We start from the raw sequence: 56,745 nt of genomic DNA on the forward strand, positions 1-56,745 counted from the left end.
GCGATCCCACTTGGGCGGGCGGGTGCCAGGCGATGGTCTTGCAGCGCTCTCAAAATCGAGCGCCGCCCGCGCGGCGCTCGATCTCATAGACGCAGACGATCCATCGTTGAAAACTTGCGTTACGGCACACAAGCCCGCGCAACAGCCCGTGTCCCCTGCCCAAGCAAGCTGATCAACCCACAGGGCAGGCTCCCCCGCCACTGCAGATAGTCATGCCCAGCCGGAAACTCCACCTGTTCCACACGGTACCCTTTGGCCAGCAACACATCGCGCAAGTGGCGGTTGGTGTCGAGAATTTTCGGCCCTTCGAACAGACCCGACTGTAAGTAGAACCGCAACGGCTGGCGTGGTGCCTTGACGTACTCACGGGTCAGCCAGCCAGATTCGTCACCGGCCATCGGCCACCAGTAGGAACCGGACATGCTCAGCACATTGCCGAACAACTCCGGGTGCCTGAGGCCCAGGTAGGCCGACGCCAGACCGCCATAGCTCGACCCTGCCACCACGGTGCGCGAGGCTGGTGCCGCGAGCCCCTGGTGGCTGGCCCAAGGCATCAGTTCCTCGGCCATGAACCTTGCGAACAGTGGGTTGGGCGGCAACTCCCGCTCACGGCTTTCGCTGCTGGGGTTGGCGATGATCAGCGCTGCGGTGGGCGGGATCAGGCCGTCGGCGATCAGGTTATCGAGTATCGTCGGCGTCGGCACCTGCCGGGTGTAGGCATGGGCATCGAACAGCACCAGCAAGGCCTGGTCGACCTTGCCCGGGCGCCAACCTGCCGGGCGGTAGAGGTAGATGTCGCGCTCGTTGCCCAGCACCTCGCTGGCCAGGCGCTTGCGCTCCAGGCTGCCACGGGCTACCCCGGCACGCTCGGCCACCCACGGCTGGGGCGGCGCATCCGCAAGTTCCAGCCGTGAACGCGACAACCAGGCGTCGCCACTGCCGTCGGCGAAGGTATTCGGATTCAACGGATCGCGCCGGGTACTGGCCAGGATCACCCGGCGGTCGTCGGACACCGGTACATCCGGTGCCATCTGATAACTCAGGCGGGTCGTCGCAGGTACCTCGAAACTGTGGAACCAGACATCGCTCGCGCCCAGCCGGGACAGCGGTTCGTGATTGCCTGTGGGGGCACCGAACATCCTCACGTTGTCCCGTGCCCCGCGCCAGAGGAAGGTGACCAGGCGCTTGCCGGGTTGCCCAGCAATGGCCTCGACCAATGGCGTTCCCTCAACGGCACGGGCCTGCCAGAAGGCTTCGCTGGTGCCACCCGTTGCCAGGTGCTGCTGCAGGGCGTGCAGGGTCGGGCTGAGCAGCGCCGCCGGCGTACGGTGTTGCTCGCCGACAGGCAGGACCTGCTCCAGGCTCAGGCTGAAACGCGCCGCCGGGCGGATCGCCAGGGGTTCGGCGCGCACCGCGTAACGACCATCCTGCGCCGCGACGAACAGGAACTCGCGGGGCTGGTCCAGGCCGTCGATCAGCAGGCGCAACGGACGCCCGTCGGCATCCAGCAGGCGCAGGCTGACGTCGCCGTCGAGCCGACCACGCACCAGGTCCCCGGCCTTGAGCGCCAATTGCCAGGCTGGCGGATACGCTGCGCCGACCTGGCCGGCAACTGGTTTTCCCACCTCGAGATCGGCGTACGCACCCGCCAAGGCCAGATTCGAATAGAGCGTGGCCAGCAGGCATGCTCCGCCCAAGCGCTTCAATCGCTGCATGCTCACCTCAGAAGTCGACGCTGGCGGAGAGTTTGAGCGTGCGCGGTTCGCTGACAGTCGCATAGCCATCGTTGAACACACCGGCCCAGTAGGCGCGGTTCTCGACGTTTTCCAGGCTGGCGCGCAGGGTCACGTCCTTGCTCAGCACCTTGGTCGCATAGCGTGCGCCCAGGTCATAGCGGGTCCACTGCGGGATCTTCAACTGGTTGGCGGAATCGAGGTACTGAGAACTGCTGTGAATACCCAGGGCGGTCAGGGTCAGGCCCTCGACTCCAGGCAGGTCCCACTCGGCGCCGAGGTTGGCCGACCAGGCCGGCACGCCGCGGGCGGTGTTGCCGTCCATGGCGCCATTGGCGGTCTTGCTCAGCACCGCGCGGGTATAGGTCACGCCACCGAGCAGGCGCACGCTGGGAGCGACTTCGCCGAACATCGTCCACTCCACGCCACGGTTGCGCTGCTCGCCGTCATCGGTGTAGCGATTGCTGGGCTTGTCGTAGATCATGCTGGGCTTGTCGATCTGGAACACCGCCAGCGTGTGGGTGAAGTCGCCCAGGTCCCACTTCACCCCGGCCTCCATCTGCTTGGCGACATAGGGCGCGAACTGCTCGCCATAGTTGGCGGCCTTCTGGTCGGTGACCATGCCACCCTGGGTCAGGCCCTCGATGTAGTTGGCATACAGCGATACCGGCGCCTCCCAGGGCTTGAGCACGATACCCACGGCGGGGGTCAGCTTGCGCTCGTCGTACGAAGGGTTGCTCATCTTTTGCCGCACCCGCTGGGAACGCACCCCGAGGGTGAGCAGCACACGCTCGTCCATGAAGCCCAGGGTATCGGCCACGGCAAAGCTCAACAGGGTGTTGTCGCCGGTCTTGCTGCTGCTGCCGTGGTCACCCGCGATGATCGCCTTGCCCGGGTGGTAGATGTTGGTGGGGTACTTGGCACCGGTGACCGTCGGCGCACGGCCGATGTCCTGGTGCAGCAAGGTGGTGCTGAGCACCAGTTGGTGGCTGACCGGACCGGTCATGAAGTTGCCGCGCAGGCCGGCCTCGGTGGAAAGACTGTGGGTGTAGCCGGCCTGGTTGTAGGTTTCCCCCGTGGCCGTGCCGTCGGCCTTGTTCACCACCACCCGGGTGCCGTTGAGGAAGCCATCGTAGCGGGTGCGGGCGCCACCGACGCTGGCGTAGGCGGTCCAGCTGTCATCGAGCTGGTACTCGCCACGCACCACCACGGCCTTGCTGATCTGCCGGGCGTGGATGCCTTCGAGGATGTTGGTGTCTGGCTTGGGTGCGCGGGTTACCTGATTGAGGCCGCTGAAGCCGGCCATCATCGGGCTGCCGTTCTCCAGTTTCTCGTGGCTTTCGTAGGCATCCAGCTCGAGCTTGAAGTCGTCCCCTCGGTAATCCAGTGCCAACGCCGCCAAGGTGCGGTCCTTGGACTGCTCGTCGACGCCGGTGTCGCCACTGCCGTAGACACCATTGAACCGAATGCCGAAGCGCCCCTCGGCAAAGCGCCGTCCGACATCGATATGCTCGGCGACATAGCCATCGGACACGTAGCTGCTGGTCAGCCGCGTAAGCGGTGTGTCGCCGGCACGCTTGGGCACCAGGTTGACCACCCCACCTACGCCACCGTTGGGCGCCATGCCATTGAGCAGCGCCCCCGGCCCTTTGAGCACTTCGACGCGCTCGAGGAATTCAGTCGGCACATGGCCATCGGGCGCCAGACCGTAGAGACCACCCAGCGCCAGCTCGGTGGAGTCCAGCGCATAGCCACGGATCATGAAGTTCTCGTAGGCATGCCCTTCGCCGGTGCTGAAGCGGATCGACGGGTCGTTGCGCAGTACTGCGCCGACCGTGCCGCTTTGCTGGTTCTCAATGGTCTTGGCGGTGTAGGCGGTGACGCTGAAGGGGGTGTCCATCAAGTCGCGGTTGCCCAGCATGCCGATGCGCGCGCCGCGGGCGACCTGGCCGCCACTGTAGCTTTCCGGCAGGTCGCTGTTGAAGCCAGAGGCATTGACCGTGGTCGTCCCCAATGTCAGGGCGCCCTGGTCGGTCGGGCCGCGCAAGATGATCACGCCGTTTTCCTCCAACGCCACCAGGTCGCTGCCAGCCAGCAGTTGGCTCAGCGCCTGCAACACTGTGTAGCGCCCCTGCAAGGCAGGCGTGCTGCGCCCGGCCAATACACGGCTGTCGGCGGCAATCGCCACTCCCGAGGCATGGGCCAGGGCATGCACCGTGGCCTCCAGCGACTGGCCCGGCAAGTCGAGGTTCAGCGGCTGGCTATCAGCCAGGGCCAGGCCGCTGCCACCCAGGGCGCAGGCCAGGGCCAGGCGCCGCAGGGGACCGGGGAAGCGGGAGGTGAAAAGCGACATGATCAGTCCTTGCAGGAGGTGGGTTCACAGCTGATGACGCGGCAGTGGCGGTTTACCCCTCAAACGATTTTCAGAGGATCAGCGCGGCACGATCAGACGTTGCCCACCCAAGGCCTGCACGCTGACCGGCAGGATGCCCGGCAAGGCATCGAGCAATACCTCAGGCCGGTCACTGGGGAAACTCCCGGTCAATCGCAGGTTGACCAGCCCGGGATCGACCTTGACGGCCTGCGCGGCATAAGCGTTCAGCTCACCGATCACCTCGACCAGCGGTTGGTCGGTGAACGACCACCAACCGCGCTGCCAATGCGCCTGGTCGGGCCCATACTGGCCACCGGCGCGCAGGCTGCCCAACCGCCCTTCGCCCTCCAGGCAGATGCGCTCGCCAGCCTGCAGCACCTGTTCGCCGCCCTGCAGGTCGCGTACCTGCACCCGCCCCCTGGCTACGGCCACCTGGACCTGACCACCCCGGTCGCTGACCGTGAACGCGGTGCCCAGCACCTCTACCACGCCGAGGCGGGTACTGATCAGGAATGGCCGCCACAGCTCATGAGCCACATCGAAGAAGACATTGCCGTGCAGCAGCAGGACCTGGCGCTGACCGTGATCGAAGCGCACGCGCAGGTTGCTTTCGGCCGCCACCAGCAACTGGCTGCCATCGGGCAATGCCAAGGCCTGCGGCGTTTGCGCGTGGGCCGTCTGCAGGTCCTGGCCGAACGCTGCGGTGCGCTTGTACATCCAGCCCAGCCAGCCACCTGCGGCCAGCAGCAAGGCCAGCGCGCCGCCCTGGCGCAGCGCCCGCCGACGCCCCGCATCACAAGCTTGTGGTTGCAAGACGCCACGCAGTTGCGGAGCGAGGCGATGAACCAGTTGCCAGCGCTGCTCGGCCTCCAGCCAGGCGCGCTCATGCTCGGCGCTGCGTCCACGCCAGCGCTGCGCCAGGCCATGGGTCTTGCGCACGCGTTCGGGATCATCCCCTTGCAACGCCGCCAGGTAGACCAGCGCCTGCTGCACCTTGCGTGGCGCGGCCGGCTCAGTCATGACGGCTCGCCAGGCGCAGTTCGGACAGGTCGAAGACCGCCCGGGCGATATGCAGCTCGACCGACTTGGCCGACAGCCCCAGGGCCTCGCACACTTCACGGTGGCTGTGGCCGTGCAGGCGCACGCGAACGAACACTTCGCGGCGAAGTTTGGGCATGCGTTCGATGCGGGCAATCAGGTGCTGCAGCTGTTCGCGCGCGATCATGATCTCTTCCACGCTGGGGCTGAGCCAGTCGGCCCGTGCCAGCCAGTCTTCCAGCGCCGCCAGTTCGGTGCTACGCCGACGGTGCTGGTCGATGCACAAGTTGCGCGCCGCCTGGAACAGCAAGGCCCGGGCATTGATTACCGGTGCGTTGAGCGCATGGGCGTACGCCTGGACGAAGCTGGACTGGGCAATATCAGCGGCGTCATCAGGGTTGCGCAGCCGCCCGCAGAGGTAGCGGCGCAGATCACTGTAATGGGCAAGCAGGTCGTCGACGGCTGCCTGGAGGGCTGGCCGGGCCTGCCAACTGGAAAGGGAGGTCATTGCAGATGTGGCGAAGGCCGTTAATAGGAATTCCTATCATTCTCACACATGTCAATCGGCCATCGCCAGCATCATGTTGCCGATCAGTAACCCAGCTTGCGCAGCAACTGTCCTTCGTTCTGTGGCATCGGTCGTTTATAGAAACGCATCAGCTCACCGGCACGGTTGGTGAAGATGCCGTCGACGCCGGCTTTCATCGCCTTGTCGAAATCCACCGCCTCGTCGAGGGTGTATACGTGCACCAGCAGCCCCTTGTCGTGGCTGGCCTGGTTCATCCACGGCTGGATCAGGTCGGAGTAGCTCTGCTCGCCAAGGTGGGTACGGATTGCCGAAGGGCCGGTACCAATGGCGCCGCCGGCCTTGGCATAGTCGAGCCAGCGCTGGAACTCGGCACGGTCCTTGGGTTGCTGACGGGCGTAGAAGGCCGACTTGTCCTGCTCGCCGGATTCGTCGAAGTCTTGCCCCGAGGCGGGTTCGATGCTGCCCTTGGCCACCCACAGCAAGAGGATCTTCGGCACCTGCGGCATGGCCTCGTGCAGCAGCTTGAGGCTGTTGCGATCGAAGGTCTGCAAGATCACCTTGCCCGGCTTGTCGAGCCAGCCACGGGCCTCGAGGCGTTTTTTCAGGTCCTGCTCGATACCGGGAAACTGCGCCGGCTCCTTGGTCTCGATGTAAAGGCCCGGATGACGCTCGGGGTTGCCTTCGGCGATATTGATCACTTCGTCCAGGGTCAGAATGCGCTGGCCCTTGAACGCTTCGCGGGCACGCTCTGGATAGGCCTTGTTGAACCAGCTGCCGGCGTCCAGCGCCTTGAGTTCGGCCAGGGTGAAGGCGCTGACCGGGCTCGCCTTGCGCTCGGGGTAACGTTCGGCGACGTCGCTGGTGCGTGCCAGCACATCGTCGTGGACCACCACCAGCACGCCATCGCGGGTGCGCTGCAAGTCCATTTCCAGGTAGTCGGCGCCCAGTTCGCGGGCCAGCAGGTAGGCGGGAGTCGTGGACTCGGGAGCATCGAACGAGGCGCCACGGTGAGCGATCACGGCCGGATGCGGGATGTCCTGGGCCTTGGCGAGGGCCTTGCCGTCGGAGGCCTGGGCCGCGGTACTCGCCAGCAAGGTGGCCAGGAGAAGGGTCTTGTACATGGGTAGTCCTTTGCAGATCGGGGCCGGCCCCTGGAAGACGCCGGCAAGGTCAACGGTGCAGTCCTTGAGGGCGCAAGCCTCGCACACTCTGCATGACATGCTAAAGTCCCCGGCGTTTTCCGCCCCACCCAATGGACCGCCCATGCCCGCACTCGACGCCCACTTGCCCACCTGGGCCGACCTCAACCAGCGCCACCCCAGCACCGCCCTGCTGCTGGGCAATGGTGCCAGCCGCGCGCTGTGGAAACCGTTCGGCTACTTCTCGCTGTTCGAGGAAGCCCAGCGGGTGCGGCACAAGGCTTTGGGGGTGAGCGACCAGGCACTGTTCAAGGCCCTGGGCAGTGAGCTGTTCGAGCCGCTGCTCAGCACCCTGAACACCACCGTGCGGGCCAACGCCGCGCTGGCGATCAACGCCACCGCGCCGCTGAACCGCTACTACTCGATCAAGGAAGCGCTGATCCACGCGGTGCGCGCCGTGCACCTGCCCTGGCCGCGCTTCCCAAGCGCGACGCGTACGGCCATCAACCACGCGCTGCGCCAATACCGCAGCGTCTACACCAGCAACTACGACCTGATCCTGCCCTGGGCCGTGGCCGAGGATACGCAAGGTTTCGCCAACCTGTTCGACGAACAGGGTTTCTTCGACGTGCGCCGCAGCCAGGCCGACGGTATCCGCATCCTGCACCTGCACGGCGGCATGCACCTGCTCAAGCTGCCTGACGGCAGTACCCGCCGACGCAGCGCGGAACAGGCCGAACTGCTCGAAGGCTTCGCCGTGAACATTCCCGGCGAAGTACCGCTGTTCGTCAACGAAAGCCGCAGCGAAGACAAGCTGCGCGCCATCCGCAACTCCGACTACCTGTCCTGGAGCCTGGGACAGCTGGCCCGCGAACACGACGGACTATGCTTGTTCGGCCAGCACCTGGACACCAGCGACCAGCACCTGCTCGACGCCATCCGCCTGGCTCGGCCCAAGCACCTGGCCATCGCGATCCGGCCGCTAAGCGAGGCCTCGGTCATCAACCAGAAGCAGCACTTCATTGATCGCTTTGGCGATCTTTCGCAGGTTCCGCTGCACTTTTTCGATGCCTCCAGCCACCCCCTAGGCTTGGCTGAACTGGCCATCCCCGTTCCGGCCACACAGGATCGACGGCGCTGAGCCGCACACTTTGCAAATGTAAATAATTCTCGATAAGATCCGCACCCTTTCCTTCCCGCCAGCCCCGGAAAGCGTGCATGCAGCGCCCCAAACCCGACCCCGTCGCCCACGGTTTCTATGCCGACATCCTGCATTTCCTGCGCAAGCGCATGGACAATGCCAGTGACGCCGCGGACATGACCCAGGATGTGTTCGCCCAATGGCTGGGTTACCGGGATCGGGCCAAGGTGGAGCAGCCGCGCGCGTTCCTGTTCCAGGTGGCACGCAACCTGCTGAGCGACCATTGGCGCAGGCAGAAGGTGCGCCATGCGGCGCTGGCCGACGACACCCTGCCCGAGCAGCAGAGCGCGCCGGCCAATGACCCCCTGGACCATGCCCAACAGCAACAACGGCTGGATCAATTGCGTCAGGTGCTCGCAGAACTCTCGCCGCGACGCCGCGAAGCCCTTATGCTGCACCGTTTCGAAGGCCTGACCCAGGCCCAGATCGCCGAACGCATGAACATTTCCGTCAGCATGGTCGAAAAGCACATCGCCGCCGCCCTGCTGCAATGCAAGCAACGCCTGGACAGTGACAACGGCACGGAGCAGTTCCCATGACCCCCACCGACGAGCTCGACCCGCGCCCGATCGACGCCCAGGCGGCGAGTTGGTTCAGCCGCAACCGCAACCAGCCGTCACGGCAAGACCGCAAGGCATTCGCCCGGTGGATGCAGACGCCCGAGCACACCCGCGCCTATCGCCAGTTCGAACAGCTGTGGGATGACCTGGCCGCACTCAAGCAAGCCAATCGCCCCGTACCCTTGCCGGTATGCCGGGCGCCACGCTGGCGCCCGGCCCTGGCCACGGCGGCGGCCCTGCTCTGCGCCATACTGGCCGGCAACCTGGGCGCGGGCAGCGAGGCCTTCAGCAAGCGCATCAGCGCCAGCCAGGCCCTGCAGGTGCTGCAACTGCCCGATGGCAGCCAACTGCACGTCAACGCCCAGACCCGCCTGCGCCTGGACTTCAGCGCCGAACAGCGGCTGATCCAGCTCGAACACGGCCAGCTGTATATCGAGGTGGCGCCCGACAAGGAACGGCCGTTGTTCGTCGATGCGGGCAGCGGCCACGTGCGCGTGGTCGGCACCGGCTTCGATGTGCGCCGGGGCGACCGCGAACTGGTGGTGACGGTCGCCCACGGCCAGGTGGCGTTCGACACCCCCGGCGAGCGACAACCGCCGTTGTTGCTCGGTGCCCGCCAGGGCGCCACCTACGACCTGGCACGCGGCACCCTGACCCACCGTGAACTGGGCGAACAACAGGTGGCCGACTGGCGCGAGGGCCATGTGAGCTTTCGCAACCGCGAACTGGCAAGCCTGATTGACGAGCTCGGCCTGTATCGCCAGCAGCCGGTGGTGCTGGCCGACCCGACGCTTGGCCGCTACAAGGTGTCCGGCAATCTCGACGTCCACGACCCGGACGCCCTGCTCAATGCCCTGCCCGCCCTGTTGCCGGTCAAGACCACCTTGCTGGCGGACGGGCGCCTGCGCATCGAGCGGCGCTGAAAAAATAATTTGAGAATTTTTATCATTCGCAGGTGAGGTTTTGTCGCAACATCGCGTCTTCCTCCCCGCCTGCCGCGTGATGGCGGGCTTTTTCCGGCCTTTTGCCGTTTGGGGGAAACCATGTTGTCCGCGTTGCGTCCATTGCACTGCCTGCCTGTCCGACCCACATTGCTGGCCCTGTGCCTGGCCATGAGCCTGGCCGCCGAAGCCGCACCGGTACCGTTCGACCTGCCGGCGCAACCGCTGGCGCGCTCGCTGAGCCAACTGGCCCAGCAGGCCAAGGTCCAGCTGCTGTTCGACGAGGCCCTGCTCGGCGGTGCCCAGGCACCGGCGCTCAAGGGCGACTTCGAAGCCGAAGTGGCTATCAGCCGCCTGCTGGTCGGCAGCCGCTTCAACGTGGTGCGCATGGGCAATACCTACGTGGTACGCCTGCGCGAAGACGACCCGACTGCCGACAACAGCCTGCAACTCGGTGCCGTGAGCATCGTGGGTGACGGGCAGCAGGTCGACGCTGGCAACGTCGGGCGCTCGACGCTCGACCAGGAGCAGATCGACCGCTACCAGCCCAGCAACATTCCCAGCGTGCTGGCGACCCTGCCGGGGGTGAACATGGGCGGCTCGTCCAAGCCCGGCGGCCAGACCATCAACATCTGGGGCTTTGGCGACGCCGAGGACGTGCCGATGACCCTCGACGGTGCGCCCAAGAGCGGCTTTGAGCGCTATCAGCAAGGTACCATCTTCATCGAGCCCGAGCTGATCAAGCACATCGAGGTCGAAAAAGGCCCGCACTCGGTCAAGACCGGCAACGGCGGCTTTGGCGGCAGCGTCAATATGGAAACCAAGGACGCCGGCGACTTGCTGCAAGAGGGCCGCAACAGCGGTGCGATGCTCAAGTACGGCTATGGCAGCAACGACCACCAGCAGATCTACAGCTCGGCATTGTTCGGCCGTACCGACGACGGTCGCATCGACGGCCTGGTGTATTACACCAAGCGCGACGGCGGCAACCTGAAGATGGCCGACAGCCTGCCCGACCCCACCGGCAAATGGCCGATCAACCCCCAGCGCATCCCCTACAGCGCCCTGGACCTGGACGGCGCTCTGCTAAAGACCAACATACATTTCACCGACGAGCACAGCCTTGGGCTGTCCTGGGCACAATCGGAAAGCCAGCGCTGGACCACCTTCTCATCGACCGCCTTCAGCACGCCCCCTACTGCGGCGGATATCAAGAAGTACGGCTACGAAGCCGCCCTCAAGCGTTTCCTCGCCAACCGCCGCACCATCGACACCACCTGGTCGGCCACCTACAAGTACCAACCGATCGAGAACCCGTGGGTGGACCTGCAGGTGAAGTACTCCGAATCGGACACCAAGCAGACCGATGAGCGCGACGCCACGGCGTTCTTCCAGCCCGCCACCGGTGGGCGCAAGATGGACACCGAGTACAAGGACCGCATGCTCGATGTGAAGAACACCAGCACCTTCCTCACCGGTCCCCTGGAACATGCGCTCACCGCAGGCGTGCAGGTGCGTCGCCATGACCGCGACACGCAGATGTGGATGCCCGGCAAGACCTACGAAGTACCCAAGTACAACTATGGTCACTACCAGCCGTACTTCATGCCCAGCGGCCAGGTCGACAGCCAGGGCTACTACCTGCAGGACGCCATCACTCTGGGCGACCTGACCATCACGCCATCGTTGCGCTACGACCACGTGACCAACGAGGGCAAGCCCAACCAGGCGCCGTACTACAACAACCCGGAGGCTGGCCACGACTACAGCGACAAGACCTACAGCGGCTGGTCGCCACGTCTGTCACTGTTCTGGAAGATGAACGAACAGACCGCGCTGTTCGCCGACTACAGCAAGACCTGGCGCGCCCCGGTGCTGGATGAACAGTATGAAGTGCAGGGTGTCGGCAGCCGCACCGCCACCAGTCGCAACCTCGACCCCGAGCGCATCACCGGTGTGCGGGTCGGCAGCATCAGTACCTTCACCAATGTGTTCAGCCAAGGCGACAGCGCGCAGATTCGCACCATGGCATTCCACAACAAGGTCACTGACGAGATCTTCAAGGCCACCGGCATCGGCTGCCAGGAGCAACTGGTCAGCGGCGGCACCATTGCCAACACCTGCGGCGACGGGCTGATGGGCAACTACCGCAATATCGGCGATGTGACCTACAAGGGTTTCGAAGTCGAGACCTTCTACGACGCCACCTATTGGTTCGGTGCGCTGTCGTACTCTTGGATGGAGGGTCGCCACGAGGGCGCGTACACCAACCCCTGGGGGCCGGATGTCTGGGCCAAGGATGTACCGGCACCGAAATGGATCACCACCCTTGGCGTAAAGATCCCGGCCTGGGACGCCCGGGTCGGCTGGACCGCGCAGTTCGTCGGCGCCACCCATCACCTGCCCAGCGACAAGTACTTCGAGGGCCCGGCCAGCGCGCTCGGTGACCGCTACTACGACAACTTCGGCAACGAGAAGTACCAGATCCATGGCCTGTTCGCCAACTGGAAACCGCAGCAACCCTATCTCAAGGGCACCGAGGTCAACCTGACCGTGGACAACCTGTTCAACAAGGCCATCCGGCCAGAGCTGTCAGGTGAGAACGCCTATACCCAGGGACGCAATGCCAAGATCAGCGTGACCCGGTTCTTCTGAGCCCGCTGGCAGGCAATGATGCAACGGAGTGCATCACCTGCCGTTCGCCACCCGCTCCTGGGCCCTGGCGACATTCACCTGCATCGCCACGATGGCCAGCTCATGGACTGCCTGGGCGACGGCATGCGTGCCGCGCGCCTGCATCCACGACAGGATGTCGGCGAGGTGCCAGAGCGAGAGCGTGCCGTCATGCACCGGGGCCGGAAAGGTGCGGTGATGGGTGAGCATGAGCTTGCGCATGTTCTGCCGGGAGACCCCCACCAGCTCCGCCACATCGGTCAGGCCGACCAGGTCGGGACTGGCCTCGATCAGCCGGGCATCCGGCAACACTTGCCGCACATCCGCCAGGGCGCTGTGCAGCGCCTCCCGCGCCGTGCCGCCCTCGCGGGCGAAGGCCAGGGCCAGACGGCCCGGTTGGCCGCTACCGACCACTGCATCATCGCAACCGGCCTCCCCCAGGCGCTCGATCAGCGCATCGACGTCCATGTCCTCGGTCAATTGGTATTTGAGGGTGAACTCGTACTCCATCACTTTCGCTCCACTGACTGATTGGCTATCGCGCTTGTCGACGTACAGTTGTCCACGATCCGGCGTAACTGGCGGGCGAAGGTGCCCGGGTTCCTGGGCGTGCTCCACACGCTGGTGATGCAGAACTCGCCGCAGCGGCATTCGCGGTCGTTGTTAGGGCAATAGATCCGCCCCCAGCAATGGCCACCTCGCACGGAGACTCTCCAGCCCCGCGCCTCGGCGTGCGTCAGGGACTGTTCGACTTCCTTGTTTGGATGGAGGGGACGGACCATCGGTTGAGCTCCAGTATGGACATGAGAAAGATGTTGTCAAGTGACAACCAAGCAACGCCGACAGGCGTCATCACAAGCCAGACTAGGTGCCAAGAGGGATGCAACGGGCTCAAAAAGGTCGCTTCGGAAACGACCTAACTGAATTTGTGAAAGTGCTGTAGGTCGATCATCCAGCGATCAGCCCATCCGCCTTCAACAACGTCTCCAGACAATGCTCGCGCACCCCATAGAACGCCTTGAGCTCGGCGATTTTCTCCAGCAGACCCGCATTGTCCTGGGGCTGCCGACGCTTGACCGCAAGGATCATCTTGTTCTTGTTGGTATGCTCGAGCGAGATGAACTCGAACACCTTGGTCTCGTAGCCGCAAGCCTCCAGGTAAAGGGCGCGCAGGCTGTCAGTGAGCATCTCGGCCTGCTGGCCCAGGTGCAGCCCGTACTGCAGCATCGGTTGCAACAGCCCTGGGCTGTGCAACTGCGGGCGGATCTGCTTGTGGCAGCACGGCGAGCACATGATGATCGCGGCGTTGCAGCGAATACCGGTGTGGATGGCATAGTCGGTGGCGATGTCGCAGGCATGCAAGGCGATCATCACATCGATGGCCTCAGGCACCACGCTGCGCACATCGCCGCATTCGAACACCAGGCCCGGGTGCTCCAGGCGCGCGGCGGCGGCGTTGCACAACTCGACCATGTCCGGGCGCAGCTCGACACCGGTGACCTGCGCCTCACGGGCGAGGGTGTTGCGCAGGTAGTCATGCATGGCAAAGGTCAGGTAGCCCTTGCCCGAACCGAAGTCGGCGACCTTCAGGCTCTGCTGGGGGTTCACGGGCGCGTCGCTCAAGGCATGGTCGAAGACCTCGATGAACTTGTTGATCTGCTTCCATTTGCGCGACATGGACGGGATCAGCGCGCCCTGCGCGTCAGTCACCCCCAGGTCGCGCAGGAACGGCCGCGACAGCTCCAGGTAACGCTTCTTCTGCCGGTCATGGCCACCCGCGCCCGTCTCGCGGGGCGCCTGCTGGGCCAGGTGCCGGCGCAGCATCGGCTTGCCCTTCTTGCTGAACTCCAGTTGCACCTCACCGGCCGGGGTGAACAGGTGCGCGTTGCGAAAGCTCTCGGGGAGCAGTTCGGCCACCAGCGCCTGCGCCTCGTCCAACCCCAGGTTGCGAGTAATGTCGCGGGTCTGGTGACGGTAGACCAACGACAGGCAGGCCTGGCCCTTGATCTGCACCGCCTTGGCGATGATCCGCTGCAGGGTCTGGTCGGTACCGACATGACGGGCCAGCACCAGCTTGCTCAGGCTGCCGTCGCCCAGCGCATCGGCGAGCAGGCTCAGGAACTGGGCGCGCGCGTCCGGCGCGCCAGGGGCGGAGGAAGGGGAAGACATGGAAACGGGTGCCTCGAAATGCGGGGAGCGCGATGCGCAATGCCGGGCATTCTACGTCGATGATGCCCCTGGCGAAACATGCCCTTGCTCGCCAACGGTCAGTCGAGAATCACCAGGCGGTTGGGCAGTTCGTTGCGCGCATGGGTCGGGGGTACATGTTCGCTGAGCAGCTCGCCGCAGGCCTCGATACATTCGACGAAACCCTGCAAGGTATGGCCCTGGCGCACCTGGTCGGTGAAACGGGCGACGATCGCCTCGCGCGCCTGCTCGGGCAGGTGCCGGGCGATGCCCTCGTCGACCAGGATCTCGACATGGCGCTCGGCTTCGCTGACGAAGATCAGCACGCCCGTGGCCCCGGCGGTACGCTGCAGGTTGAGCTCGAGAAACTGCTGGCGGGCCAGGCCCGAAGCGCGCCGGCGGCGCAACATCGACGGCACCACCCAGGCAGCCAGGCGCGGATGGCGCAACACCAGGCACAAGCTGATGAAGGTCAGCATCTGCGCCAACAACAGGCCATTGACGCCGATACCACCCAGCCACACATGCAACGCGCCGGGTATCAACAAGGCCAGCAAGGCGGCCCAGATCAACGGCAGGTAGGGGAAATCATCGGCGCGGCGGGCCAGCACGGTCACAAGCTCCGCATCGGTGCGCCGTTCGGCGCGTGCAATCGCCTCGGCGATCTGGCGCTGTTCGTATTCGGTCATGCCTTCGTCTCTCGAGCGTTCTTATCGTTGTTATCCCGGCAATCGGGTGGGCGAGAGTGTATCTCAACAAATGCCTCATATAAGGCATAATCCGCGACTGCGTCGGATCATGGATGAATGATCCACAACACGGCCAGCGGACACGACAACAACAGGCATACGAAACGTCTCGGCCCACCGCTATCACTCGACAACGGAATTGATGATGAAACTGTCTTTGCTGGGCCTGGCCATGGGCCTTGCCAGTCAGGCGGCCCTTGCCGCCCCTATCGCCCCGCCCCTGCAGGACAAGCAGGCGTTCGTCGACCATCTGATCAGCCAGATGACCGAGGCCGAGAAGATCGGCCAGCTACGCCTGATCAGCATCGGCCCCGAGATGCCCCACGCGAAGATCCGCGAGGAAATCGCCGCCGGACGCATCGGCGGCACCTTCAACTCGCGCACCGCCCCGGAGAACCGTCCGATGCAGGACGCGGCCATGCGCAGCCGCCTGAAGATCCCGATGTTCTTCGCCTACGACACCATCCATGGCGAACGCACCATCTTCCCGATCGGCCTGGGCCTGGCCTCGTCCTGGGATATGGACGCCATCGCCAAGGTCGGCCGCACCTCGGCCGTCGAGGCGGCCGCCGACTCGCTGGACATGACCTTCGCACCGATGGTCGACATTGCCCGCGACCCGCGTTGGGGGCGCACCAGCGAAGGCTTTGGCGAGGACACCTACCTGACTTCGAAGATCGGCCAGGTGATGGTCAAGTCCTTCCAGGGGTCGAGCCCGGCCAATGCCGACAGCATCATGGCCATCGTCAAGCACTTCGCCCTGTACGGCGCCGTGGAAGGGGGCCGCGACTACAACACGGTCGATATGAGCCTGCCGAAGATGTACAACGACTACCTGCCACCCTACCGCGCCGCGCTCGACGCCGGTGCTGGCGGGGTAATGGTGGCGCTGAACTCGATCAACGGCGTGCCGGCCACGTCCAACACCTGGCTGATGAACGACTTGCTGCGCAAGCAGTGGGGCTTCAAGGGCGTGACCATCAGCGACCACGGCGCCATCCAGGAACTGATCCGCCATGGCGTGGCCCGTGACGGCCGCGAAGCCGCCAAGCTGGCGATCAAGGCCGGCATCGACATGAGCATGAACGACACCCTCTACGGCGAAGAACTGCCTGGGTTGTTGAAGTCCGGTGAGGTCAGCCAGGCAGAACTGGACCAGGCAGTGCGTGAAGTGCTGGGCGCCAAGTACGACATGGGTCTGTTCAAAGACCCCTACGTGCGCATTCCAAAGCCTGAGACCGACCTGAAGGACTACTACGCCGAGGACCGCCTGCACCGCGAAGCCGCGCGTGACGTGGCACGCCGCGGCCTGGTGCTGCTGGAAAACCGCGAGCAGACCCTGCCCCTGAATAAGGCCGGCACCATCGCCGTGGTCGGCCCACTGGCCGATGCGCCGATCGACATGATGGGCAGTTGGGCCGCCGACGGTAAACCGCAGCACTCGGTGACCGTGCGTGAAGGTTTGCGCCGCGCCGTCGAAGGCAAGGCCAAGCTGGTGTACGCCAAGGGCTCGAACGTCACTGGCGACAAGGCGATGTTCGATTACCTGAACTTCCTCAACTTCGACGCCCCGGAAATCGTCGACGACCCGCGTCCGGCCGCGGTGCTTATCGACGAAGCGGTCAAGGCCGCCAGGCAATCGGACGTGGTCGTGGCCGTGGTCGGCGAGTCCCGGGGCATGTCCCACGAGTCCTCAAGCCGCACCACCCTGGAGATCCCCGCAGTACAACGCGACCTGATCAAGGCGCTCAAGGCCACCGGAAAACCCCTGGTGCTGGTGCTGATGAACGGCCGTCCGCTGTCGATCGCCTGGGAACGCGAGCAGGCCGACGCCATCCTCGAAACCTGGTTCAGCGGCACCGAAGGCGGCAACGCCATCGCCGACGTACTGTTTGGCGACTACAACCCGTCCGGGCGGCTGGCCATCACCTTCCCGCGTTCGGTCGGGCAGATCCCGATGTACTACAACCACATGCGCATCGGCCGCCCGTTCACCCCAGGCAAGCCGGGCAACTACACCTCGCAGTACTTCGAGGAGCCAAACGGCCCGCTGTATCCGTTCGGCTACGGCCTGAGCTACACCAGTTTCGAACTGTCCGACCTGACCTTGTCGCAGACCGAGCTAAAGCGCGGCGCGACCCTCAAGGCCAAGGTCGTCGTGAAGAACACCGGCAAGCGTGACGGCGAGACCGTGGTGCAGCTGTATATCCAGGACCAGAGCGCGTCGATGAGCCGCCCGGTGAAGGAGCTGAAGAACTTCCAGAAGCTGATGCTCAAGGCCGGCGAGTCGCGAACCTTGACTTTCGACATCAGTGAGCAGGATCTGAAGTTCTACAATGGCCAACTGCAGCACGTTGCCGAGGCTGGCCAGTTCAACGTGCAGGTCGGCCTCGATTCCGAAGCGGTGCAACAGCAGAGCTTCGAGCTGCTGTAAGCCAGACCCGGCCCCATCGCGGGACAAGCCCGTTTCCACACATCACGCTGTGGAAGCGGGCTTGCCCCGCGAAGAGGCCGGCACAGACAACCGCAACCCCGGATCCGCCCCATGCCCTCATCCTTCCGCACCCTGCGCCTGGGTTTGATCATCCTGCTGATCCTGGTCGGCACCACACTCAGCGCCGGCTGGGCCATGCACCAGGCCAAGCGCGAGGCGATGGCAACCGACGCCCGCCGGGCCGGCCAGCAACTGGGCCTGTATGCCAACGCCCTGCATACCCTGATCGAGCGCTACCGTGCATTGCCTGCGGTACTGGCGCTGGACCCTGAACTGATCGCCGCCCTGCGCGGCCCGGTTACCGAACAGGTGCAGGACGCCCTGAACCGCAAGCTCGAACGCATCAACGGCGCCGCCAACTCTTCCACCCTGGAGCTGTTGGACCGCACGGGCCTGGCCATCGCGGCCAGCAACTGGCGCCTGCCGACCACCTATGTCGGTTCCAACTACGGCTTTCGCCCCTATTTCAAACAGACCCGCAGCCAGGGCAGTGGCCGCTTCTACGCCGTCGGCGTGACCAGCGGCGTGCCAGGTTATTTCCTGGCGAGCGCGGTGAACGATGAACATGGCCGCTTCCTCGGCGCCATGGTGGTCAAGCTGGAGTTCCCGGAGCTCGAGCGCGAGTGGCGCCAGGGCAACGACATCCTGCTGGTCAGCGATGCCCGCGGCATCACCTTCATTGCCAACCAGGACGGCTGGCGTTACCGCGAACTGCAACCGCTGTCCGGTGCCGACCGCGCCGAGCTGGCGGAGACCCGCCAGTACGACAAGCAGCCGCTGGTGCCCCTGCAGCACCAGGCCCTGACTCGCTTCACCGACACCAGCCACCTGACCCGCGTGCAAGGCCCGGATGGCACCGCCGAGTACCTGTGGGAGCGCCTGCCCCTGGAGGCCGAAGGCTGGACCCTGCACCTGTTGCGCAAGCCGCAGGTCGCCGAGGATGGGCGCAACGCCGCCCTCGCCGCCGCGGCGATCTGGCTGAGCCTGGTGTTCGCCGCGCTGTTCGTCAGCCAGCGCCTGCGCCTGGCCCGTCTGCGTCAACGCAGCCGCGAGGAGCTCAAGCGCCAGGTCGAGGAGCGTACCCGCGAGCTGCGCACGGCCCAGGAAGGCCTGGTGCAGTCGGCCAAGCTGGCGGCGCTGGGGCAGATGTCGGCCGCGCTGGCCCACGAGATCAACCAGCCTCTTACCACCCAGCGCATGCAACTGGAAACCTTGCGCCTGCTGCTTGATCATGGCCGTCATGACGAAGCCCGCCAGGCCCTGGAACCGCTCGAGCAGATGCTCAGTCGCATGGCCGCGCTCACCGGCCACCTGAAAACCTTCGCCCGCAACAGCCCCGGAGGCCTGCGCGAACGCCTGGACCTGGCCACCGTGGTCGACCAGGCATTGCACCTGCTGGACACCCGCATGCGCGCCGAAAACGTCGAGGTGGCGCTGTACCTGGCGCGCCCGGCCTGGGTCCGTGGCGATGCGATCCGCCTGGAGCAAGTGCTGATCAACCTGCTGCGCAACGCCCTCGACGCCATGGCCGACAAGCGCTACAAACGCCTGGAGATCCGTATCGAGGCGGACGATGCGCAGTGGCGCCTGAGCGTGCTCGACTCCGGTGGCGGCATCCTCGACACCGACCTTTGCCGGGTCTTCGACCCGTTCTTCACCACCAAGCCGGTCGGCGAGGGCCTGGGCCTGGGCCTGGCCATCTCCTACGGCATCGTCATCGATGCCGGCGGCCACCTGCAGGTCGAGAACCTGCCGGGGGGCGCCCGCTTCAGCCTCACCCTGCCCCGCGACCTGGAGACGGTATGTTGAATTCAGTGATCGTTGTCGATGACGAAGCCAGCATCCGCGCTGCGGTGGAACAATGGCTGAGCCTGTCAGGCTTCAACGTGCAGCTTTTCGAGCGTGCCGAGGAGTGCCTGGCGCAACTCCCGGCGCACTTTCCCGGCGTGATCCTCAGCGACGTGCGCATGCCCGGCATGTCCGGTCTGCAGTTGCTCGACCGGCTCCAGCAGGCCGACCCCGACCTGCCGGTGATTCTGCTCACCGGCCACGGCGATGTGCCCATGGCGGTGGAGGCGATGCGCAACGGTGCCTACGACTTTCTGGAAAAGCCCTTTACCCCACAGCACCTGATGGGCAGCCTGCGCCGGGCCCTGGAAAAACGCCAGCTGGTCCTGGAAAACCGCCGCCTGCATGAGCAGGCCGACCTCAAGGCCCAGCTGGAGAACACCTTGCTGGGCATGTCCCAGGGGTTGCAGCAACTGCGCCGACAGGTGCTGGAGCTGGCCAGCCTGCCGGTCAACGTGCTGATCCGTGGCGAAACTGGCAGCGGCAAGGAGCGCGTGGCGCGCTGCCTGCACGACTTCGGCCCGCGCGCCGACAAACCCTTTGTCGCGCTAAACTGCGCGGCCATCCCCGAAACATTGTTCGAAGCCGAACTGTTCGGCCATGAAAGCGGCGCCTTTACCGGCGCTCAGGGCAAGCGCGTCGGCAAGCTGGAGTACGCCAATGGCGGTACGGTGTTCCTCGACGAGATCGAGAGCATGCCCCTGGCCCAGCAAGCCAAACTGTTGCGGGTGATCCAGGAGCAGAGGCTTGAGCGCCTGGGGGCTAACCAGAGCATCGCCGTCGATCTGCGCATCATCGCCGCGACCAAACCGGACCTGCTTGAAGAGGCCCGTGCTGGACGCTTTCGCGAAGACCTTGCGTACCGCCTCAACGTTGCCGAGCTGCGCCTGGCACCGCTGCGCGAGCGCCGTGAAGACATCCCGCTGCTGTTCGAACACTTCGCTCGCACCGCTGCCGAACGCCTGGGCCGCCATGCCCCACCGGTCGGCGGAGGACGATTGGCGCAGCTGCTGGCCCACGACTGGCCGGGCAATGTGCGTGAGTTGGCCAATGCTGCCGAACGCCATGCCTTGGGGCTGGATTCACAGAACCTTGAGAGCCTGCCAGGCGGGCAGTCGCTGGGCGAACAGATGGAGGCGTTCGAAGCCCAATGCTTGCGTGCGGCGCTGCGCCAGCACCGGGGCGAGATCAAGGGGGTGATGGAGGCGCTGCAACTGCCGCGGCGTACGCTGAACGAGAAGATGCAGCGCCATGGCCTGGTGCGTGAGGACTTTCTCGGCAACGAATGAGCGGATTTCCGCTTATCGGTCCAGGCAAATGAGCGGAAGTTCGCTCACTGCATGCTGAATCGCCGGGACTGCCTAGCAGCCCATCGCTGGCAAGCCAGCGCCCCCCAGGCACCATGCAAGCCAGATACGGTGGGAGCTGGCTTGCCAGCGATAGGGCACAAGACGCCCCCAAATGGACCACCAAGCACCCATTTGGCACACCTCCTGCAAAACCCTTCTCAAGCTGCGCCCCGAGCGCGCTCCACAAAAACAACGAGAAGGTATCCCTGATGGATAACGCCAGCATTCTGCCCACCGGGGCGGCCGTTGCGCCCGCCGCGGAAAAGTCCACCGCCAGCCGCCTCAAATCGATCTTCAGTGGTTCCATCGGCAACATGGTCGAATGGTACGACTGGTACGTCTACGCCGCATTCTCGCTGTACTTCGCCAAGGCTTTCTTCCCCGCCGGCGACACCACCGCCCAACTGCTCAACACCGCCGCAATCTTTGCCGTGGGCTTCCTCATGCGCCCGATCGGTGGCTGGCTGATGGGCCTGTACGCCGACCGCAAGGGCCGCAAGGCGGCGCTGATGGCCTCGGTGCTGCTGATGTGCGCCGGCTCGCTGGTCATCGCGCTGACGCCGGGCTACGAGACCATCGGCGTCGCCGCACCGGTCCTGCTGGTGATCGCCCGCCTGATGCAGGGCCTCTCGGTAGGGGGTGAATACGGCACCTCGGCCACCTACCTGAGCGAGATGGCCAGCAAGGAGCGCCGCGGCTTCTTCTCCAGCTTCCAGTACGTCACCCTGATCTCCGGCCAGCTCATCGCCCTGGCGGTGCTGATCGTCCTGCAGAACACGCTGACTACCGAGGAGCTGTACGCCTGGGGCTGGCGCGTACCCTTCGTGATCGGCGCGCTGTGCGCGGTGGTCGCCCTGTACCTGCGCCGTGGCATGGAAGAGACCGCCTCCTTCACCAAGAAGGAAAAGTCCAAAGAGAACCTGATGCGCACCCTGATGCGTCATCCCAAGGAACTGATGACCGTGGTCGGCCTGACCATGGGCGGTACCCTGGCCTTCTACACCTACACCACCTACATGCAGAAGTACCTGGTCAACACCGTAGGCATGAGCATCAGCGACTCGACCACCATCTCGGCGGCCACGCTGTTCCTGTTCATGTGCCTGCAGCCGGTGATCGGCGGCCTGTCCGACAAGATCGGCCGGCGCCCGATCCTGATCGCCTTCGGTGTGCTCGGCACCCTGTTCACCGTACCGATCCTCAGCACCCTGCACACTATCCAGACGTGGTGGGGCGCGTTCTTCCTGATCATGGCCGCATTGATCATTGTCAGTGGCTACACCTCGATCAACGCCGTGGTGAAGGCCGAGCTGTTTCCCACCGAGATCCGCGCCCTGGGCGTGGGCCTACCCTACGCGCTGACCGTGTCGATCTTCGGCGGCACCGCCGAGTACGTGGCCCTGTGGTTCAAGAGCAACGGCATGGAGACCGGTTTCTACTGGTACGTCACCGCCTGCATCGCCTGCTCGCTGCTGGTGTACGCGACGATGAAGGACACCAAGCAGCATTCGCGGATCACCACTGACTGATCCCTGCTCGCCAAACGTGAAAAAGGGGCGCTACGGTTGACGGAGCGCCCCTTTTTAATAGGCGCGCGCCAAACAATAGCGCTATTCGGCTCACAACATGAGCTGAATAGCGCTATTATTCGGCTCATGACCTCAAAACAGCACACCGCTGCAGACACCTTCTGGGTGTGGCAGCAGGCCGACTGGCCCGGCTTTCGCTGGAACGAGTCGCAACTTGCCCCCTTGCTCAGGGACTGCGTCCAGGCGCAGGGTTGCCTGCTGGGCAGAGCGGGAGCAGTGACCGAGGCCAATGCCAACCTGGACACGCTCGATACCCTGTTGCAGAACATTGTCACGTCCTCGGCCATCGAGGGTGAACAGCTGAATGTGGAGTCCGTTCGCTCCTCCCTCGCCCGACGGCTTGGCATTGCCGAGCCGGGAACAACCACGACACGCAGCGAGGGCCTGGCCGAGCTGATGGTGGACGCGACCATGGGCTATGTTCGCCCACTGGATCAGCCGCGCCTGTTCCTCTGGCACCGCTGGCTGTTCCCCGAAAACGACGACTCGCTCGCACCTCCCCTGCCAATCGGCGCATGGCGCGACCATGCCCCGATGCAGGTGATATCGGGGCGTATCGACAAGCCCAAGGTGCATTTTGAGGCACCGCCACGCGCCGGCCTGGAGCAGCAGGTGCAGCAGTTCCTCGACTGGTTCGAGAGCAGCCGCCATGATCGACAACTCGATCCCCTGCTGCGTGCGGGCCTGGCCCATTTCTGGTTCGTCACCCTGCACCCCTTCGCCGATGGCAATGGCCGCCTGACCCGCGCCATCACAGACCTGGCATTGGCCCAGGGCGAGCAGCGAGCGGTGCGTTTCTACGCCATGTCCAGCAGTATCCTGGAAGATCGCTCCGGCTACTACGCAGCCCTTGAAAGCAGCCAGCGCGGCGATCTGGACGTCACACGCTGGCTAGCCTGGTTCCTTGCCACCTTGCTGCGCAGCCTCCAGCAGGCGCTGGTGCGCATTGACCGGGTGCTGGCCAAGTCGCGCTTCTGGCTGATCCATCGGGGCGATGGTTTGTTGCCCGAACAGGTCAAGGTGCTCAATCGACTGCTCGATGGCGGGTCTCGCGGCTTCGAGGATGGCATCAGCGCCAGCCAGTACCAGACCGTGGCCAAGGTCTCCAAGGCCACGGCCACCCGGCACCTGGCCGACCTGCTGCAGAAAAACTGCCTGGTTCGTCTGCCCGCTGGCGGGCGAAGTACCCGCTATACGGTGAACACCCAAGCGACCTGACGCTTGCACGAAATGACGCTACCGGACCAGGTGCAAGCCGCCTTGCGGTCTGTGCATGCCTCCCCAGGAACCGCTGCCGCCACGCCTTAATTTCCCATTAATTGTCTGGGCACACGCTGATATGGCCCTGTCGTCGGTCTGCGCTTTTCATTCTTGAGTTCTAGGGCTGATCGGCGAGCAGGGCGCCAGAAGACTGCATTGAAGGTCATTCACGCCCTGACCAATCTAATTATTAGATCTTTATCCATTATTTTTTGCGCTTTTTAATCAAATTTGCAGGCGTAATATTAAACCCATAGAAACAACAACCCCTGGCACTCATCGGAGCAACGACCATGAAAAACAAACTGATCCTTTCCCTCGCCCTGTCGGTACTGGCTACTGGCGCCTTCGCCGAAGACGGTTTCGATCGCACCAACGCCCACACCTTTGCCGCTGCACAGACCCAGTCGGCCAACTACGCAGAAGATGGCTTTGATCGTACTGGCGGCCAGCGCTTCGCCGAAGACGGCTTCGACCGCACCGGCGGCCAGCGCTTCGCCGAAGATGGCTTCGACCGCACCGGCGGCCAGCGCTTCGCCGAAGATGGCTTCGACCGTACTGGCGGCCAGCGCTTCGCAGAGGATGGTTTCGACCGCACCAACGGCCACCGCATCAGCTGATCACTGATGCGCGCTACCAGCCCGGCTTCGGCCGGGCTTGATCATTTGCAGTTGAGCCAAGCCTTGGCACACTAGGCGCCTCGTCCCCCACCAGGAAGGGCCTCGCGGCCTTGCGCAGATGTACTACTACGAACCCGCCAAAGGCCACGGCCTGCCCCACGACCCGTTCAACGCCATCGTCGGCCCTCGGCCCATCGGCTGGATCTCCAGCCACGATCGCGAAGGCCGCCTGAACCTGGCGCCCTACAGCTTCTTCAACGCCTTCAACTACATCCCACCGATCATCGGTTTCTGCAGCGTCGGGCGCAAAGACAGCCTGAACAACATCGAGCAGACCGGCGAGTTCGTCTGGAACCTGGCTACCCGGCCGCTGGCCGAGCAGATGAACCAGAGCTGTGCCGCGGTGGCGGCAGATATCGACGAGTTCGCGCTCAGTGGCCTGACCCCGGCCCTGTCCAACGTGGTCAAGGTGCCACGCGTGGGCGAGAGCCCGGTGAGCTTCGAATGCAAGGTCAGCCAGATCGTCCAGCTCAAACGCGCCGACCAGGAACTTGTCCCCAGCTGGCTGATCCTCGGAGAGGTAGTGGCGGTGCACATTGCCGAGCACCTGCTCAAGGACGGCATCTACGACACCGCCGCCGCCGAGCCGATCCTGCGTGGCGGCGGCCCGGCCGACTACTTTGCGCTGGGCGAGCTGTTCAAGATGGCCCGTCCACAGGTCTGATCAGAAGAGCAGTTCGCCTTCCTCGCCTACACCCTGCAGGCGTTCGAGTTCAGCACAAGCGGCCTCGTCGGCCGCGAGCGCCGACTGGAACACCTGCCCGTCGAGCACTTTGTGAAAGCGCGGCGCACCGCCCATGCCCAGGGCCTTCACGGCGATCGCCGCGTGGTAGCCGCCGCCTTGCACCGGGACCATCGCCGAGACCGCTTCGAAGTGGGGGAATTCTTTACGTGCCATGCTGCACTCCGCCTGAATGATGTAGGGGCGGCATTCTACACATCAGGCGAAGGTATGCAGGTCAAGGCTGCTGACCACCTGCGCCTGGACCAGCTCGCCAAACACCTCCAGGGTGGGCGAGGCGAAATAGCCGCTCATCGCCTGTTGGTCGCTCCAGCTGCCGCTGAGCAGCCACAGATCGGCATCGACCTGCGAACGCTGCACACTGAAGCTCAGGCAGCCGGGCGCCCGCAGCGACGGCTCCAGCAGGTCGCGCAGGCGCATGCCGAGTTCCGCCGAACGACCGTTGCTGGCGCGGATGAAAGCCAGGTGAGTGACCGGTTGAGGCTGGGTCATGAACGATCTCCTTGAAGCGCTACGGACGGGAAAACAGGCTGCCAAGATTAGGGCCCCGCCCTCGCGCGACGTTAGGCCATTACTGCCGAGCGATTGCCTGATCCTGCCGCGCGACAGGATCAGGCAATCGAACGACAGCATTCGACTAGCGCCCGACATTGCCCATACCTATGCTGGCCCGGTCAGTAGAGGAACCACGCCATGACCACGCTCCCGCCACCCGACTCGACCCTTGAGCTGCAGCGCCAGGAACTGGCCGCGCTGATCCAGCGCCACGCCGGCCAGCCCCATGGCCCGGCGTCGGCCATCGAGGACCTTTACCTTACGTGCTACAAAGAGGAGATCCGCGGCATGCCCGCGCTGGCTCAACCGGCGTTGTGCATTCTTGCCCAAGGCAGCAAGACCCTGATCCTCGGCGACGAACATTACGCCTATGATCCGCTGCACTACATGGTGGTGTCGGTCACCCTGCCGATCAGCGGCGCCCTGCTCAAGGCCAGCCCCGAGCATCCCGCGCTGGGCTTGCGCCTGGACATCGACCCGGCGCAACTGAGCCAACTGATCGCCGAGAGCAGCCCGATGGTCGTGCCCAACCGGCCATCAGGTCTCGGCCTGTACGTGGAGAAAAGCGATCCGCAGCTTCTGGACGCGTTGATCCGCCTGATCAAACTGCTGGACTCGCCACGCGACATTGCCATCCTCGCGCCGATGATCCGCCGGGAAATCTTCTACCGCCTGTTGCGCGGCCCCCAAGGTTACCGTCTGTACGAAATCGCCCTGGCCAACAGCCAGACCCATCGGGTCTGCCAGGCGATTACCTGGCTCAACAACCATTACCACCAGCCGTTGCGTATCGAAGACCTCGCCCGGGAAGTGAACCTCAGCGTCTCCACCTTGCATCACCGCTTCAAGTCGGTGACGTCGATGAGCCCCTTGCAGTACCAGAAGCAACTGCGCCTGCAGGAAGCCCGACGCCTGATGTTCAACGAGGGTTTGGAGGCTGCCGTGGCCGGCTACCGGGTGGGCTACGAGAGCCCATCCCAGTTCAGCCGCGAATACAGCCGGCTGTACGGCGCGCCGCCAATCCGTGACGTGGCAAGGTTGCGAGCCAGCGCCAGTTGAACGACCCGCCGCACCCATGGCTTGCCGGCGAATCGAGGGTACAGCCCTCGTGGCGCAATCAGCCTTGCACAGCCAACTGCCATTGCCCCTGATCCACCTGGATCAACGTCGGCCCCAGGCGCTCCACCGCCCGGCCCAGCGCCGCCTGCAACTGCGCCACGTCAGCCACCGACTCGGCGTCGGCCCCCAACGCCCGCGCCACGCCGATGAAGTCCGGGGTGTGGATGTCCACACCGACCGGCTCGATCGCCCGATTGACCATGTACTTCTTGATTTCCTCGTACCCCTGGTTGTTCCACAGCAGCACGATCAGCGGCACCTGCGCCTCGACTGCACTGGCCAGTTCGGGCAGGGTGAACTGCAGCCCGCCATCACCGATCAGGCATACCGTGGGCGCACGCGCGGCGCGCACTTCGGCGCTGCCGAGCCAGGCGCCCATGGCCGCCGGCAACGCGTAGCCCAGCGTGCCGTAGCCCGTTGACGCGTTGAACCAGCGGCGTGGCCGGGTCATGTCCAACGTCAGGTTGCCGGTGTAGACCGGCTGGGTCGAATCGCCCACCAGCACGGCGTCCGGCAGGGTTTCCAGGATGCTGTTCAGCAAACGGGTCTGGCTCAAGGTCGGCTGGTCCCAGGTGGCTGCGTTTTCCTGGCGCAGTCGGGCGGCCCGAGCAGCGCCCCAGTGACCATCACGCAGTGGTTGCGCCTGCATGTGCAGGGCCACCAGCAGGGCCTCGGTCGCCTGTGCGGCATCGGCCACCAGGGCCAGTTCGGGCGGGTAGTTGCGCACCGTCTGGTCCGGGTCGATATCGATCCGCAGGAGGCTGCCGGGAATCTCGAAACCACCCTTGAACGTCACGTCGTAATCGGTCTCGGCCAGCTCGGTGCCGATGGCCAGCACTACGTCGGCCTCGGCCACCAGCGCACGGGTGGCCGGCAAAGTCTGGGTCGAGCCGATCTGCAGCGAATGGTTGGCCGGCAGCAGCCCCTTGGCATTGATCGTCAGCGCTACCGGCGCCTGCAGGTGCTCGGCCAGCCTGGCCAGCCCGGCGGCGGCGTCCAGGGCACCACCGCCGGCAAGGATCAACGGCCGGCGCGCCTTGGCCAGGCGCATGGCCATCTGCTGCACGGTCTGCGGCGCCGCGCCCGCCCGGGCGGTGCGCACCGGGCGGGCCGGTAGCAGGTGATCTGCGGGCTCCACCAGCACATCCAGCGGAATCTCGATATGCACCGGACGCGGACGGCCACCGTCGAACACTGCGAAAGCGCGAGCCAACACCTCGGGCAGATCGTCGGCACTCATCAAGGTATGCGAAAACGCCGCCACCCCCGCCACCAGCCCGGCCTGGTTGGGCAGTTCGTGCAACTTGCCGCGCCCGCCACCCAACTGACTGCGCGACTGCACGCTGGAAATCACCAGCATCGGGATCGAGTCGGCATAGGCCTGGCCCATGGCGGTGGTGATGTTGGTCATGCCCGGGCCGGTGATGATGAAGCACACACCAGGCTTGCCCCGGGTACGCGAGTAGCCGTCGGCCATGAACCCGGCGCCCTGCTCGTGGCGCGGGGTGATGTGGCGGATCGAGGAGGCAGCCAGGCCGCGGTAGAGTTCCACGGTATGCACGCCGGGAATGCCGAAGACATGGTCGACACCATAGCCTTCGAGGAGTTTGACCAGCACTTCGCCACAGGTTGCCATCATCGAGTACCCGATTCTTGTTGAGACTGGTGCTCATGGAACCAAGTGCCGACTACCGCCACAATGCAAAAAAACACATACTAGCCATGACCTAATATCATGGCTTGTCACAATGAAACGCCTGCCGCCCCTCCCCGCCCTGCACACCTTCCTGGTGACCGCGCAGCACTGCAACTTCACCCGTGCCGCGCAACAGTTGCATATCACCCAGGGCGCGGTCAGCCGACAGATCGCCGGGCTCGAGGAACATCTGGGCTATGCGCTGTTCCAGCGCCAGGCCCGTGGCCTGGCCCTGACCCGCGAAGGACAGGACTGGCTGCCTCGGGTGCAGCAGGTCTTCGCCCTGATCGAGCAAGGCGTGCGCGAAGTCGGCGGGCGCAGTACGACGCTGCAGCTCAAGGCGCCGACCTGCGTGATGCGCTGGCTGCTGCCGCGGCTATTGGAATGGCAGGCGCTACGCCCGGATGTGCCGGTGGAATTGACCACCACGGTGCAGCATGGCGTGGATTTTCGCCGCGAGGGCTTCGATGCGGCCGTTGTGTATGGCGCGGTGCCGAACCATGGGCTGCAGGTACGCAAGCTGTTCGATGAACAACTGACACCGGTCTGCGCACCATCGCTATCTAGCGTCCCCTTGCAATTGCAGGACCTGGCGCGGCAGATGCTGCTGCACCCCTCTCGGGACGAGCACGACTGGCGGTTGTGGTTGCAGGCGGCCAATGCCGGCGTCGAACCCCAGGGACCGAAGCAGCACTTCGAGACACTGGACATGGCGATGGCCATGGCCTCCCAGGGGACCGGGATCGCCATCGGCGACTTTTCGCTGATTGGCGACGACCTGCGCGCCGGGCGTTTGTGCATGCCGTTCGAGCTGAAGGTGACGACCGGGAAGGGGTATTACCTGGTCAGCCCGTCGAAGAGCATGCCCACGGGGTTGGTCGAGTTAATGGAGTGGCTGCAGGCGCGTGCCCGCACATGACATCAATCGCGGGGCCCCGACTTGCCCCGCGATGCAGACGCCTCAGTAACCGACCGTGAACCGTGCCCGCGAATGCGCCGGCTTCTCCAGCTCGTCGAGCATGGCGATGGCATAGTCGGCAAAGGTGATCCAGCTCTTGCCGTCGGCGCCGATCAACAGGTGATCCTTGCCCAGGGTGTAGTGCCCGCTGCGCTGACCTTCGACGAACTCCGCCGACGGCGACAGGAAGGTCCAGTCCAGGGTCGGCTCCTGGCGCAGCGTATCGAGGAAGCGCACACCGGCATTGGCCTCGGCCTTGTAGGCTTCCGGGAAATCCGGGCTGTCGATCACCCGGTGCCCGGACGGCAGCAGCAGGCTACCGGCGCCGCCCACCACCAGCAGGCGCTTGACCCCGGCACGCTTGACCGACTCGATGATCGCGCCAGGCTCGATGGTCGAGAAATGCGCCGCGCTCAACACCGCGTCACAGCCTGTCACAGCCACCTGCAGGGCGGCACTGTCCTTGGCATCCAGCGCCTTCACCGTCACGCCGTCACGACCTTGCAGCGCACTCGGATTGCGGGCGATGGCCACCACACTGTGGCCCCGACGCAGGGCCTCTTCCAGCAACTGGCTGCCGGCGCGCCCGGTGGCGCCGATGATTGCGATCTTGCTCATGGGAAACTCTCCAACAGGTTGAAAGGGGTTACCACTTCATCTCGCCCTTGGCGACCTTGGCGCCCAATTCCAGGGAGCTCTCGTCACCCAGGTTCGGGTAGCGCTGCTTCATCGCCGCGATCAGCGCGGCGGCATTGGCAGCCTTGGCGGCCTCGGTATCGAAGTCACGAATGTAGCCGGCGGTGAAGCGCACCGTGTCCAGCGAGCGGCTGCTGTCGCCCAGGTAGTGCCCCGGGATCACCGTGCGCGGGGCGAGCTGTTCGATGTTCGCCAGGGTCTTCAGCCAGTCGGCGTGGGATTGCGCGGTCTGGGTGTCGGCCATCCACACATGGATGCCCTCGGAAACCACCACGCCACCGACCACTGCCTTGATCGAGGGAATCCACACGAAACTGCGGTCCGGCTGCGGACCGTCCAGGCCGACGACCTGCAGTGCCTGGCCTTCCAGTTCCAGGCGATCACCCTGCAGTACCTGGGGCACCACCAGACGTGCCGGCTTGTCCGCGCCCATCTGCGGGCCCCAGTAGGCCAGCTTGGCGTCCATGGTCTTGCGGATATGCTCGACCGTGGCGGCCGAGGCGACCACGCGGGCCTTGGGGAACGCCTGGGTGATGGTGTCCAGGCCGAAGTAGTAGTCCGGGTCGCCATGGCTGACGTAGATGGTGGTCAGTCGCTTGCCGCTGGCACGCAGGCGCTCGACCACCTGCTCGGCCTGGGCCTTGCCGAACTGGGCGTCGACCAGGATGGCGTCGTGGGCACCGCTGACGATCACCGAGCTGACCGGGAAGATCGCCGCGTGACCGGGGTTGTAGGCGTCCAGCTTGAGCGGTTCGGCAGCCATGGCCTGGCCGCCGAGGGTAAGGCAGGCCAGCAGCAGGCCGCGAAGGGGCGTGAAGAGAGACATTGCAAGATCCTGTGAGTGGGACGATGGGTGCAAGCTTAGTTGCCCGATCCAATACAAAAAATGCGATGCTTCGACATAGTTTGTTTCTGAAATCGGACAGATCATGGATCGGCTCAACGCCATGCGCGTATTCGTCACCGTCGTCGACCTGGGCAGCCAGTCGGCCGCCGCGGACCACCTGGAACTCTCCAGGCCCGTGGTATCCCGCTACCTGGCGGAGCTGGAGGACTGGGTCGGGGCACGCCTGATGCAACGCACCACCCGCAAGCTCAGCCTGACGGCGGCAGGCCTCGAGACCTTGCCACGTTGTCGGCAGATGCTGGAGCTGGCCGGCGACCTGCAAAGCGCCGTGCGCCAGCCGGACGACGCGCCCCGTGGCGAGCTGCGCATCAGCGTCAGCACCTCGTTCGGCCAAGCCCAGCTGGTGGATGCGCTGGCGGCCTACGTCAAACGCTACCCCGGGGTGAAGGTTGAGCTGCAGATGCTCGACCGCACCGTCAACCTGGTGGACGAGCGCATCGACCTGGCGATCCGCACCAGCAACGATGTCGACCCCAACCTCATCGCCCGGCGCCTGAGCGTGTGCCGCTCGGTGGTCTGCGCCAGCCCCGCCTACCTGCGCGAGCACGGTACGCCGGACCGGGTCGAGGCGTTGAGCCAGCACAACTGCCTGACCCACGCCTACTTCGGTCACAGCCTGTGGCATTTCGAGGTGGGCGGGCAGAGCGTCGCCGTGCCGGTGCAGGGCAACATCAGCGCCAACGAGGCCATGACCCTGCAGAAAGCCGCCCTGGCCCATGCCGGCATCGCCATGCTGCCCACCTACCAGGCAGCAGCCGCACTACGCAGTGGCGAGCTGGTGCGATTGCTGCCGCAAGCCAAGCCGCGGGAACTTACCCTGAATGCGGTGTACACCTCGCGCAAGCACATGCCGGCGACATTGCGCAGCATGCTGGACTTTCTCGCGCAGCGGTTTGGCGACGAACCGGAGTGGGACAAGGGGTTGAGCTGAGTCAAGACGGTGCAGATACGCGCATTGGGCCTATGCTTGAAGGTATCACCTGTTGCATCAACAGGAGGTCCGCACCATGAGTATCAAATCCAGGCGTTGCGCCCTCGTCTTCGCCCTGCTCGCGGTAGCCGGGCTCTACGGCTCGGCCTGCTGGCGGGTGGAGCTGCTGCGCAGCCAGCCCAACACGGCCAACAGTTGCGTCCATGAGCATTGCGTTCCCCACAGCGCCACGCTGAGCGCCGTCAGGTAGTTCGGATCACTCCTCGACGCTCATGTACTCTTTCGCCCAGCGGATGTAGTCCTCGGGCTGGGTGTAGGTGTGCGAAAGCTCGGTGGCGCCGAGGCTGTCCGACTTGTGCTGCAGGCCACGCTGCTGGCGCAGGCAGTCGTAGGTGGCCTTGATCGCGGCGAAGTAGGCGGCATGGCCGTCAACCACGATACGCACGCCCAGGCGCGCCAGGCGCTCGTCGTCGCGCAGGTTCGGGTTGGCGTAGGTCACCAGCATCAACGGCACGCTCAGGTGCTCGGCAATCTGTTCAAGCTGCTCGAAGTCCTTGACCCCCACCATGCAGATACCATCGGCGCCCGCCTTCTGGTAGCTCTGGGTGCGCACGATGATTTCCTCGGTGGTCAGCACGCCGGCATTGGTGCGCGCAATGATCGCCAGGGCCGAATCGACCCGCGCCTCCAGTGCCGCGCGGATCTTGCCCACGCCCTCCTCCACCGAGATCAGGTCGGTGGACTTGCGACCGAACTGGGCCGGCAGCAAGGTATCCTCGATGGTCAGCGCGGCAACGCCAGCGCGTTCCAGTTCGATCACCGTGCGCATCACGTTGAGCGCATTGCCGTAGCCGTGGTCGGCGTCGGCAAGCACCGGCAACTGGGCGACACGGCCGATACGGGTAGCCTGCTCGACAAACTCGCTCAGGGTGATCAGGGCGAAGTCCGGCGCGGCCAGGACCTGCAGCGAGGCGACCGAACCACCCAGAATGCCGACTTCAAAACCAAGGTCGGCGGCAATACGGGCTGACATCGGGTCGAAGACCGACGCGGTGTGATAGCACGAACCTGAAGCAAGCAGTTCGCGGAAGGCAAAACGCAGATCGTGGTGGGAAGCCTTGGGCATGATCACTCCGCTTGTAATGAGAAATGGTGAACGGCTGACAACCGACCCCTGTATCGGGTCTACCTGACTGTTCCAACCGTCGCCATCAGGGCGGTCATGCTCGACATGCAGGCAGAGGAATAGAAGGTGTGGACATACAGCGACGCGAAACCTGTGGAAAATAGTTGCACCAAGCTGGTGCAGGCCACGGATTTCAGCCTCTGCGGCCCTGCCACGATATCACGCGGCCATGCAGCGCTGGATGAATGCGCCAATGCCGATCTTGCATAGGGGATGCACGGAGTACATAGGTAGCTATGTAACTCAGGGTACAATGCCCCACCACGAATGAGCCCATCACGGAGCAAGCCCGCTCCCTCGATGCCTCGCGATCGCGCCAGCTCTGACCACAAGGTATCCACCGTGACCGCCGCCCTGCCCCCCACCGTTCTGCGCAGCGTTCTTACCGCCCTGATGCTGGCGATCTTCCTCGGTGCCCTCGACCAGACCATCGTCGCCGTGTCGCTGCCGGCGATCTCCGCCCAGTTCGACGATGTCGGCCTGCTGGCCTGGGTCATCTCTGGCTACATGGTCGCCATGACCATCGCCGTGCCGATCTACGGCAAGCTTGGTGACCTTTATGGGCGGCGGCGCATGATCCTCACCGGCACCGCCCTGTTCACCCTGGCCTCGGTGGCCTGCGGCCTGGCCCAGGACATGCCGCAGCTGGTGCTGGCGCGGGTGCTCCAGGGTATCGGTGCGGGTGGCATGGTGTCGGTCAGCCAGGCAATCATCGGCGACTTCGTGCCACCTCGTGAACGCGGCCGCTACCAGGGCTACTTCAGCAGCATGTATGCCCTGGCCAGCGTCGCCGGGCCGGTGCTGGGCGGCTGGCTGACCGAGTACCTGTCCTGGCGCTGGGTGTTCTGGATCAACCTGCCGCTGGGGCTGATCGCGCTGTGGGTGATCCACCGGGCGCTGGACGGGTTGCCGGTCAAGCATCGCCAGGCACAGGTCGACTACCTCGGCGCGGCGCTGATGATCCTCGGTCTGGGTAGCCTGCTGCTGGGCATCACCCTGGTCGGCCAGGGGCATGCCTGGCGGTCGTCCGAGGTCCTGGCGTTGCTGGCCTGCGCACTGCTGGGGCTGGCGGCGTTCATAGCCCACGAGCGGCGCTGTCGCGAACCACTGTTGCCTCTGGGCCTGTTCGGCAACCGGGTCGCGGTGCTGTGCTGGTGCGTGATCTTCTTTGCCAGCTTCCAGTCAATCTCGTTGACCATGCTGATGCCCCTGCGCTACCAGGGCATCACCGGTGCCGGCGCCGACAGCGCGGCGCTGCACTTGCTGCCGCTGGCCATGGGGCTGCCCATCGGCGCCTTTACCGGTGGACGCATGACCAGCCGCACCGGGCGCTTCAAGCCACAGATCCTCACAGGCGCGCTGTTGATGCCAATGGCGATCGCAGCCATGGCACTGACGCCGCCGCAAGCCTGGTTACAGAGCGCACTGTTCATGCTGCTGACAGGCATTGCCTGCGGCCTGCAATTTCCCACCTCGCTGGTGGGCACGCAAAGCGCGGTGGACAGCAAGGACATCGGCGTGGCGACCAGCACCACCAACCTGTTCCGCTCGCTGGGCGGGGCGATGGGGGTGGCGTGCATGTCCAGCCTGTTGCTGGCGTGGTTGCACCAGGGTGGCTTCGAAGTGCTGGGCAACCCGCTGCTGGGCAGCCTCAAGGCGGGCGAGGCGGATCCGCACACCCAGGCGCGTTTGCTGGAAACCTTCCGCGACCTGTTGCTGGTCAGTGCCGGGGCTTCGCTGATCGGCCTGTTGGCGGCGCTGGCCTTGCCGGACAGACAGTTGCGCGGGCGCTGAAAGGCGTGGCAGCGGGCTTGCCCCGCGATAGCGTCCGCCCAGGCGACATCACGGCCTGAAGGTTGTCATTGCCGGGCAAGACCGCTTCCAGGTTATTAATCCTGCGTTAACCGAAAAGGGATAACACTTCCTCACAATCGTTAACAAAGTGTCATTTGCGCAAGCCAGGGCTCAAGCGCAGCATATCCAGCCCGGTGTCGACCCATTTCTCGACATCGCCCAACAGGTCGAAGCTTTCCGGCAGCAGCAGCCAGCGGCCGATCAGGCCATCCACATAGGCAAACATGGCCACCGCAGCCCGGTCGATCTCGAGCTCGGCAGGCAACTGGCCGCGGCGTACGGCATTACCCAAGGCCAGGGCAATGCTTTGATGACAGTCCAGCACCGCGCCCTGACGCTGCTGGCGAATCTCACACATGTCGTCGGTGAATTCGCACTTGTGATGCAGGATTTCGTTGATACGCCGGGTTCGGGCATCGAGCACCAACTCGTTGAACACTTGCAGCAACAGCTTGCGCATGCAGCCAAGCGGATCGAGCTCATCCTCGCTCTCACTGGCGCGGGCCAGGTGGTCATGGGTCTCGTGCAGGCTGTCGAGCAGCGCCTGCACCAACTCGGCCTTGTTGCTGAAGTGCCAGTAGATCGCCCCGCGAGTGACGCCGGCGAGCTCAGCGATGTCGGCCAGGGTGGTACGCGCTACCCCGCGCTTGTAGAAGGCCTTCTCCGCCGCCTCGATGATCTGGGCGCGGGTTTCCTGGGCTTCTTCTTTGGTTCGACGGACCATGGCAGTACAACCTCATCAGGCCCCGCGCGCTCAATCTGGCGGGCGGGAATCAGGCCGGGGCAGGCTCTTTCAGGGCCGCTCCCGGGTGGATTTGGGCGATCGACGGTGGTCACCCACGACGCACCGGCACTATTTACAAACAACCATGAATGTAAGTATATTCCTTAGCAAGCTATTTATCCACCGGATAGCGTTTTTCTGACAAAGCACTTCCACTATATTCTTGAGCTCCCCTGCTCCTGCGACCCGAGGATCCTCATGCAATTCAAGCCAGCCGTAACCGCCCTGGTTTCCGCCGTGGCCCTGGCAACCCTGCTCAGTGGCTGTAAGAAAGAGGAAGCAGCGCCTGCGCCGCAGGCTCCTCAGGTCGGCGTCGTGACCGTACAACCGCAAGCCTTCACCCTGACCTCGGAACTGCCGGGGCGCACCAGCGCCTACCGTGTGGCCGAGGTCCGCCCACAGGTGAACGGCATCATTCTCAAGCGCCTGTTCAAGGAAGGCAGCGACGTCAAGGAAGGGCAACAGCTCTACCAGATCGACCCAGCCGTCTACGAGGCGAACCTGGCCAACGCCCAGGCCAACCTGCAGGCTACCCGCTCGCTGGCCGAGCGTTACAAGCAACTGATCGACGAGCAGGCCGTCTCCAAGCAGGAATACGATGACGCCAATGCCAAACGATTGCAGGCCGAGGCATCGCTCAAGAGCGCCCAGATCGACTTGCGCTACACCAAGGTGCTGGCCCCGATCAGTGGCCGCGTCGGCCGCTCTTCGGTCACCGAAGGCGCCCTGGTGAACAACGGCCAGACCAACGCCATGGCCACCATCCAGCAGCTCGACCCGATCTACGTCGACGTTACCCAGTCCACCGCCGAGCTGCTCAAGCTGCGCCGTGACCTGGAAAGCGGCCAGTTGCAGAAGGCCGGCGACAACGCCGCCCAGGTTCAGCTGGTGCTGGAAGACGGCAGCCTGTTCAAGCAGCAGGGCCGCCTGGAGTTCTCCGAAGTCGCGGTCGACGAGACCACCGGTTCCGTCACTCTGCGCGCGATCTTCCCCAACCCCGACCACACCCTGCTGCCCGGCATGTTCGTGCATGCGCGGCTCAAGGCCGGCGTCAACGCCAACGCCATCCTGGCCCCGCAACAGGGCGTGACCCGTGACCTCAAGGGTGCGCCGACCGCGCTGGTGGTCAACCAGGAGAACAAGGTCGAACTGCGCCAGCTCAAGGCCAGCCGCACCCTGGGCAGTGACTGGCTGATCGAGGAAGGCCTGAACCCGGGCGACCGTCTGATCACCGAAGGGCTGCAGTTCGTGCGACCAGGCGTCGAGGTCAAGGTCAGCGAAGCCACCAACGTCAAGAAGCCGGCCAGCGCTGCTCAGGCCAACACGGCCAAAGCTGACGCCAAAGCGGAGTAAACCATGTCGAAGTTCTTTATCGATCGCCCGATCTTCGCCTGGGTGATCGCCCTGGTGATCATGCTGGTCGGCGCCCTGTCGATCCTGAAGCTGCCGATCAACCAGTACCCGAGCATCGCCCCGCCGGCCATCGCCATCTCCGTGACCTACCCGGGCGCCTCGGCGCAGACCGTGCAGGACACCGTGGTGCAGGTGATCGAGCAGCAGCTCAACGGGATCGACAACCTGCGTTATGTGTCGTCGGAAAGTAACTCCGACGGCAGCATGACCATCACCGCCACCTTCGAGCAGGGCACCAACTCGGACACCGCGCAGGTCCAGGTACAGAACAAGCTGAACCTGGCCACCCCGCTGTTGCCGCAGGAAGTGCAGCAGCAAGGTATCCGCGTCACCAAGGCAGTGAAGAACTTCCTGCTGGTGATCGGCCTGGTGTCCGAAGACGGCAGCATGACCAAGGACGACCTGGCCAACTACATCGTTTCCAACATGCAGGACCCGATCTCGCGGACCGCAGGCGTGGGCGACTTCCAGGTGTTCGGTGCGCAGTACGCCATGCGTATCTGGCTGGATCCGGCCAAGCTGAACAAGTTCCAGCTGACCCCGGTCGACGTGCGCACCGCGGTCGCCGCGCAGAACGTGCAGGTATCCTCCGGCCAGCTCGGCGGCCTGCCGGCGCTGCCAGGTACCCAGCTCAACGCCACCATCATCGGCAAGACCCGTCTGCAGACCGCCGAGCAGTTCGAGAAGATCCTGCTCAAGGTCAATGCCGACGGTTCCCAGGTACGCCTGGGCGACGTGGCCCAGGTCGGCCTGGGCGGCGAAAACTACGCCATCAGCGCCCAGTACAACGGCAAGCCGGCCTCGGGCCTGGCGGTCAAGCTGGCCACCGGCGCCAACGCCCTGGATACCGCCAAGGCGCTGCGCACGACCATCAGCGGCCTCGAGCCGTTCTTCCCACCGGGGGTGAAGGCGGTGTTCCCGTATGACACCACCCCGGTGGTCACCGAATCGATCAGCGGGGTGATCCACACCCTGATCGAAGCGGTGGTCCTGGTGTTCCTGGTGATGTACCTGTTCCTGCAGAACTTCCGCGCCACCATCATCACCACCATGACCGTACCGGTGGTATTGCTGGGTACCTTCGGCATCCTCGCCGCCGCCGGTTTCAGCATCAACACCCTGACCATGTTCGCCATGGTCCTGGCCATCGGCCTGCTGGTGGACGATGCCATCGTCGTGGTGGAGAACGTCGAGCGGGTGATGTCCGAGGAAGGACTGCCGCCCAAGGAGGCGACTAAGCGCTCCATGGAGCAGATCCAGGGCGCCCTGGTGGGTATCGCCCTGGTATTGTCGGCGGTACTGCTGCCGATGGCCTTCTTCGGCGGTTCCACCGGTGTGATCTATCGCCAGTTCTCCATCACCATCGTCTCGGCCATGGGCCTGTCGGTGCTGGTCGCGCTGATCTTCACCCCGGCCTTGTGCGCCACCATGCTCAAGCCATTGAAGAAGGGCGAGCACCATGTGGCCAAGCGCGGCTTCTTCGGCTGGTTCAACCGCAATTTCGACCGCAGCGTCGTCGGCTATGAGCGGAGCGTCGGCACCATCCTGCGCAACAAGATCCCGTTCCTGCTGGCCTACGCGCTGATCGTGGTTGGCATGATCTGGCTGTTCGCGCGCATCCCGACCGCATTCCTGCCAGAGGAAGACCAGGGCGTGCTGTTCGCCCAGGTACAGACCCCGGCCGGCTCCAGTGCCGAGCGCACCCAGGTGGTGGTCGACCAGATGCGCGAGTACCTGCTCGACAAGGAAGCCGATACCGTGGCATCCGTGTTCACCGTCAACGGCTTCAACTTCGCCGGCCGCGGCCAGAGCTCGGGCATGGCATTCATCATGCTCAAGCCTTGGGGCGAGCGCTCGAAGGAGAACAGCGTGTTCGCCCTCGCCCAGCGCGCGCAGATGCACTTCTTCAGCTTCCGCGACGCGATGGTGTTCGCCTTCGCCCCGCCGGCGGTACTCGAACTGGGTAACGCCACCGGCTTCGACGTGTTCCTCCAGGACCGCGCCGGGGTCGGCCATGCAAAACTGATGGAAGCACGCAACCAGTTCCTGGCCAAGGCCGCGCAGAGCAAGATCCTCAGCGCCGTGCGTCCGAACGGCCTGAACGACGAGCCGCAGTACCAGCTGACCATCGACGACGAACGCGCCAGTGCTCTGGGCGTGACCATCGCCGACATCAACAACACCTTGTCGATCGCCCTGGGCGGTAGCTACGTCAACGACTTCATCGACCGTGGCCGGGTCAAGAAGGTCTACATCCAGGGTGCGCCAAACGCCCGGATGAGCCCGGAAGACCTGCAGAAGTGGTACGTGCGCAACGGCAAGGGCGAGATGGTGCCGTTCTCCTCCTTCGCCAAGGGCGAATGGAGCTATGGCTCGCCGAAGCTGTCGCGCTATAACGGCGTGGAAGCGGTCGAGATCCTCGGTACCCCGGCGCCGGGCTACAGTACCGGTGAGGCCATGGCCGAAGTCGAGCGCATCGCCGGCGAACTGCCAACCGGCATCGGCTTCTCCTGGACCGGCATGTCCTACGAGGAAAAACTCTCCGGCTCGCAAATGCCGGCGCTGTTCGCCCTCTCGGTGCTGTTCGTGTTCCTCTGCCTGGCGGCGCTGTACGAAAGCTGGTCGATCCCGATCGCGGTCGTGCTGGTGGTGCCATTGGGTATCATCGGTGCCCTGCTCGCCACCAGCCTGCGCGGCTTGTCCAACGACGTGTACTTCCTGGTCGGCCTGCTGACCACCATCGGCCTGGCGGCGAAGAACGCCATCCTGATCGTCGAGTTCGCCAAAGAGCTGCACGAACAGGGCAAAAGCCTGTACGACGCAGCCATCGAGGCCTGCCGCATGCGTCTGCGCCCGATCATCATGACCTCGCTGGCGTTCATCCTCGGCGTGGTACCGTTGACCATCGCCAGCGGCGCTGGTGCCGGTAGCCAGCACGCCATCGGCACCGGTGTGATCGGCGGCATGATCAGCGCCACCGTGCTGGCCATCTTCTGGGTACCGCTATTCTTCGTCGCAGTGTCGTCGCTGTTCGGCAGCAAAGAGCCGAAAGAACACGCCACCCCTGAAACTCCACGTTATGAGGCTGGGCAATGACCAAGTCTTTGTTGTCCCTGGCGGTAACCGCCTTCATCCTCGGCGGTTGCTCGCTGATCCCCGACTACCAGACGCCCGAGGCGCCGGTGGCCGCGCAGTGGCCGCAAGGCCCTGCGTACTCGCCGACCCAATCGGCCGACGTCGCCGCGGCCGAACAGGGCTGGCGCCAGTTCTTCCACGACCCGGCGCTGCAGCAACTGATCCAGACGTCGCTGGAAAACAACCGCGACCTGCGGGTCGCGGCGCTGAACATCGACGCCTACCGCGCGCAGTACCGCATCCAGCGTGCCGACCTGCTGCCGGCGGTTTCCGCCAATGGCAGCGGCAGCCGCCAGCGGATGCCGGCGAACATGTCGCAGACCGGCGAATCCACCATCAGCAGCCAGTACTCGGCCACCCTGGGTGTCAGCGCCTATGAGCTGGACCTGTTCGGCCGGGTGCGCAGCCTGACCCAGCAGGCCTTGGAAACCTACCTGTCCAGCGAACAGGCGCGCCGCTCCACGCAGATCAGCCTGGTGGCCAGCGTGGCCAACGCCTACTACACCTGGCAGGCCGACCAGGCGCTGCTGAAGCTGACCGAGGAAACGCTCAAGACGTACGAAGAGAGCTACAACCTCACCCGCCGCAGCAATGAGGTGGGTGTCGCCTCGGCCCTGGACCTGAGCCAGGCGCGCACTGCCGTCGAAGGCGCACGCGTCAAGCTGTCGCAGTACCAGCGCCTGGTCGCCCAGGACCTGAACAGCCTCACCGTGCTGGTAGGTACCGGCGTGCCGGCCAACCTGCCCAAGCCGCTGGAGCTCAATGCCGACCAGCTGGCCGAAGTGCCGGCCGGCCTGCCGTCCGACATCCTGCAGCGCCGCCCTGATATCCAGGAGGCCGAGCACCTGCTCAAGGCCGCCAACGCCAACATCGGCGCGGCGCGGGCCGCGTTCTTCCCGAGCATCAGCCTGACCGCCAACGCCGGCACCCTGAGCCCGGACATGGGCGGGCTGTTCAAGGGCGGCTCGGGCACCTGGCTGTTCCAGCCGCAGATCAACCTGCCGATCTTCAATGCCGGCAGCCTGCGGGCCAGCCTGGACTACTCGAAGATCCAGAAGGACATCAACGTCGCCAAGTACGAAAAGACCATCCAGACCGCCTTCCAGGAAGTCGCCGATGGCCTGGCCGCACGCAAGACGTTCGAAGAGCAGCTGCAGGCCCAGCGTGACCTGGTGGCCGCCAACCAGGACTACTACCGCCTGGCCGAGCGCCGCTACCGCATCGGTATCGACAGCAACCTGACCTTCCTCGATGCCCAGCGCAACCTGTTCAGCGCCCAGCAGTCGCTGATCGGTGATCGCCTGTCGCAGCTGGTCAGCGAGGTCAACCTGTACAAGGCCCTCGGCGGCGGCTGGTACGAGCAGACCCAGCAGCAAGCCTCGATCCAGACGCCGAAAAGCTGACTGGACCGCTAACAGCATCAAGCCCACCCTTGCGGTGGGCTTTTTGTTGCGCGGTCACATTGCGTTCGATAACCGCCCCGTTCCGCTTGCAACGAATTGCCTAGCCCCCACCCTCCCCCGCACCATCGCCTGCGCAACGTTGCACAAGTTCTCTCTAAAGATGCCTACCCCTGCGGCCGCACCCGCAGCGACCCGGCTCGCCCAATAAAAACAAGAGATCCACGACAGATGAGCACTTTGCAACCCGCACGCCAGCTGCTGCCCGGCCTGTTGGCCCTGTCCTGCGCCCTGCCCGGCGTGGCCGCCGAAGGTGGCTTCCTGGAAGACGCCAAGGCCAGCCTCAACCTGCGCAACTTCTACATCAACCGCAACTTCGTCGACCCGGCCAACCCCCAGGGCAAGGCCGAGGAATGGACCCAGAGCTTGATTCTCGACGCCCGCTCCGGCTTCACCCAGGGCACCGTCGGTTTCGGCATCGATGTGCTGGGGCTGTACTCGGTCAAGCTCGATGGCGGCAAGGGCACGGCCGGCACCCACCTGCTGCCGGTGCATGACGACGGTCGCCCGGCGGATGATTTCGGCCGCCTGGGGGTGGCGTTCAAGACGCGCCTGTCGCAGACCGAGCTCAAAGTAGGCGAGTGGATGCCGGTGCTGCCGATCCTGCGTTCGGACGATGGCCGCTCGCTGCCGCAGACGTTCCGCGGCGGTCAGCTCACCTCGAAGGAGATCGACGGCCTGACCCTGTACGCCGGCCAGTTCCGCGGCAACAGCCCGCGCAACGATGCGAGCATGGAAGACATGTTCATGCAGGGGCGCGCCGGTATCACCTCCGACCGCTTCAACTTCGCCGGCGGCGAATACAGCTTCAACGACAAACGCACGATGGTCGGCCTGTGGGATGCCCGGCTAAAAGACATTTATCGCCAGCAGTATCTGAACCTGGTGCACAGCCAGCCGTTGGGCGACTGGACCTTTGGCGCCAATCTGGGCTACTTCCTCGGCAAGGAGGATGGCAGCGCCCGCGCCGGCGACTTGGACAACCGCACCGTCTCGGCCATGCTCTCGGCGCGATATCAAGGCCACACCTTCTATATCGGCCTGCAGAAGGTCAGTGGCGATGACGCCTGGATGCGTGTCAACGGCACCAGTGGCGGCACGCTGGCCAACGACAGTTACAACGCCAGCTTCGACAATGCCAAGGAGCGCTCCTGGCAACTGCGTCACGACTTCAATTTCGTCACCGTCGGCATCCCCGGCCTGACCTTGATGAACCGCTACATCAAAGGCGACAACGTGCATGCCGGAGGGGTGGACGATGGCAAGGAATGGGCCCGGGAGACCGAGCTGGCCTACGTGGTGCAGGCCGGGACCTTCAAGGACCTGTCGGTGAAGTGGCGCAATTCGACCATGCGCAGGGATTTCAGCAGCAACGCGTTCGATGAGAACCGCTTGATTGTCAGCTATCCGTTAAATCTCCTTTGAGGCCATCGCGGCGGGGCAAGCCCGCTCACGCCTGCACAATGCAGGAGCGGCGTGGGCTTGCCCCGCGTTGGGTCCTGCCGTCCGGCAAATAACCAGAAGACATATCCAAATCAAATAACATTCTTTGACGCTATATGTAACAAGCCGCTAAAACCAAGCTCTGATCCCGCACCAGAGCCCGAGCATGGACCTCCGCCAACTGCGCTATTTCATCGCCCTCATCGAATACCGCAGTTTCGTCCGCGCCGCCGATGCCATGGGCATCACCCAACCCGCCTTCAGCCGCGCAATCCAGAACCTCGAACATACCTTTGGTTGCGCCCTGGTCGATCGTGCCAGCAAGGCATTGCCCCCCACCCCCGAGGGCCAAGTGGTGTTGCAACATGCCCGTCGCCTGGTCCAGGGCGCCGCGCAACTGAACCACGACGTCCTGCAGATGACCAAGCTCGATGCCGGAGAGCTGCACTTCGGCAGCGGCCCGGCCCTGGCCGTGCGCCTGGTGCCCCAGGCCCTGCAACATTTTATCGGGGCTCATCCCGGCATCCGCACCGACTTGCTGGTGGACAACGCCGAGCGCCTGGGCCAGGCCCTGCGTCGCGAGCAGATCGAGTTCTTCGTCGATGACGTACGTCCCTTCGAGGCCGATCCCTACTTCCACACCGAGGCACTGTCCCCGCGTCCAGGCCTGTTCTTCTGCCGTCCCGGACACCCGCTGCTGGCAAAGGACAGTCTGTCGACCAACGACCTGTTCGCCTACCCACTGGCCAGCGCCCTGCTCGCTCCCGGCGTGCGCAAACGCCTGGCCAACCTCAGCGGGCGCAATGACTTCACCCCGCACCTGCAGACCGAACACCTGGCAGTGCTGCGCAACGTGGTAATGGCCAGCGACGCCATCGGCACGGCCAGCGAGGAGGCGGTGGCCGAGGACCTGGCCGCCGGCCATCTGGTGCGTCTGCACTGGCGCAACCTGCCGCCGGGCATGGAAGTGCTCAGCGTGCGCTGCGGGGTAGTTAGCCGCAGCGGTTATCGCCTGTCACCGGCGGCGCGGGCGATGATCGATACCCTGGTCAGCCTTGATGCTGCCCCATCGCCCGCAGACGTGGCGCATCGACAATCTCCACCTCGCCATAGCCCAGGCGCACCACGCCGGCCTGTTCGAGGCTCCTGAGGATCTGGTTGATGGTCTGGCGCGACAGCGACAACATCAGGGCCAACTGTTCCTGGGACACTTGCAACCGCCATTGGGCGACATCGCGCTCACCGTAGCCTTCGGCCATCTGCAACAGGCGCTGCGCCACCCGCGGCGCGGCGGCCAGCAGGCTCTGCTGCTCGAGGGCGACGAACACCCAGCGCAACTTCTGGCTCATCAGCAGGGCCAGGTCGCGCCAGTGCTCTGGCTGGAACGCCAACCATTCCAGCAACGGCGCCTGGGGAATCCACAGCAGGCGTGTTGGCCCCTCGGCATAGGCGTCATGGGTGCGCGGCTGGCCATCGAACAGGCTGATCTCGCCGAACCAATGGGGTGACTCGACCAGCGTCAGCAACGCCTCCTTGCCTGCGCTGCTGACCGCTCCGACCCGCATCGCCCCTTCGAGTACCGCATACAGGCCACACGGCGCATCGCCGCGCTGGAACAGACGCTGCCCCGCTGCCAGTTCACGCGGACGGCCCAGGGCCAGCAGACTATCCTGAACGGTAACGGGCAATTGCCGGAACCATTGACCATGCAGCAGTTGAGTGCGCGGATCGTGCATGGCACCTCGCAAAGCGAACTCTGTCGGCCAGGCGACAGACGACGATGAATGAACAGGGGCAAGCTGTGCTCACCCCTGATGGAGGAACAACAATGAAAAACCTCGTCGAGCACCTGAGTCAATACGCGGCCTACCACCGCGATCCACGGAACATCGCCACCCACTTCATCGGCATTCCGCTGATCGTGCTGGCCGTGGCCGTGCTGCTGTCACGCCCCGGTTGGGACGTGGCGGGGCTGTGGCTGTCGCCGGCGCTGCTGCTGGCGCTCTGGTCGGTGTGGTTCTACCTGCGCCTGGACCTGCGCTTCGGCCTGGTGATGGGGCTGCTGCTGGGATTGTGCCTATGGGCCGGCCAGGCACTGGCCGTGCAGAGTACCGGGCTGTGGTTGAGTGCCGGGCTAGGTGCGTTCGTGGTGGGGTGGATCATCCAGTTCGTCGGACATGCCTACGAAGGGCGCAAGCCGGCATTCGTCGATGACCTGAGCGGGCTGATCGTCGGGCCGCTGTTCGTGGTGGCGGAGCTGGCGTTCATGGCTGGCTTGTGTGGCGAACTGAAAAAGGCCGTGGAGGCCAATGCCGGGCCTGTCGCCGTTCGCCAGAAGAAAGCAGTCGTGTGAAGTAATCGCGGGGCAAGTCGCATCGGTGCGCCGATGCGACTTCCCCCGCGATGCGTTACTGCCTGGACTCCACCCCCAGTTCATCCCACACCGACTCGGCCAGATGGAACGTGGCATTGGCCGCCGGGATCCCGCAGTAGATCGCGCTCTGCATGATCACTTCCTTGATCTCCTCACGCGTCACGCCGTTGTTGGCGGCCGCGCGCAGGTGAAGTTTGAGCTCGTCGTTGCGGTTCATGCCGATCAGCATGGCGATGGTGATCAGGCTGCGGGTGTGCCGGGGCAGGCCGGGGCGGGTCCAGATATCGCCCCAGGCGTGCCGGGTGATCATCTCCTGGAACTCGCCGTTGAAGTCATTGAGCTTTTCCAGGCTGCGGTCCACGTGGGCATCGCCGAGCACCGCGCGGCGCACCTGCATGCCGGCATCGTAACGTTGTTTCTCATCCATGGCAGATTCCTCAACGGGCCAGCAGGAAATCGAGCACACGGGCGCTGAAGGCCGCGCCGATCTCGACGTTGGACAGGTGCGCCGCCGGGAATTCGGCATAGGTCGCGTTGACGATGCGGCGCTGCATGAAGCGGCCATGCTCAGGCGTGGTCACCACGTCCGCAGAGCCCGCCACCACCAGCGTCGGCACCTGGATGCGCCCCAGCTGTTCGCGGTAATCGGCATCACGTACCGCCGCGCAGTTGGCGGCATAGCCTTCTGGATTGGTGCGCGCGAGCATCTGGCAGATGCGCTGGGCCTCGTCCGGCCGCGCCTGGGCGAAGGCCGGGGTGAACCAACGGGCGATGGAGCCGTCGCGCAGGTCCGCCATGGCCTGCTGGCCACCCTTGAGCACCGCGTCGATGCGGGAGTTCCAGACCTCGTCGTTGGCGATTTTTGCCGCAGTGTTGCACAGGGTCAGGCTGTGCAGGCGCTGGCCGGCGTTGATGCCCAGCCACTGGCCGATCAGGCCGCCCATGGACAGGCCGACGAAGTGTGCATGCTCGATGTCCAGCGCCTCGAGCAGGGCCAGCACGTCGCCCCCCAGCTGCTCGATGCTGTAGGGGCCTTGAGTGACCAGCGAGCCGCCATGGCCACGGGTGTCGTAGCGCAGCACGCGAAAGTGTTCGCTCCAGGTGGGAATCTGCTCATCCCACATGCCCAGGTCGGTGCCCAGGGAGTTGGAGAGCACCAGCACCTGCGCATCGGCCGGGCCATCGAGTTGGTAGTTCAGTACGCCATCGGCCAGTTGCAAATGCGCCACAGCGGTCTCCTTTCAGGCAGTGAAACGTTGATGTTCGGCCACCGCGCGCGCCACCCAGACGCGGGCCTGGCCCAGGTAATGGGTGGGGTCGAGCAGGCGGTCGAGCTCCTCGCCGGACAACTCGGCGTTGACCTGCGGCTCATCACCAAGCACTGCACGCAGATGGCGCCCTTCGGCCACGGCGCGCTGGCAGCACTGCTCCAGCAGTTGATGGGCCCGGTCGCGGCCCAGGCGCTGGGCGAGGACAATACTGACCGCCTCGGCCAGCACCAGGCCCTGAGTGAGGTCGAGGTTGCTGCGCATGCGTTCGGCGTCCACCTCCATGGCCTCGGCGATCCCCTGGGCCTGACGCAGGGCACCGGAGACCAGGCAGCAGATCTCCGGCAGGGTTTCCCACTCGGCATGCCACAGGCCAAGGCTGCGTTCGTGCTCCTGGGGCATCGCGCTGAACAAGGTCGAGAGCAGCCCGGGCACACGGGTGGCGGCGCTGATCAACACCGCCGCCCCGACCGGATTGCGCTTGTGCGGCATGGTCGAGGACCCGCCCTTGCCCGGCGCGGCGGGTTCGAACAACTCGCCCGCCTCGGTCTGCATCAGCAGGCTGACGTCACGGCCGAACTTGCCCAGGCTGCCGGCGACCAGGCCCAGCACCGAGGCAAACTCCACCAGGCGGTCACGCTGGGTGTGCCACGGCTGTTCGGGCAAGGACAACTTCAGTTGCGCGGCCAGGGCCTCGGCCACCGGCAGCGCTTTGCTGCCCAGCGCCGCCAGGCTGCCGGAAGCGCCACCAAACTGCAGCACCAGCAGGCGCGGACGCAGTTCCTTGAGGCGTTGGCGATGGCGAGTGAGGGCGCCGAGCACACCGGCCAGCTTCATGCCCAGCGTCACCGGCGTGGCATGCTGCAACCAGGTCCGCCCCACCAGCGGCGTGTCGGCATGCTGCAATGCCTGATGCGCCAGGGTGTCGGCCAGCTTGCCGAGATCGTTTTCGAGCAACCCCAGCGCATCGCGCAGTTGCAGCACCAGGCCGCTGTCCATCGCATCCTGGCTGGTGGCGCCCAGGTGCACGTAGCGCTCGGCCTCGGGTACGCCACTGGCGACCACCTTGCCCAGGGCCTTGACCAGCGGGATCGCCGAATTACCGGCCACCGCGATGGCGTCGGCCAGCGCCCGGGCATCGTAGCGCTCGGCCTTGCAGGCCGCCTCGATGGCAGTCACCGCCGTGTGCGGCACCAGCCCGGCGGCCGCCTCGGCGCGGGCCAGGGCCGCCTCGAAGTCGAGCATGCCCTGCAACCGGCCCCGGTCGGAGAAAACCTCGCGCATGGCCGGGGCAGTGAAGTAGGCGTCGAACAGTTGGTTGCTCATGCAACGTCCTTAGTGATCGTGGTGCAGGTACGCCGCCTGCTTCGGCAGGCGCAGGCTGAACAGGAAGGCCACCGCCATCATGGCGGTTACGTACCAGTAGAAGGTGTTCTCCATGCCCAAGGTTTTCAAGCCCAGTGCCACGTATTCGGCCGAGCCGCCGAACACCGCGTTGGCCACGGCGTAGGCCAGCCCCACGCCCAATGCGCGAACCTGTGGCGGAAACATCTCGGCCTTCACCAGGCCGCTGATGGAGGTGTAGAAGCTGACGATGCACAAGGCCAGGCTTACCAGCACGAAGGCCATGAACGGGCTGGTCACGGTCTTCAGCGCCATCAGCAAGGGTACGGTGAAGAGCGTCCCCAGGGCGCCGAACAGCAGCATCGAGTTACGCCGGCCGATGCGGTCGGAGAGCATGCCGAACAGCGGCTGCAGGATCATGAACAGGAACAGCGCGCCGGTCATGACGAAACTGGCGCTCTTGGCGTTCATGCCGGCGGTGTTGACCAGGTACTTCTGCATGTAGGTGGTGAAGGTATAGAAGATCAGCGAACCGCCGGCGGTGTAGCCCAGTACGGTGATGAACGCGGCGGCGTGATTGCGAAACAGCCCACTGATGCTACCGGCATCCTTGTCCTGGCGGGTCTCTGCGCTGCTGGTCTCCTTCAGCGAACGGCGCAGCATCAGCGAGATCAACGCGGCAATGGCACCGACCACGAACGGGATGCGCCAGCCATAGGCGCGCAGTTCGTCCTCGGTGAGCAGTTGTTGCAGGATCACCACCACCAGCACCGCCAGCAACTGGCCGCCGATCAGGGTGACGTACTGGAACGAGGCGAAGAAACCGCGCTGGCCACGCAGCGCCACTTCACTCATGTAGGTGGCGGTGGTGCCGTACTCACCGCCCACCGACAGCCCCTGGATCAGCCGCGCCAGGAGCAGCAGCGCTGGCGCCCAGGTGCCGATGCTGGCGTAGGTGGGCAGGCATGCGATGATCAGCGAGCCGCCGCACATCATCAGCACCGAGATCATCAGCGAGTTCTTGCGCCCGTGACGGTCGGCCAGGCGGCCGAAGATCCAGCCACCGATGGGGCGCATCAGGAAGCCCGCGGCGAACACGCCGGCGGTGTTGAGCAACTGCACCGTGGGGTCGTCGGAGGGGAAGAAAGCCGGGGCGAAATAGATGGCGCAGAAGGCGTAGACATAGAAGTCGAACCATTCCACCAGGTTGCCCGACGAGGCGCCGACGATGGCGAAGATACGCTTGCTGCGTTCTTCGCCGGTGTAATAGGTTGAGGTCATGGTGTGTTTGCTCCTGGAGGGTCACAGGTAATTCTAGACATACCTGGTTACACACTCGTTCCGCCTTGCCCGTGCGTCATGGCTACCGGCCTCATCGCGGGGCAAGGCCGCTCCCACGCTGCCTGGCAGGCATGCTCGTGCAAGCGGAGGGTTCCAAAGGATCAGATCCTTTCTATGGCCAACGCCAACCCCTGCCCAACGCCCACGCACATGGTCGCCAGGCCCTTGCGCCCGCCGCTCTTCTCCAACTGATGCAACGCCGTCAGCACCAGACGTGCCCCGCTCATGCCCAGCGGATGCCCCAGGGCAATTGCGCCACCATTGGGGTTCACCTGCGGTGCATCGTCTGCCACACCCAGCTCGCGCAGCACTGCCAGGCCCTGGCTGGCAAAGGCTTCATTGAGTTCGATGACATCGAAGTCGGCCACGGCAATGCCAAGGCGCTCGGTCAGCTTGCGCACCGCGGGCACCGGGCCGATACCCATCACCCGTGGCGCCACACCAGCGCTGGCCATGCCCAGCACCCGGGCACGTGGGGTCAGACCGTGCGTCTTCACCGCCTCGGCCGAAGCCAGAATCAGCGCGGCGGCACCGTCGTTGACACCCGAGGCGTTGCCAGCGGTAACGGTCTTGTCCGGGCCGTTGACCGGCTTGAGCTTGGCCAGCGCCTCCAGCGTGGTCTGCGGGCGCAAATGTTCGTCGTGCTCGACCACCGTCTCACCCTTGCGGTGCTGGATACGCACCGGGACGATTTCCTCGGCGAAAAAGCCGGCGGCCTGCGCGGCGGCAGCCTTCTGCTGGCTGCGCAGGGCGAAGGCATCCTGGTCGGCACGCGATACCTGGTAATCATCGGCGACGTTGTCGGCGGTCTCGGGCATCGAGTCCACACCGAACTGGGCCTTCATCAACGGATTGATGAAACGCCAGCCGATGGTGGTGTCCTCGAGCTTCATGTTGCGCGAGTAGCCGCTCTCGGCCTTGCCCATCACGAACGGTGCGCGGGACATCGACTCGACGCCACCGGCAATCGCCAGCTCCATCTCGCCGCTGGCGATGGCCCGGAAGGCGCTGCCAACGGCGTCCATGCCCGAGGCGCACAGGCGGTTGAGGGTCACGCCTGGGACGCTGTGCGGCAAGCCGGCCAGCAACAGCGCCATGCGCGCCACGTTACGGTTGTCCTCGCCGGCCTGGTTGGCACAGCCGAAGAACACTTCGTCGAGCTGATCCCATTGCACATCCGGGTTGCGCTCGATCAGCGCCTTGAGCGGCACTGCCGCCAGGTCGTCGGCGCGCACGCAGGCCAAGGCCCCGCCGAAACGGCCGATAGGAGTACGCACAGCATCGCAGATAAAGACGTCTCGCATCAGGCTTCTCCTGCCGTCTGGCCATGGGCGGCGGCGGTGCGCGCTTCGAGGTCGCGCAGGGCGGACAGTTCTACCTCGCTCGGAGCCGTGGTTTGCCGCACGTCGTCGGCGAAACGGATCGCCCAGCCAGTGGCAGCGATGATCTGCTCGCGGGTCACGCCTGGGTGGATCGAGGTGACCACGAACTCATGGCTACCCGCCTCCGGCTCCATGATGCACAGGTCGGTGATGATGCCGACCGGACCTTCACCCGGCAGCCCCAGGCGCTGACGTGAATCGCCGCCTTCGCCATGCCCCACCGAGGTGATGAAGTCGAGCTTGTCGACGAAAGCCCGCGGCGACTGCTTGAGGATGATCAGCACCTGCTTGGCGGAACCGGCGATCTCCGGGGCGCCGCCGGCACCTGGCAGCCGGGTCTTCGGCGCGTGGTAGTCACCGACCACGGTGGTGTTGATATTGCCGAAGCGGTCAACCTGGGCAGCGCCGAGGAACCCTACATCGATGCGCCCACCCTGCAGCCAGTAACGGAAGATCTCACCGGTAGGCACCACGGTGTCGGCGGTCTCGGCCAGCTCGCCGTCACCGATGGACAACGGCAGCACGCTGGGCTTGGCACCGATCGGACCGGACTCGTAGATCAACACCACGTCGGGCGACGAGGTCAGGCGCGCCAGGTTGGCGGCCTTGGAAGGCAGGCCGATGCCGACGAAGCAGACGGCGCCATTGCGCAGGCGACGGGCGGCGGCGACGGTCATCATTTCGGAAGTGGAGTAGCTCATTGCGCGGCCTCCGCGGTGCTGGCCAGCCTGGCCTGGAATTCGGTGAAGTCGGCGGTGCCACGGATATAGGTGTCGACCCAGGCGGTGAACGACTCACGGTTGCGGGCAATCGGGTCCCAGGCCTGGTAGAAGCGGTTGTCGCGCTCGTAGTAGCCGTGGGCGTATGAAGGGTGGGCGCCGCCAGGCACCAGGCATACCGCGCTGAGGGCCCATGTGGGCAGCACACAGGCATTCATCGGCGCCTGCAGGTCATCGACGATCTCCTCGACGGTGACGATGCAGCGCTTGGCTGCCAGCGCCGCTTCCTTCTGCACACCGAGGATGCCCCACAGCAACACATTGCCCTTGCGATCGGCCTTCTGCGCATGGATCACGGTGACGTCCGGGCGCACGGACGGTACCGCGGCAAGTACTTCGCCAGTGAATGGGCAAGTGACGGACTTGATCAGCGGGTTGACCTTTGGCAGATCGGAACCGGCGTAGGCGCGCAGCACCGCGAATGGCAGGCCGGAGGCACCGGCGACATAGGCGTTGGCCAGGTCGGCGTGGCTGTGCTCCTCGATCTCGATCGCGTGGGGCCACTGTTTCTCCACCGCGTCGCGCAGGCGATGCAGCGAGCCCACGCCCGGGTTGCCGCCCCAGGAGAAGATCAATTTGCGCGCGCAACCGGCGCCGATCAGCTGGTCGTAGATCAGATCCGGGGTCATGCGCACCAGGGTCAGGTCGCGCTTGCCCTGGCGGATGATCTCGTGGCCGGCCGCGGTCGGGATCAGGTGGGTGAAACCTTCGAGGGCGACACTGTCGCCATCCTGGATGAACTGCTTCACGGCCTCGTGAAGCGAGAGGATTGCTGCCATTGGAGACTCCTGGTCAGGTCGAGTCGGGTCAGTGAGCAGCGGGCCGATGCATCGCTGCGATGGGCCCAGATTAAGGAGACTGAGGGGGTTATCTCAATCCGATAATCGCACTTTTGTGCGATTATCGAACCATTTGTTACCCTGCTATTTATACGATCCTGCAGGAGCGAGCCACCAGACCTCAGGTCGCATCCGCGTGGCTGACCAACCCTTTCACCACGACAGCCACCGCGGCCAATGCCGCAGGCACCAGCAGTGCCGTCAGCACCTGCTCGAAATTCCAGCCCAACCCCAGCAGCGTAGCCCCGCTCCAGGCGCCGAGAATCGCGCCGAAGCGGCCGATCCCGAGCATCCAGGAAACGCCTGTGGCACGGCCTTGGGTCGGATAGAAGCGCGCCGCCAGCGAGGGCATGGCCGATTGCGCGCCGTTCACGCACATGCCGGCAACCAGCACCAGGGTCGCCAGCAAGGTGATGTTGCCCAGGCTCTGTCCAACGGCGTAGGCGAACACACCTGCCAGCAAGTAGAAGATGCCGATCACCTTGTGCGGGTTGAAGCGGTCCATGGCCCAACCCACTGCCACCGCGCTCAGCACCCCGCCAAACTGGAACAATGCGCCGATGAAGGCGGCCTGCTCCATGCTTGCGCCGCTGTCGCGCATCAGTGTCGGCAGCCAGCTGGTCAGCAGGTAGACGATCACCAGGCCCATGAAATAGGTCAGCCACAGCAATACGGTGCCCAGGCCATAGGTACCCGAGAAGATCACCGCAAACACGTTGCGCGCCGCCACCGCCTTCTGTTCCGGCACGCTGAAGCTCGATGCCTGGGCTACCTGTTCAGGATTGATCGGCGCCAGGGTCTTGCGCACCTTGTCGGCGCCGCGGTTGCGCACCACAAGGAACCGCGCCGACTCCGGCAACCAGGCCAAGAGCACCACTGCCAGCAGCAGTGGCAGGACACCGCCGATCACCAGCAGGCTGTGCCAGCCATATGCCGGGATCAGCTTGGCCGAAATGAAACCGCCGCCGGCCATGCCCAGGTTGAAGCCACAGAACATGCTGGTCACCAGCAGCGACTTGAGGCGCTCCGGAGTGTATTCCGACAGCAAGGTGGTGGCGTTGGGCATGCCAGCCCCGAGGCCCAGGCCGGTCAGAAAGCGCAACACCAGCAATTGGTCGACATTGCTCGCGTAGGCCGAGGCCAGGCTGAAGCCACCGAACACCAATACCGCGCCCACCAGCACGCCCTTGCGTCCGAAGCGGTCGGCCAGCGGGCCGGAGCCGAGGGCGCCGAACACCATGCCGATCAGCGCGGCGCTCATCACCGGGCCGAGGCTGGCCCGGTCGATGCCCCATTCCTGAGACAGCGCCGGGGCGATGAAGCCCATGGCGGCGGTGTCCAGGCCGTCGAGGAAGACGATCAGGAAACACAGGATCACCACCCGCCATTGATAACGGGACAGCGGCTGGGCATTGATGAAGGATTGGACGTCGAGGCAGTTGCCGACAGCGGATTGTGGCTTGTTCATTATTGTTATCCGGGAGTTGGGCGCAGGCAGGCTACCGCGCAGGGCGGATGCACTGGAACAGAAAACGGCGGATAGTTCGGCCGTGGCTCAGCCGGAGTGCAGCAGCACCGTGCGCGGGTGCGGCCTAGACAGCGAAGGGACAGTGGTCATGGGGATGCCCTCGGGCCTGTTGTTATTATCCGGTCGGCGCAGCCGACAGGTGCGACAGACATTAATCAGCGGGCGTGGGCGGCGCAATTCGTCGAGAGCGACACTGTGCGTTTATCGAACAGGAAACGGTATGGCGTGTTCAACGTTTCCGCGTATGAGCAACTGTCTTGTGTTGTTCGTAATCGCCTCATCGCTGGCAAGCCCGCTGAGCACGGTCGGTGTGGGAGCCGGCTTGCCGGCAATGGGGCGCAACGCGCCCCGGCGGGCTCAGCCAAATAGCTGATGGCACAAGTCCCTGCTGGCCGCCAGCAGGATCGGCAGGAAACGCTGCTCCAGTTCCCCGCGGCTGACGCGGCCGACATGGGTACTGACATTCAGCGCCGCCAGCACTTGACCCGACGCGTCATAGATCGGCACGGCAATCGAACGCAAGCCTTGCTCCAGTTCCTGATCCACCACGCACCAGCCCTGCTCACGCACCTGCTGGATACACGCGAACAACGAGGCCGGGTCATGCAGGGTACGGCTGGTACGGGCCTTGAGGTCGGCGCGTTCCAGGTATTCGTGCAGGCTGGCATCGTCCAGTGCCGCCAGCAGGATACGGCCCATCGAAGTGCAATAGGCCGGCAATCGCCCACCGACCGAGAGGTCCACCGAGATCAGCCGTTCGACCGTGGCGGAGCGCGCAATATAAAGGATGTCATCGCCTTCCAATGTGGCCATGTTGGCCGCTTCGTGGAGCTGGTCGCTGATGCGATCCAGGTAAGGCTGGGCCGACACCGCCAATGGCGTGGATGACAGGTAGGCATGACCAAGGGTCAACACTTTGGGCAACAGCGAATAGGTACGCCCGTCAGTGGTCGCGTAACCCAGCTTCATCAGGGTATGCAGGCAGCGCCGCACCGCGGCCCGCGGAATCTCCGTTCGATGGCTGATCTGGGCGATGGTCAGGTGGCGCTTGCGCTCCTGGAAGGCTTGGATCACTGCCAGGCCACGGGCCAGGGAGGTCATGAAGTCAGGGTCACCGGTGAATGCCTGGATACGCTTGGCAGCCGACGCCACGATCGGGGGTGCCAGGGTGGGGCTGGTACTGCGTGCGGGCTCGTTGGCTGACTGGCCGCTGGTTTCTTCGCTCATGGACATGCCTCAAAAAAATCGCTACCTCGTGCGATTATCGAACGAACGGCCGATAATCGCAATTGACCGCTGACACTTTTGCTTATACCTTTCCCCTGCCACATGTGGCTTCTTTGGAGAGACTGGTCAGGTACCCACCGTAGAAGTCCCAGGCAACGGCCTCGCCCCTCAGCGAGGCCGTTTTCATTTCTGACAGTAGACGGCGAACTTGCTTGGCACATCGGCTTGAACCTTTTGAATGCCGGCACGACAAAGGGTTAATAGACTGCACAATAAACTTCAGCTCTATTGTCAGTTGCAGGTAAAGAACGATAGCCTTCAACCGGGCGATTGCTATAATTGCCGGTGTTGATTGCAAGCACCGTTTAACGGATCCAATCGACGCACTTTCGTTGCCTTGCGACTGCCAGCCCCTGTCTTTGCAGTGGCTTGCCGTGCGTGCACAGCAGCTTGCCAACTCATGCATTGCCATTTCGGTGCAATGAATTGTTGGGCTTGCCGACATATCCGCATTCTGCGTGTGTGTTTAAAGGCTGACGCCCCACTTCAACCTATTCAGGTATTACTGTGACGAAAGAAGAACTGCGCGCGGAACTCGAGCGCCAGGCTGAACGTTACAAGGATGTTTACGGTGGTGAAGTCACCACGTATGCCGCACAACCCGACCCGGAACGCAAACCCTGGCGTAAGCGTGCCAGCGTTCTCGACCAGGCGTTCGCCCAGGAAATCGAGAAGATCGAAAAGGAGCTGCGCAGCGACGACAATTGAAGCAGCTCAGTGCCAATGCGCCATCACCCAGGAAGGGTGTGCGGCGAAGCATGCCGGCGAAAACCTGTGATATGAAATGGAATCACACAAATTTCATACAGTCGTTTTAATTGCGCAAGCCCAGTAAAAATCACCTCAAATAGCTGATTTTTCTGAATTTTATCGATTTTTAACGGCGTTTTTTTGCGATTACCCGGCACGTGGGTGCTCGTGCCATGCCGGCATTCTCCTGCCATCGGTCAGCGGCAGGTGCATCGATTGCCATGGTTTTCTGGCATAATCCGCCCCCCCTAAGACCGCCAGACAACCTTCATGATCGATTTATTCAGCGGACTGGATGCCTGGGTTATCGTGAGCTTGACGCTCGCTCTGACCTTCGTGCTCGCCTTCGAGTTCATCAATGGCTTTCATGACACCGCCAACGCGGTAGCCACCGTCATCTATACCAAGGCCATGCCACCGCACCTCGCCGTGTTCTTCTCTGGCGTGTTCAACTTCCTCGGCGTTCTGCTCGGTGGTGTCGGGGTGGCCTATGCCATCGTCCACCTGCTGCCGGTCGAACTGCTGATCAATGTGAACACCGGCCACGGCCTGGCCATGGTCTTCTCGTTGCTGGCCGCCGCCATCACCTGGAACCTGGGCACCTGGTACTTCGGCATTCCGGCGTCCAGC

The 56,745-nt window shown here is 64.5% G+C and carries 50 protein-coding genes (1 of these 50 only partly in view); 24 read left to right on the forward strand and 26 right to left on the reverse strand.

Annotated elements, in window-relative coordinates; translation table 11 throughout:
* Positions 1–119: 119 nt before the first annotated feature.
* The 5 genes from AC3WL2_RS14560 to AC3WL2_RS14580 all read right to left on the reverse strand — a co-directional run bounded on the left by AC3WL2_RS14560 (position 120) and on the right by AC3WL2_RS14580 (position 6,795).
* Positions 120–1,715, reverse strand: coding sequence for an alpha/beta hydrolase-fold protein (locus tag AC3WL2_RS14560; protein ID WP_102682741.1), 1,596 nt, complete (start codon positions 1,713–1,715; stop codon positions 120–122).
* 7 nt (positions 1,716–1,722) lie between these two features.
* Complete coding sequence (locus AC3WL2_RS14565; RefSeq protein ID WP_102682742.1) at positions 1,723–4,086, reverse strand: TonB-dependent receptor; 2,364 nt, start codon at positions 4,084–4,086, stop codon at positions 1,723–1,725.
* Positions 4,087–4,164: 78 nt separating this feature from the next.
* Complete coding sequence (locus tag AC3WL2_RS14570) at positions 4,165–5,127, reverse strand: FecR family protein (RefSeq protein ID WP_102682743.1); 963 nt, start codon at positions 5,125–5,127, stop codon at positions 4,165–4,167.
* Positions 5,120–5,653: an RNA polymerase sigma factor gene (locus tag AC3WL2_RS14575; RefSeq protein WP_102682744.1), complete on the reverse strand. Its 534-nt coding sequence runs from the start codon at positions 5,651–5,653 to the stop codon at positions 5,120–5,122. The genes AC3WL2_RS14570 and AC3WL2_RS14575 overlap by 8 nt, the downstream gene beginning before the upstream one ends.
* Before the next feature lie 83 nt (positions 5,654–5,736).
* A complete protein-coding gene (locus tag AC3WL2_RS14580) occupies positions 5,737–6,795 on the reverse strand; it encodes a glycerophosphodiester phosphodiesterase family protein (protein WP_102682745.1) in 1,059 nt (352 codons plus the stop codon).
* 142 nt (positions 6,796–6,937) lie between these two features.
* On the opposite strand from AC3WL2_RS14580, the gene AC3WL2_RS14585 reads away from it, so the two are divergent.
* From AC3WL2_RS14585 to AC3WL2_RS14600, 4 genes are all read left to right on the forward strand, one after another.
* Positions 6,938–7,954: a DUF4917 family protein gene (locus AC3WL2_RS14585; protein WP_102682746.1), complete on the forward strand. Its 1,017-nt coding sequence runs from the start codon at positions 6,938–6,940 to the stop codon at positions 7,952–7,954.
* A gap of 77 nt (positions 7,955–8,031) precedes the next feature.
* Positions 8,032–8,553 (forward strand): RNA polymerase sigma factor, encoded by a 522-nt coding sequence (locus tag AC3WL2_RS14590; RefSeq protein ID WP_102682747.1) that lies wholly within the window; start codon positions 8,032–8,034, stop codon positions 8,551–8,553.
* Positions 8,550–9,497 (forward strand): FecR family protein, encoded by a 948-nt coding sequence (locus tag AC3WL2_RS14595; RefSeq protein WP_102682748.1) that lies wholly within the window; start codon positions 8,550–8,552, stop codon positions 9,495–9,497. The genes AC3WL2_RS14590 and AC3WL2_RS14595 overlap by 4 nt, the downstream gene beginning before the upstream one ends.
* 120 nt (positions 9,498–9,617) lie before the next feature.
* Positions 9,618–12,170: a TonB-dependent receptor gene (locus AC3WL2_RS14600; protein ID WP_102682749.1), complete on the forward strand. Its 2,553-nt coding sequence runs from the start codon at positions 9,618–9,620 to the stop codon at positions 12,168–12,170.
* A gap of 33 nt (positions 12,171–12,203) precedes the next feature.
* Here AC3WL2_RS14600 and AC3WL2_RS14605 read toward each other — a convergent pair whose 3' ends face one another.
* The 4 genes from AC3WL2_RS14605 to AC3WL2_RS14620 form a co-directional block, all read right to left on the reverse strand.
* Positions 12,204–12,698, reverse strand: a complete 495-nt coding sequence (locus AC3WL2_RS14605; RefSeq protein WP_102682750.1) for a helix-turn-helix transcriptional regulator — start codon at positions 12,696–12,698, stop codon at positions 12,204–12,206.
* Positions 12,698–12,970 (reverse strand): hypothetical protein, encoded by a 273-nt coding sequence (locus AC3WL2_RS14610; RefSeq protein ID WP_102682751.1) that lies wholly within the window; start codon positions 12,968–12,970, stop codon positions 12,698–12,700. The genes AC3WL2_RS14605 and AC3WL2_RS14610 overlap by 1 nt, the downstream gene beginning before the upstream one ends.
* 166 nt (positions 12,971–13,136) lie before the next feature.
* Positions 13,137–14,357, reverse strand: coding sequence for a class I SAM-dependent methyltransferase (locus tag AC3WL2_RS14615; protein WP_102682752.1), 1,221 nt, complete (start codon positions 14,355–14,357; stop codon positions 13,137–13,139).
* 98 nt (positions 14,358–14,455) lie between these two features.
* Positions 14,456–15,064: a TPM domain-containing protein gene (locus AC3WL2_RS14620; protein ID WP_102682753.1), complete on the reverse strand. Its 609-nt coding sequence runs from the start codon at positions 15,062–15,064 to the stop codon at positions 14,456–14,458.
* 202 nt (positions 15,065–15,266) lie between these two features.
* Here AC3WL2_RS14620 and bglX point away from each other — a divergent pair, with 202 nt between their 5' ends.
* The 7 genes from bglX to AC3WL2_RS14655 all read left to right on the forward strand — a co-directional run bounded on the left by bglX (position 15,267) and on the right by AC3WL2_RS14655 (position 25,008).
* Positions 15,267–17,558 carry a beta-glucosidase BglX gene (gene bglX, locus AC3WL2_RS14625; RefSeq protein WP_102682754.1) on the forward strand — a complete coding sequence of 764 codons (2,292 nt, stop codon included), beginning with the start codon at positions 15,267–15,269 and terminating at the stop codon, positions 17,556–17,558.
* A 111-nt stretch (positions 17,559–17,669) separates the two neighbouring features.
* On the forward strand, positions 17,670–19,427 hold the full coding sequence (locus AC3WL2_RS14630) for an ATP-binding protein (RefSeq protein ID WP_102682755.1): 1,758 nt from the start codon (positions 17,670–17,672) through the stop codon (positions 19,425–19,427).
* The gene (locus tag AC3WL2_RS14635; RefSeq protein WP_102682756.1) at positions 19,421–20,755 is read left to right on the forward strand and encodes a sigma-54-dependent transcriptional regulator; all 1,335 of its coding nucleotides are present in this window, start codon (positions 19,421–19,423) and stop codon (positions 20,753–20,755) included. Before AC3WL2_RS14630 ends, AC3WL2_RS14635 begins: the two co-directional genes overlap by 7 nt.
* A gap of 269 nt (positions 20,756–21,024) precedes the next feature.
* Complete coding sequence (locus AC3WL2_RS14640; protein ID WP_102682757.1) at positions 21,025–22,344, forward strand: MFS transporter; 1,320 nt, start codon at positions 21,025–21,027, stop codon at positions 22,342–22,344.
* 126 nt (positions 22,345–22,470) lie between these two features.
* Positions 22,471–23,622 (forward strand): Fic family protein, encoded by a 1,152-nt coding sequence (locus tag AC3WL2_RS14645; RefSeq protein ID WP_102682758.1) that lies wholly within the window; start codon positions 22,471–22,473, stop codon positions 23,620–23,622.
* Between the two features lie 335 nt (positions 23,623–23,957).
* The gene (locus tag AC3WL2_RS14650) at positions 23,958–24,284 is read left to right on the forward strand and encodes a hypothetical protein (protein WP_102682759.1); all 327 of its coding nucleotides are present in this window, start codon (positions 23,958–23,960) and stop codon (positions 24,282–24,284) included.
* 118 nt (positions 24,285–24,402) lie between these two features.
* Complete coding sequence (locus AC3WL2_RS14655; RefSeq protein WP_102682760.1) at positions 24,403–25,008, forward strand: flavin reductase family protein; 606 nt, start codon at positions 24,403–24,405, stop codon at positions 25,006–25,008.
* Here AC3WL2_RS14655 and AC3WL2_RS14660 read toward each other — a convergent pair whose 3' ends face one another.
* Both AC3WL2_RS14660 and AC3WL2_RS14665 read right to left on the reverse strand, forming a co-directional pair.
* Positions 25,009–25,242: a hypothetical protein gene (locus tag AC3WL2_RS14660; RefSeq protein ID WP_102682761.1), complete on the reverse strand. Its 234-nt coding sequence runs from the start codon at positions 25,240–25,242 to the stop codon at positions 25,009–25,011.
* A gap of 42 nt (positions 25,243–25,284) precedes the next feature.
* Complete coding sequence (locus tag AC3WL2_RS14665; RefSeq protein WP_023630181.1) at positions 25,285–25,578, reverse strand: putative quinol monooxygenase; 294 nt, start codon at positions 25,576–25,578, stop codon at positions 25,285–25,287.
* Between the two features lie 201 nt (positions 25,579–25,779).
* Between AC3WL2_RS14665 and AC3WL2_RS14670 the strand changes: the two genes are divergently transcribed.
* Positions 25,780–26,700, forward strand: a complete 921-nt coding sequence (locus tag AC3WL2_RS14670; protein WP_102682762.1) for an AraC family transcriptional regulator — start codon at positions 25,780–25,782, stop codon at positions 26,698–26,700.
* A 58-nt stretch (positions 26,701–26,758) separates the two neighbouring features.
* Here the strand turns inward: AC3WL2_RS14670 and AC3WL2_RS14675 are convergent, their stop codons facing one another.
* Complete coding sequence (locus AC3WL2_RS14675; RefSeq protein ID WP_102682818.1) at positions 26,759–28,396, reverse strand: 5-guanidino-2-oxopentanoate decarboxylase; 1,638 nt, start codon at positions 28,394–28,396, stop codon at positions 26,759–26,761.
* 112 nt (positions 28,397–28,508) lie between these two features.
* On the opposite strand from AC3WL2_RS14675, the gene AC3WL2_RS14680 reads away from it, so the two are divergent.
* Positions 28,509–29,375 (forward strand): LysR substrate-binding domain-containing protein, encoded by an 867-nt coding sequence (locus tag AC3WL2_RS14680; RefSeq protein WP_046856909.1) that lies wholly within the window; start codon positions 28,509–28,511, stop codon positions 29,373–29,375.
* Between the two features lie 42 nt (positions 29,376–29,417).
* On the opposite strand, the gene AC3WL2_RS14685 is transcribed toward AC3WL2_RS14680, so the two are convergent.
* Together AC3WL2_RS14685 and AC3WL2_RS14690 are read right to left on the reverse strand one after the other, a co-directional pair.
* The gene (locus AC3WL2_RS14685; RefSeq protein ID WP_102682763.1) at positions 29,418–30,032 is read right to left on the reverse strand and encodes an NAD(P)-dependent oxidoreductase; all 615 of its coding nucleotides are present in this window, start codon (positions 30,030–30,032) and stop codon (positions 29,418–29,420) included.
* 28 nt (positions 30,033–30,060) lie between these two features.
* Complete coding sequence (locus tag AC3WL2_RS14690; RefSeq protein ID WP_102682764.1) at positions 30,061–30,936, reverse strand: MBL fold metallo-hydrolase; 876 nt, start codon at positions 30,934–30,936, stop codon at positions 30,061–30,063.
* 103 nt (positions 30,937–31,039) lie between these two features.
* Here AC3WL2_RS14690 and AC3WL2_RS14695 point away from each other — a divergent pair, with 103 nt between their 5' ends.
* Positions 31,040–31,948, forward strand: a complete 909-nt coding sequence (locus AC3WL2_RS14695; RefSeq protein ID WP_102682765.1) for a LysR family transcriptional regulator — start codon at positions 31,040–31,042, stop codon at positions 31,946–31,948.
* A 76-nt stretch (positions 31,949–32,024) separates the two neighbouring features.
* Positions 32,025–32,198 (forward strand): hypothetical protein, encoded by a 174-nt coding sequence (locus AC3WL2_RS14700; protein ID WP_173862428.1) that lies wholly within the window; start codon positions 32,025–32,027, stop codon positions 32,196–32,198.
* 6 nt (positions 32,199–32,204) lie between these two features.
* Here AC3WL2_RS14700 and AC3WL2_RS14705 read toward each other — a convergent pair whose 3' ends face one another.
* Positions 32,205–33,074, reverse strand: a complete 870-nt coding sequence (locus tag AC3WL2_RS14705; RefSeq protein WP_023630223.1) for an isocitrate lyase/PEP mutase family protein — start codon at positions 33,072–33,074, stop codon at positions 32,205–32,207.
* A 402-nt stretch (positions 33,075–33,476) separates the two neighbouring features.
* Between AC3WL2_RS14705 and AC3WL2_RS14710 the strand changes: the two genes are divergently transcribed.
* On the forward strand, positions 33,477–34,928 hold the full coding sequence (locus AC3WL2_RS14710; RefSeq protein WP_102682819.1) for an MDR family MFS transporter: 1,452 nt from the start codon (positions 33,477–33,479) through the stop codon (positions 34,926–34,928).
* A 151-nt stretch (positions 34,929–35,079) separates the two neighbouring features.
* Here the strand turns inward: AC3WL2_RS14710 and ttgR are convergent, their stop codons facing one another.
* On the reverse strand, positions 35,080–35,712 hold the full coding sequence (gene ttgR / locus AC3WL2_RS14715; RefSeq protein ID WP_023630222.1) for an efflux transport transcriptional regulator TtgR: 633 nt from the start codon (positions 35,710–35,712) through the stop codon (positions 35,080–35,082).
* Positions 35,713–35,970: 258 nt separating this feature from the next.
* On the opposite strand from ttgR, the gene ttgA reads away from it, so the two are divergent.
* The 5 genes from ttgA (at position 35,971) to AC3WL2_RS14740 (ending at position 44,373) form a co-directional block, all read left to right on the forward strand.
* Entirely contained in the window at positions 35,971–37,125 is a 1,155-nt protein-coding gene (gene ttgA / locus AC3WL2_RS14720) for a toluene efflux RND transporter periplasmic adaptor subunit TtgA (protein ID WP_102682766.1), read from the forward strand.
* Between the two features lie 3 nt (positions 37,126–37,128).
* Positions 37,129–40,281 (forward strand): multidrug efflux RND transporter permease subunit TtgB, encoded by a 3,153-nt coding sequence (ttgB, locus tag AC3WL2_RS14725; protein ID WP_102682767.1) that lies wholly within the window; start codon positions 37,129–37,131, stop codon positions 40,279–40,281.
* A complete protein-coding gene (locus tag AC3WL2_RS14730; protein ID WP_102682768.1) occupies positions 40,278–41,723 on the forward strand; it encodes an AdeC/AdeK/OprM family multidrug efflux complex outer membrane factor in 1,446 nt (481 codons plus the stop codon). Before ttgB ends, AC3WL2_RS14730 begins: the two co-directional genes overlap by 4 nt.
* Before the next feature lie 228 nt (positions 41,724–41,951).
* Entirely contained in the window at positions 41,952–43,205 is a 1,254-nt protein-coding gene (locus tag AC3WL2_RS14735) for an OprD family porin (RefSeq protein ID WP_102682769.1), read from the forward strand.
* 184 nt (positions 43,206–43,389) lie between these two features.
* Entirely contained in the window at positions 43,390–44,373 is a 984-nt protein-coding gene (locus AC3WL2_RS14740) for a LysR family transcriptional regulator (RefSeq protein ID WP_102682770.1), read from the forward strand.
* Here the strand turns inward: AC3WL2_RS14740 and AC3WL2_RS14745 are convergent.
* Entirely contained in the window at positions 44,273–44,959 is a 687-nt protein-coding gene (locus AC3WL2_RS14745; protein WP_102682771.1) for a Crp/Fnr family transcriptional regulator, read from the reverse strand. The two genes, AC3WL2_RS14740 and AC3WL2_RS14745, sit on opposite strands and share 101 nt — an antisense overlap.
* Before the next feature lie 92 nt (positions 44,960–45,051).
* Here AC3WL2_RS14745 and AC3WL2_RS14750 point away from each other — a divergent pair, with 92 nt between their 5' ends.
* Positions 45,052–45,576 (forward strand): Mpo1 family 2-hydroxy fatty acid dioxygenase, encoded by a 525-nt coding sequence (locus AC3WL2_RS14750; RefSeq protein ID WP_102682772.1) that lies wholly within the window; start codon positions 45,052–45,054, stop codon positions 45,574–45,576.
* Between the two features lie 55 nt (positions 45,577–45,631).
* Here AC3WL2_RS14750 and pcaC read toward each other — a convergent pair whose 3' ends face one another.
* The 9 genes from pcaC to pcaR form a co-directional block, all read right to left on the reverse strand.
* The gene (gene pcaC, locus AC3WL2_RS14755; protein WP_070093782.1) at positions 45,632–46,024 is read right to left on the reverse strand and encodes a 4-carboxymuconolactone decarboxylase; all 393 of its coding nucleotides are present in this window, start codon (positions 46,022–46,024) and stop codon (positions 45,632–45,634) included.
* Between the two features lie 10 nt (positions 46,025–46,034).
* On the reverse strand, positions 46,035–46,826 hold the full coding sequence (gene pcaD / locus AC3WL2_RS14760) for a 3-oxoadipate enol-lactonase (protein ID WP_102682773.1): 792 nt from the start codon (positions 46,824–46,826) through the stop codon (positions 46,035–46,037).
* A 12-nt stretch (positions 46,827–46,838) separates the two neighbouring features.
* On the reverse strand, positions 46,839–48,191 hold the full coding sequence (locus AC3WL2_RS14765) for a 3-carboxy-cis,cis-muconate cycloisomerase (RefSeq protein ID WP_102682774.1): 1,353 nt from the start codon (positions 48,189–48,191) through the stop codon (positions 46,839–46,841).
* Positions 48,192–48,200: 9 nt separating this feature from the next.
* Complete coding sequence (locus AC3WL2_RS14770; RefSeq protein ID WP_102682775.1) at positions 48,201–49,490, reverse strand: MFS family transporter; 1,290 nt, start codon at positions 49,488–49,490, stop codon at positions 48,201–48,203.
* A 161-nt stretch (positions 49,491–49,651) separates the two neighbouring features.
* Positions 49,652–50,857, reverse strand: coding sequence for a 3-oxoadipyl-CoA thiolase (gene pcaF / locus AC3WL2_RS14775; protein ID WP_173862429.1), 1,206 nt, complete (start codon positions 50,855–50,857; stop codon positions 49,652–49,654).
* Positions 50,854–51,633 carry a CoA-transferase subunit beta gene (locus AC3WL2_RS14780; protein WP_102682777.1) on the reverse strand — a complete coding sequence of 260 codons (780 nt, stop codon included), beginning with the start codon at positions 51,631–51,633 and terminating at the stop codon, positions 50,854–50,856. The genes pcaF and AC3WL2_RS14780 overlap by 4 nt, the downstream gene beginning before the upstream one ends.
* The gene (locus tag AC3WL2_RS14785) at positions 51,630–52,490 is read right to left on the reverse strand and encodes a CoA transferase subunit A (RefSeq protein ID WP_102682778.1); all 861 of its coding nucleotides are present in this window, start codon (positions 52,488–52,490) and stop codon (positions 51,630–51,632) included. The genes AC3WL2_RS14780 and AC3WL2_RS14785 overlap by 4 nt, the downstream gene beginning before the upstream one ends.
* Positions 52,491–52,671: 181 nt before the next feature.
* Entirely contained in the window at positions 52,672–54,018 is a 1,347-nt protein-coding gene (gene pcaK, locus AC3WL2_RS14790; RefSeq protein ID WP_046856926.1) for a 4-hydroxybenzoate transporter PcaK, read from the reverse strand.
* Positions 54,019–54,435: 417 nt separating this feature from the next.
* A complete protein-coding gene (gene pcaR / locus AC3WL2_RS14795) occupies positions 54,436–55,305 on the reverse strand; it encodes a pca regulon transcriptional regulator PcaR (RefSeq protein ID WP_102682779.1) in 870 nt (289 codons plus the stop codon).
* 567 nt (positions 55,306–55,872) lie between these two features.
* Between pcaR and AC3WL2_RS14800 the strand changes: the two genes are divergently transcribed.
* Together AC3WL2_RS14800 and AC3WL2_RS14805 are read left to right on the forward strand one after the other, a co-directional pair.
* On the forward strand, positions 55,873–56,073 hold the full coding sequence (locus AC3WL2_RS14800) for a hypothetical protein (RefSeq protein WP_023629966.1): 201 nt from the start codon (positions 55,873–55,875) through the stop codon (positions 56,071–56,073).
* 312 nt (positions 56,074–56,385) lie between these two features.
* Positions 56,386–56,745 carry the start of an inorganic phosphate transporter gene (locus tag AC3WL2_RS14805; protein ID WP_023629967.1) on the forward strand. It continues 1,113 nt past the right edge of the window, so 360 of the gene's 1,473 nt are visible here — the first part of the coding sequence; it begins with the start codon at positions 56,386–56,388; its stop codon lies beyond the right edge, outside the window.

This window comes from Pseudomonas sp. FW305-96, from assembly GCF_058783825.1.

Excerpts from the sequence above, each read along its gene's own strand:
- AC3WL2_RS14560 (WP_102682741.1), bottom strand. The coding sequence starts at position 1,715 with ATGCAGCGATTGAAGCGCTTGGGCGGAGCATGCCTGCTGGCCACGCTC.
- AC3WL2_RS14565 (WP_102682742.1), bottom strand. The coding sequence starts at position 4,086 with ATGTCGCTTTTCACCTCCCGCTTCCCCGGTCCCCTGCGGCGCCTGGCC.
- AC3WL2_RS14570 (WP_102682743.1), bottom strand. The coding sequence starts at position 5,127 with ATGACTGAGCCGGCCGCGCCACGCAAGGTGCAGCAGGCGCTGGTCTAC.
- AC3WL2_RS14575 (WP_102682744.1), bottom strand. The coding sequence starts at position 5,653 with ATGACCTCCCTTTCCAGTTGGCAGGCCCGGCCAGCCCTCCAGGCAGCC.
- AC3WL2_RS14580 (WP_102682745.1), bottom strand. The coding sequence starts at position 6,795 with ATGTACAAGACCCTTCTCCTGGCCACCTTGCTGGCGAGTACCGCGGCC.
- AC3WL2_RS14585 (WP_102682746.1), top strand. The coding sequence starts at position 6,938 with ATGCCCGCACTCGACGCCCACTTGCCCACCTGGGCCGACCTCAACCAG.
- AC3WL2_RS14590 (WP_102682747.1), top strand. The coding sequence starts at position 8,032 with ATGCAGCGCCCCAAACCCGACCCCGTCGCCCACGGTTTCTATGCCGAC.
- AC3WL2_RS14595 (WP_102682748.1), top strand. The coding sequence starts at position 8,550 with ATGACCCCCACCGACGAGCTCGACCCGCGCCCGATCGACGCCCAGGCG.
- AC3WL2_RS14600 (WP_102682749.1), top strand. The coding sequence starts at position 9,618 with ATGTTGTCCGCGTTGCGTCCATTGCACTGCCTGCCTGTCCGACCCACA.
- AC3WL2_RS14605 (WP_102682750.1), bottom strand. The coding sequence starts at position 12,698 with ATGGAGTACGAGTTCACCCTCAAATACCAATTGACCGAGGACATGGAC.
- AC3WL2_RS14610 (WP_102682751.1), bottom strand. The coding sequence starts at position 12,970 with ATGGTCCGTCCCCTCCATCCAAACAAGGAAGTCGAACAGTCCCTGACG.
- AC3WL2_RS14615 (WP_102682752.1), bottom strand. The coding sequence starts at position 14,357 with ATGTCTTCCCCTTCCTCCGCCCCTGGCGCGCCGGACGCGCGCGCCCAG.
- AC3WL2_RS14620 (WP_102682753.1), bottom strand. The coding sequence starts at position 15,064 with ATGACCGAATACGAACAGCGCCAGATCGCCGAGGCGATTGCACGCGCC.
- bglX (WP_102682754.1), top strand. The coding sequence starts at position 15,267 with ATGATGAAACTGTCTTTGCTGGGCCTGGCCATGGGCCTTGCCAGTCAG.
- AC3WL2_RS14630 (WP_102682755.1), top strand. The coding sequence starts at position 17,670 with ATGCCCTCATCCTTCCGCACCCTGCGCCTGGGTTTGATCATCCTGCTG.
- AC3WL2_RS14635 (WP_102682756.1), top strand. The coding sequence starts at position 19,421 with ATGTTGAATTCAGTGATCGTTGTCGATGACGAAGCCAGCATCCGCGCT.
- AC3WL2_RS14640 (WP_102682757.1), top strand. The coding sequence starts at position 21,025 with ATGGATAACGCCAGCATTCTGCCCACCGGGGCGGCCGTTGCGCCCGCC.
- AC3WL2_RS14645 (WP_102682758.1), top strand. The coding sequence starts at position 22,471 with ATGACCTCAAAACAGCACACCGCTGCAGACACCTTCTGGGTGTGGCAG.
- AC3WL2_RS14650 (WP_102682759.1), top strand. The coding sequence starts at position 23,958 with ATGAAAAACAAACTGATCCTTTCCCTCGCCCTGTCGGTACTGGCTACT.
- AC3WL2_RS14655 (WP_102682760.1), top strand. The coding sequence starts at position 24,403 with ATGTACTACTACGAACCCGCCAAAGGCCACGGCCTGCCCCACGACCCG.
- AC3WL2_RS14660 (WP_102682761.1), bottom strand. The coding sequence starts at position 25,242 with ATGGCACGTAAAGAATTCCCCCACTTCGAAGCGGTCTCGGCGATGGTC.
- AC3WL2_RS14665 (WP_023630181.1), bottom strand. The coding sequence starts at position 25,578 with ATGACCCAGCCTCAACCGGTCACTCACCTGGCTTTCATCCGCGCCAGC.
- AC3WL2_RS14670 (WP_102682762.1), top strand. The coding sequence starts at position 25,780 with ATGACCACGCTCCCGCCACCCGACTCGACCCTTGAGCTGCAGCGCCAG.
- AC3WL2_RS14675 (WP_102682818.1), bottom strand. The coding sequence starts at position 28,396 with ATGGCAACCTGTGGCGAAGTGCTGGTCAAACTCCTCGAAGGCTATGGT.
- AC3WL2_RS14680 (WP_046856909.1), top strand. The coding sequence starts at position 28,509 with ATGAAACGCCTGCCGCCCCTCCCCGCCCTGCACACCTTCCTGGTGACC.
- AC3WL2_RS14685 (WP_102682763.1), bottom strand. The coding sequence starts at position 30,032 with ATGAGCAAGATCGCAATCATCGGCGCCACCGGGCGCGCCGGCAGCCAG.
- AC3WL2_RS14690 (WP_102682764.1), bottom strand. The coding sequence starts at position 30,936 with ATGTCTCTCTTCACGCCCCTTCGCGGCCTGCTGCTGGCCTGCCTTACC.
- AC3WL2_RS14695 (WP_102682765.1), top strand. The coding sequence starts at position 31,040 with ATGGATCGGCTCAACGCCATGCGCGTATTCGTCACCGTCGTCGACCTG.
- AC3WL2_RS14700 (WP_173862428.1), top strand. The coding sequence starts at position 32,025 with ATGAGTATCAAATCCAGGCGTTGCGCCCTCGTCTTCGCCCTGCTCGCG.
- AC3WL2_RS14705 (WP_023630223.1), bottom strand. The coding sequence starts at position 33,074 with ATGCCCAAGGCTTCCCACCACGATCTGCGTTTTGCCTTCCGCGAACTG.
- ttgR (WP_023630222.1), bottom strand. The coding sequence starts at position 35,712 with ATGGTCCGTCGAACCAAAGAAGAAGCCCAGGAAACCCGCGCCCAGATC.
- ttgA (WP_102682766.1), top strand. The coding sequence starts at position 35,971 with ATGCAATTCAAGCCAGCCGTAACCGCCCTGGTTTCCGCCGTGGCCCTG.
- ttgB (WP_102682767.1), top strand. The coding sequence starts at position 37,129 with ATGTCGAAGTTCTTTATCGATCGCCCGATCTTCGCCTGGGTGATCGCC.
- AC3WL2_RS14730 (WP_102682768.1), top strand. The coding sequence starts at position 40,278 with ATGACCAAGTCTTTGTTGTCCCTGGCGGTAACCGCCTTCATCCTCGGC.
- AC3WL2_RS14735 (WP_102682769.1), top strand. The coding sequence starts at position 41,952 with ATGAGCACTTTGCAACCCGCACGCCAGCTGCTGCCCGGCCTGTTGGCC.
- AC3WL2_RS14740 (WP_102682770.1), top strand. The coding sequence starts at position 43,390 with ATGGACCTCCGCCAACTGCGCTATTTCATCGCCCTCATCGAATACCGC.
- AC3WL2_RS14745 (WP_102682771.1), bottom strand. The coding sequence starts at position 44,959 with ATGCACGATCCGCGCACTCAACTGCTGCATGGTCAATGGTTCCGGCAA.
- AC3WL2_RS14750 (WP_102682772.1), top strand. The coding sequence starts at position 45,052 with ATGAAAAACCTCGTCGAGCACCTGAGTCAATACGCGGCCTACCACCGC.
- pcaC (WP_070093782.1), bottom strand. The coding sequence starts at position 46,024 with ATGGATGAGAAACAACGTTACGATGCCGGCATGCAGGTGCGCCGCGCG.
- AC3WL2_RS14765 (WP_102682774.1), bottom strand. The coding sequence starts at position 48,191 with ATGAGCAACCAACTGTTCGACGCCTACTTCACTGCCCCGGCCATGCGC.
- AC3WL2_RS14770 (WP_102682775.1), bottom strand. The coding sequence starts at position 49,490 with ATGACCTCAACCTATTACACCGGCGAAGAACGCAGCAAGCGTATCTTC.
- AC3WL2_RS14780 (WP_102682777.1), bottom strand. The coding sequence starts at position 51,633 with ATGAGCTACTCCACTTCCGAAATGATGACCGTCGCCGCCGCCCGTCGC.
- AC3WL2_RS14785 (WP_102682778.1), bottom strand. The coding sequence starts at position 52,490 with ATGGCAGCAATCCTCTCGCTTCACGAGGCCGTGAAGCAGTTCATCCAG.
- pcaK (WP_046856926.1), bottom strand. The coding sequence starts at position 54,018 with ATGAACAAGCCACAATCCGCTGTCGGCAACTGCCTCGACGTCCAATCC.
- pcaR (WP_102682779.1), bottom strand. The coding sequence starts at position 55,305 with ATGAGCGAAGAAACCAGCGGCCAGTCAGCCAACGAGCCCGCACGCAGT.